At 52.6% G+C, this 57,671-nt stretch carries 47 protein-coding genes (2 of these 47 cut by a window edge); 8 read left to right on the forward strand and 39 right to left on the reverse strand.

The window, feature by feature from the left end:
- The 3 genes from ABE504_RS14520 to fabF all read right to left on the reverse strand — a co-directional run.
- Window positions 1-1,562: the 5' portion of an extracellular solute-binding protein gene (locus ABE504_RS14520; RefSeq protein WP_430089606.1), read on the reverse strand. It extends 55 nt beyond the left edge of the window; only the first 1,562 of its 1,617 coding nucleotides appear in the window; its start codon is at window positions 1,560-1,562; the stop codon falls past the left edge of the window.
- A 509-nt stretch (window positions 1,563-2,071) separates the two neighbouring features.
- Window positions 2,072-2,374 carry a hypothetical protein gene (locus ABE504_RS14525; protein ID WP_430089608.1) on the reverse strand — a complete coding sequence of 101 codons (303 nt, stop codon included), beginning with the start codon at window positions 2,372-2,374 and terminating at the stop codon, window positions 2,072-2,074.
- Window positions 2,375-2,570: 196 nt separating this feature from the next.
- Complete coding sequence (gene fabF / locus ABE504_RS14530; RefSeq protein WP_430089611.1) at window positions 2,571-3,815, reverse strand: beta-ketoacyl-ACP synthase II; 1,245 nt, start codon at window positions 3,813-3,815, stop codon at window positions 2,571-2,573.
- A gap of 128 nt (window positions 3,816-3,943) precedes the next feature.
- Between fabF and ABE504_RS14535 the strand changes: the two genes are divergently transcribed.
- Window positions 3,944-4,789 carry a helix-turn-helix transcriptional regulator gene (locus ABE504_RS14535; RefSeq protein WP_430089613.1) on the forward strand — a complete coding sequence of 282 codons (846 nt, stop codon included), beginning with the start codon at window positions 3,944-3,946 and terminating at the stop codon, window positions 4,787-4,789.
- Window positions 4,790-4,793: 4 nt separating this feature from the next.
- On the opposite strand, the gene ABE504_RS14540 is transcribed toward ABE504_RS14535, so the two are convergent.
- On the reverse strand, window positions 4,794-5,312 hold the full coding sequence (locus ABE504_RS14540; RefSeq protein WP_430089615.1) for a DinB family protein: 519 nt from the start codon (window positions 5,310-5,312) through the stop codon (window positions 4,794-4,796).
- A gap of 25 nt (window positions 5,313-5,337) precedes the next feature.
- Window positions 5,338-5,964, reverse strand: a complete 627-nt coding sequence (locus tag ABE504_RS14545) for a histidine phosphatase family protein (RefSeq protein WP_430089617.1) — start codon at window positions 5,962-5,964, stop codon at window positions 5,338-5,340.
- 146 nt (window positions 5,965-6,110) lie between these two features.
- Between ABE504_RS14545 and ABE504_RS14550 the strand changes: the two genes are divergently transcribed.
- Window positions 6,111-6,440 carry a hypothetical protein gene (locus ABE504_RS14550; protein WP_430089619.1) on the forward strand — a complete coding sequence of 110 codons (330 nt, stop codon included), beginning with the start codon at window positions 6,111-6,113 and terminating at the stop codon, window positions 6,438-6,440.
- Between the two features lie 34 nt (window positions 6,441-6,474).
- On the opposite strand, the gene ABE504_RS14555 is transcribed toward ABE504_RS14550, so the two are convergent.
- From ABE504_RS14555 to ABE504_RS14570, 4 genes are all read right to left on the reverse strand, one after another.
- Window positions 6,475-7,470, reverse strand: a complete 996-nt coding sequence (locus tag ABE504_RS14555; protein ID WP_430089622.1) for a hypothetical protein — start codon at window positions 7,468-7,470, stop codon at window positions 6,475-6,477.
- 303 nt (window positions 7,471-7,773) lie between these two features.
- Complete coding sequence (locus ABE504_RS14560) at window positions 7,774-9,135, reverse strand: LamG-like jellyroll fold domain-containing protein (protein ID WP_430089625.1); 1,362 nt, start codon at window positions 9,133-9,135, stop codon at window positions 7,774-7,776.
- A 277-nt stretch (window positions 9,136-9,412) separates the two neighbouring features.
- The gene (locus tag ABE504_RS14565) at window positions 9,413-11,269 is read right to left on the reverse strand and encodes an FAD-dependent oxidoreductase (RefSeq protein ID WP_430089627.1); all 1,857 of its coding nucleotides are present in this window, start codon (window positions 11,267-11,269) and stop codon (window positions 9,413-9,415) included.
- A complete protein-coding gene (locus tag ABE504_RS14570; RefSeq protein ID WP_430089629.1) occupies window positions 11,263-11,979 on the reverse strand; it encodes a hypothetical protein in 717 nt (238 codons plus the stop codon). The genes ABE504_RS14565 and ABE504_RS14570 overlap by 7 nt, the downstream gene beginning before the upstream one ends.
- A 176-nt stretch (window positions 11,980-12,155) precedes the next feature.
- On the opposite strand from ABE504_RS14570, the gene ABE504_RS14575 reads away from it, so the two are divergent.
- Entirely contained in the window at window positions 12,156-12,953 is a 798-nt protein-coding gene (locus ABE504_RS14575) for a helix-turn-helix domain-containing protein (RefSeq protein WP_430089632.1), read from the forward strand.
- 208 nt (window positions 12,954-13,161) lie between these two features.
- On the opposite strand, the gene ABE504_RS14580 is transcribed toward ABE504_RS14575, so the two are convergent.
- The 18 genes from ABE504_RS14580 to ABE504_RS14665 form a co-directional block, all read right to left on the reverse strand.
- Window positions 13,162-17,163: a heparinase II/III family protein gene (locus tag ABE504_RS14580; RefSeq protein ID WP_430089635.1), complete on the reverse strand. Its 4,002-nt coding sequence runs from the start codon at window positions 17,161-17,163 to the stop codon at window positions 13,162-13,164.
- Window positions 17,164-17,284: 121 nt separating this feature from the next.
- Window positions 17,285-19,606: an AraC family transcriptional regulator gene (locus tag ABE504_RS14585; RefSeq protein ID WP_430089638.1), complete on the reverse strand. Its 2,322-nt coding sequence runs from the start codon at window positions 19,604-19,606 to the stop codon at window positions 17,285-17,287.
- A 32-nt stretch (window positions 19,607-19,638) separates the two neighbouring features.
- Complete coding sequence (locus ABE504_RS14590; protein WP_430089640.1) at window positions 19,639-20,538, reverse strand: carbohydrate ABC transporter permease; 900 nt, start codon at window positions 20,536-20,538, stop codon at window positions 19,639-19,641.
- A 7-nt stretch (window positions 20,539-20,545) separates the two neighbouring features.
- The gene (locus ABE504_RS14595) at window positions 20,546-21,451 is read right to left on the reverse strand and encodes an ABC transporter permease (protein ID WP_430089642.1); all 906 of its coding nucleotides are present in this window, start codon (window positions 21,449-21,451) and stop codon (window positions 20,546-20,548) included.
- 83 nt (window positions 21,452-21,534) lie between these two features.
- The gene (locus ABE504_RS14600; protein ID WP_430089645.1) at window positions 21,535-23,109 is read right to left on the reverse strand and encodes an extracellular solute-binding protein; all 1,575 of its coding nucleotides are present in this window, start codon (window positions 23,107-23,109) and stop codon (window positions 21,535-21,537) included.
- Between the two features lie 836 nt (window positions 23,110-23,945).
- A complete protein-coding gene (locus ABE504_RS14605; RefSeq protein WP_430089647.1) occupies window positions 23,946-25,142 on the reverse strand; it encodes a M24 family metallopeptidase in 1,197 nt (398 codons plus the stop codon).
- 70 nt (window positions 25,143-25,212) lie between these two features.
- Window positions 25,213-25,695: a hypothetical protein gene (locus ABE504_RS14610; RefSeq protein WP_430089650.1), complete on the reverse strand. Its 483-nt coding sequence runs from the start codon at window positions 25,693-25,695 to the stop codon at window positions 25,213-25,215.
- Window positions 25,696-25,719: 24 nt separating this feature from the next.
- Window positions 25,720-26,145 (reverse strand): hypothetical protein, encoded by a 426-nt coding sequence (locus ABE504_RS14615; RefSeq protein ID WP_430089653.1) that lies wholly within the window; start codon window positions 26,143-26,145, stop codon window positions 25,720-25,722.
- A complete protein-coding gene (locus tag ABE504_RS14620; protein ID WP_430089655.1) occupies window positions 26,142-26,288 on the reverse strand; it encodes a hypothetical protein in 147 nt (48 codons plus the stop codon). The genes ABE504_RS14615 and ABE504_RS14620 overlap by 4 nt, the downstream gene beginning before the upstream one ends.
- 12 nt (window positions 26,289-26,300) lie before the next feature.
- Window positions 26,301-26,450, reverse strand: coding sequence for a hypothetical protein (locus tag ABE504_RS14625; protein ID WP_430089658.1), 150 nt, complete (start codon window positions 26,448-26,450; stop codon window positions 26,301-26,303).
- 22 nt (window positions 26,451-26,472) lie between these two features.
- On the reverse strand, window positions 26,473-27,372 hold the full coding sequence (locus ABE504_RS14630) for a hypothetical protein (RefSeq protein WP_430089661.1): 900 nt from the start codon (window positions 27,370-27,372) through the stop codon (window positions 26,473-26,475).
- Between the two features lie 44 nt (window positions 27,373-27,416).
- Complete coding sequence (locus ABE504_RS14635; RefSeq protein WP_430089664.1) at window positions 27,417-28,349, reverse strand: hypothetical protein; 933 nt, start codon at window positions 28,347-28,349, stop codon at window positions 27,417-27,419.
- Window positions 28,346-29,830: an ATPase, T2SS/T4P/T4SS family gene (locus ABE504_RS14640; RefSeq protein ID WP_430089666.1), complete on the reverse strand. Its 1,485-nt coding sequence runs from the start codon at window positions 29,828-29,830 to the stop codon at window positions 28,346-28,348. Before ABE504_RS14640 ends, ABE504_RS14635 begins: the two co-directional genes overlap by 4 nt.
- Window positions 29,831-29,846: 16 nt before the next feature.
- On the reverse strand, window positions 29,847-31,085 hold the full coding sequence (locus ABE504_RS14645; protein WP_430089669.1) for an AAA family ATPase: 1,239 nt from the start codon (window positions 31,083-31,085) through the stop codon (window positions 29,847-29,849).
- Between the two features lie 20 nt (window positions 31,086-31,105).
- Window positions 31,106-31,810 (reverse strand): flagellar biosynthesis protein FlgA, encoded by a 705-nt coding sequence (locus ABE504_RS14650; protein WP_430089671.1) that lies wholly within the window; start codon window positions 31,808-31,810, stop codon window positions 31,106-31,108.
- Window positions 31,811-32,625: 815 nt separating this feature from the next.
- Window positions 32,626-33,609 carry a PfkB family carbohydrate kinase gene (locus tag ABE504_RS14655; RefSeq protein WP_430089673.1) on the reverse strand — a complete coding sequence of 328 codons (984 nt, stop codon included), beginning with the start codon at window positions 33,607-33,609 and terminating at the stop codon, window positions 32,626-32,628.
- A 61-nt stretch (window positions 33,610-33,670) separates the two neighbouring features.
- Window positions 33,671-33,877, reverse strand: a complete 207-nt coding sequence (locus ABE504_RS14660; protein ID WP_430089676.1) for a hypothetical protein — start codon at window positions 33,875-33,877, stop codon at window positions 33,671-33,673.
- 49 nt (window positions 33,878-33,926) lie between these two features.
- Complete coding sequence (locus ABE504_RS14665) at window positions 33,927-34,295, reverse strand: globin (protein ID WP_430089679.1); 369 nt, start codon at window positions 34,293-34,295, stop codon at window positions 33,927-33,929.
- Between the two features lie 220 nt (window positions 34,296-34,515).
- On the opposite strand from ABE504_RS14665, the gene ABE504_RS14670 reads away from it, so the two are divergent.
- Together ABE504_RS14670 and ABE504_RS14675 are read left to right on the forward strand one after the other, a co-directional pair.
- Window positions 34,516-34,839 (forward strand): ArsR/SmtB family transcription factor, encoded by a 324-nt coding sequence (locus ABE504_RS14670; RefSeq protein ID WP_430089954.1) that lies wholly within the window; start codon window positions 34,516-34,518, stop codon window positions 34,837-34,839.
- 99 nt (window positions 34,840-34,938) lie between these two features.
- Window positions 34,939-36,051, forward strand: a complete 1,113-nt coding sequence (locus tag ABE504_RS14675) for an NADH:flavin oxidoreductase (RefSeq protein WP_430089681.1) — start codon at window positions 34,939-34,941, stop codon at window positions 36,049-36,051.
- Between the two features lie 60 nt (window positions 36,052-36,111).
- Here the strand turns inward: ABE504_RS14675 and ABE504_RS14680 are convergent, their stop codons facing one another.
- From ABE504_RS14680 to ABE504_RS14715, 8 genes are all read right to left on the reverse strand, one after another.
- A complete protein-coding gene (locus ABE504_RS14680; RefSeq protein WP_430089684.1) occupies window positions 36,112-38,349 on the reverse strand; it encodes an AraC family transcriptional regulator in 2,238 nt (745 codons plus the stop codon).
- A 49-nt stretch (window positions 38,350-38,398) separates the two neighbouring features.
- The gene (locus ABE504_RS14685) at window positions 38,399-40,069 is read right to left on the reverse strand and encodes an extracellular solute-binding protein (RefSeq protein WP_430089687.1); all 1,671 of its coding nucleotides are present in this window, start codon (window positions 40,067-40,069) and stop codon (window positions 38,399-38,401) included.
- A gap of 51 nt (window positions 40,070-40,120) precedes the next feature.
- Window positions 40,121-40,996 (reverse strand): carbohydrate ABC transporter permease, encoded by an 876-nt coding sequence (locus tag ABE504_RS14690; protein WP_430089690.1) that lies wholly within the window; start codon window positions 40,994-40,996, stop codon window positions 40,121-40,123.
- 23 nt (window positions 40,997-41,019) lie between these two features.
- Window positions 41,020-41,874 (reverse strand): ABC transporter permease, encoded by an 855-nt coding sequence (locus ABE504_RS14695; protein WP_430089957.1) that lies wholly within the window; start codon window positions 41,872-41,874, stop codon window positions 41,020-41,022.
- Window positions 41,875-42,000: 126 nt separating this feature from the next.
- Window positions 42,001-43,785 carry a hypothetical protein gene (locus ABE504_RS14700; protein WP_430089693.1) on the reverse strand — a complete coding sequence of 595 codons (1,785 nt, stop codon included), beginning with the start codon at window positions 43,783-43,785 and terminating at the stop codon, window positions 42,001-42,003.
- A gap of 219 nt (window positions 43,786-44,004) precedes the next feature.
- Window positions 44,005-46,338: a right-handed parallel beta-helix repeat-containing protein gene (locus ABE504_RS14705; protein WP_430089696.1), complete on the reverse strand. Its 2,334-nt coding sequence runs from the start codon at window positions 46,336-46,338 to the stop codon at window positions 44,005-44,007.
- Window positions 46,339-46,655: 317 nt separating this feature from the next.
- Entirely contained in the window at window positions 46,656-48,143 is a 1,488-nt protein-coding gene (locus tag ABE504_RS14710; RefSeq protein ID WP_430089698.1) for an FAD-dependent oxidoreductase, read from the reverse strand.
- A gap of 39 nt (window positions 48,144-48,182) precedes the next feature.
- Window positions 48,183-49,712: an alpha-N-arabinofuranosidase gene (locus ABE504_RS14715; protein WP_430089700.1), complete on the reverse strand. Its 1,530-nt coding sequence runs from the start codon at window positions 49,710-49,712 to the stop codon at window positions 48,183-48,185.
- Window positions 49,713-49,883: 171 nt separating this feature from the next.
- On the opposite strand from ABE504_RS14715, the gene ABE504_RS14720 reads away from it, so the two are divergent.
- Window positions 49,884-50,744 (forward strand): helix-turn-helix domain-containing protein, encoded by an 861-nt coding sequence (locus ABE504_RS14720; protein WP_430089703.1) that lies wholly within the window; start codon window positions 49,884-49,886, stop codon window positions 50,742-50,744.
- A 12-nt stretch (window positions 50,745-50,756) separates the two neighbouring features.
- On the opposite strand, the gene ABE504_RS14725 is transcribed toward ABE504_RS14720, so the two are convergent.
- The 4 genes from ABE504_RS14725 to ABE504_RS14740 all read right to left on the reverse strand — a co-directional run bounded on the left by ABE504_RS14725 (window position 50,757) and on the right by ABE504_RS14740 (window position 55,766).
- The gene (locus ABE504_RS14725) at window positions 50,757-52,193 is read right to left on the reverse strand and encodes a family 43 glycosylhydrolase (RefSeq protein ID WP_430089706.1); all 1,437 of its coding nucleotides are present in this window, start codon (window positions 52,191-52,193) and stop codon (window positions 50,757-50,759) included.
- 112 nt (window positions 52,194-52,305) lie between these two features.
- On the reverse strand, window positions 52,306-53,826 hold the full coding sequence (locus ABE504_RS14730) for an extracellular solute-binding protein (RefSeq protein WP_430089709.1): 1,521 nt from the start codon (window positions 53,824-53,826) through the stop codon (window positions 52,306-52,308).
- Window positions 53,827-53,900: 74 nt separating this feature from the next.
- Window positions 53,901-54,773 carry a carbohydrate ABC transporter permease gene (locus tag ABE504_RS14735; protein WP_430089712.1) on the reverse strand — a complete coding sequence of 291 codons (873 nt, stop codon included), beginning with the start codon at window positions 54,771-54,773 and terminating at the stop codon, window positions 53,901-53,903.
- A 12-nt stretch (window positions 54,774-54,785) separates the two neighbouring features.
- Complete coding sequence (locus ABE504_RS14740) at window positions 54,786-55,766, reverse strand: ABC transporter permease (protein ID WP_430089715.1); 981 nt, start codon at window positions 55,764-55,766, stop codon at window positions 54,786-54,788.
- Between the two features lie 170 nt (window positions 55,767-55,936).
- Here ABE504_RS14740 and ABE504_RS14745 point away from each other — a divergent pair, with 170 nt between their 5' ends.
- Complete coding sequence (locus tag ABE504_RS14745) at window positions 55,937-57,547, forward strand: response regulator (protein WP_430089718.1); 1,611 nt, start codon at window positions 55,937-55,939, stop codon at window positions 57,545-57,547.
- Window positions 57,544-57,671, forward strand: the start of a protein-coding gene (locus tag ABE504_RS14750; RefSeq protein WP_430089722.1) for a sensor histidine kinase. The gene runs 1,681 nt beyond the window's last position; the window shows 128 of its 1,809 coding nt (coding positions 1-128); its start codon is at window positions 57,544-57,546; its stop codon lies off the right edge, out of view. The genes ABE504_RS14745 and ABE504_RS14750 overlap by 4 nt, the downstream gene beginning before the upstream one ends.

A 57,671-nucleotide genomic window follows, 5' to 3' on the forward strand; every position in this document is an offset into this window, starting at 1 on the left:
TCCACGCCTTTTTTGGCAACGGATTTCTTCCATTCTTCCCATTGCTCGTCGCCGTATTTTTTATCCAGCACATACTTGGCATTGAACTCTTCGGCCGCCTTCTGCAGCGACGTTTGCAGCTCGGCGAGGGTAGAAATCTCCGCATCGGTAAAATTGAGAATCGGATCAATCGGCTCCCGCTTGTTGCCTTTCAGGATTTTATCCTGCGCTTCTTTCTCCTTCTCGGAGAATTTGTAGTAGACGCTGCGGTGATCCGGGCGAAGATAGGCGCTTTCCAGCCACATTGCATAGCGGTCTTCCAGCACGGAAATGTCGACGAGCGGCAGATCCTTCAGCTCCGGATACACCGGTGCGCCGTCTTTGCCCCACTCGAAGTTAACCCCTTCAACCCCGAGCGTCATCAATTGCGAACCGGACGGGGAGGTCAAATAGTCAAGCAGCTTTAACGCCGTCTCTTTATTTTTATTGTTCGCCACCGTCACGCTGAAATCGGACACCTTTGGCAGCGTTCGGATATTGCCCGTCGGACCGACCGGATTGGCATAGCGCAAATTATAGTCCGGGTTCTTCGCTTTGATCTGGTTATAGAACAAATCCAAACGGCCGATCCAATCCCATGTCACAAACGATTTGTCCGTCGTCATCTTGGTTGTCCAGGAATCCTGCGTGTCCGTCAAAAACTCAGGATCGATCAGCCCTTCGTTATACAGCTTCTTCATGAAATCCAGCATATTCTTGTGTTCCGGCTGAATGCTGGCGAACTTCCACGTTTTATCCTTCTCATCGTAGTACGCCGGATAGGCGTCGCTGCCGATGCCCCAGCCGTAGGACCAGTCTTTAAAAATACTCACCAACCCCTTGGAGGCGTACGGGTAGGCGTTCGGATACGCTTCTTTCAGCTTCTTCAGCGCTTGGTAGAACTCTTCCGTGTTGGTCCATTCCTTAATCCCGAGCTTGTCGAATACATCCTTGCGGTACAAAAAGCCGTGATTGACATCGCGATTCAAATCATAAATCGGCCACGTATAGAGCTTTCCATTCTCATCGCCGTAGGATTTGACGACCCAACTGTTCTCTTCCATATAGAGCTTCTTAAAATTCGGCAGGATGTCGGCGAAATCGTTGATAGCGACAACGCCTTTTTGCTTCCCTATCTTTTTCAGCTCCGCCGCCTTGAGCCCTTCAAAAATATCCGGCAGCTTCCCGGAGGCGACAATGACTTTAAGCTTATCTTGGTAGGTTTGCGGGGAATATGTTTGAAAATCAACTTTAATGCCGGTACGCTTCAAAATTTCCTGAACCACGAGCTTATCTTCTTTAATGTTGGTCGAGTTGCTCGGCAGCATCCACGTAATCGTCGTCGGTTCATTGACGAGCGGCAATTTCAACCCGCCCGTATCTCCGTAAGGATTGGCGGCTTGCGTGGCTGCGGGGGCAGTTGAGGCGCTGGCGCTGGCAGTGGCACCTCCTTCCTTCTGTTCCCCGGTCGTTCCGCTGCAAGCGGCCAAGATTGAAGTCATCATGGCGATGCCGGCAAGCGAGCTGATCAGCTTCTTGGACATGTTCGTTCCTCCCTTTTTTGGTTGGTACTGTGTTCTGAATTTATCATAAAAGCGCTTTCTTCATTCGTAAACCTCGTGATTTCCGCACCCGTCATTTTTTCGCAGCCATCTTGCTGAAAAGCAAAAAAACCTTGATTCATCAAGGTTTTTGGGCGTGTGGAGAATGCTAAAGTGGTGGAAAATCATAAAATCGAAGGCGGGGACGGGAGCTTATTTCTGCATTCCTCGGTGACGATAGCGCTGAACATTACCTCGCATCCTGCGCCACGACTTCTCTCCCGCCCACTTCCTGCAAAACCTACAGTTAAATCGCCCGAAACTCCCCAAAATCTGAGATTACATGTATAAAGTACATCTAATTTTCGGCTTCCCCCCTCTTTTTCCCCGATTTCCTGAGAAGTGGGCCGAATTAGCTGCACAAAATGCAGGATTCATGATTCAAAACCCCAATGCGCACAAAAATTGATGTACAAAATGCAGGAAAGCGCGGCAGTCACAGCGGCTACAGGTCATTTCCTTTTTTTCCCGAAGTAAACGAACAAGTTCGCAATTGACAAGGCAACGATAACAATAAACATGATGAAGGAAACGGGATCTCCACCGATCCCTAGCTCATCCGAAAGAATGCCAATTTGATACGTCATAAACGCAGATACGACGGAGCTCATTCCCACGATACTTAGCACGAAAAAAACGTCGATCAGTCCGCTCTTCATTTTGGAAGTGATCAGCAACGCGAGTAAGATCAGCAGAATGACAATAAAGAAAACGTATATCGGCCTAAAATTCGTGAAGACGGCGGCGTGGTCCATTGTGCACTCCTCCTTTTCGATCATGCAGCCTACGCTATCGGATGCCGTAGCGCCTATTCGGCTCCCAAGGCGATCTTTCAACCGTGCATATTATAATGACGTTTTTTCAACGTAATAAGCTCTACCGCAACCGTTAATTATTTGCCAGCTCGTCTCTTTCGAATGCACCCCGACGTCCGACCACCATCACCCATCGTTACTCCCTATACGCCTTCAAAGCAATCACCGCATTATGCCCGCCGAAGCCAAAAGAATTGGACAAGCCGATCGTCAGCGGCTCTCCCGCATGCCGTGCCTCATTCGGCACGTAATCCAAGTCGCACTCCGGATCCGGCTGCTCCACATTGATCGTCGGCGGGATGATGCCCGTCTGGAGCGTCTGCACTAGCGCGATGGCTTCCACACCGCCGGCCGCGCCAAGCATATGGCCAGTCATCGACTTGTTGGCCGTCACCGGAATGCGGTACGCCTGCTCGCCGAACAGCCTTTTGATCGCTTTCGTCTCCGACTTATCGCCGAGCTCCGTGCTGGTCGCGTGCGCGGAGATCACGTCGACCTGCTCAGGCCGCAAGCCAGCGTCGGCCAGCGCCAGCTTCATCGCCTGATGCGCCCCCGTTCCCTCGGGATGCGTGGCGACCATGTGATAGGCGTCCGAGCTGCTGCCGTAGCCGATCACTTCCGCATAAATGCGGGCGCCCCTGCGCAGCGCATGGGACAAAGACTCCAGCACGAGGATGCCCGCCCCCTCCGCCATAACAAAACCGTCCCGCCCCGCGTCAAAAGGACGACTTGCCCGCCCGGGTTCGTCGTTGCGCGTGGATAATGCGGTCGCATTGCTGAAGCTTGCGAGCGAGATGTCGTTCACCGCCGCCTCCGTGCCGCCGGCAATGATCACATCCGCGAGCCCCGCGCGAATGACGCGCATCGCTTCGCCGATCGCCGTGTTGCCGATCGAGCACGCGGTAACCGGCGACAGCGTGGGCCCCGTCGCGCCGAAGCGGATCGAGATGAACGCAGCCGCCATGTTCGAAATCATCATCGGCACCAGCGTCGGGCTGACCCGCTCCGGGCCGCGGCTGTTCAGCACATCTTTTTGCTCAAGCAGCGTTTGGATGCCGCCGATCCCTGAGCCGACATAGACGCCCATGCGCTCGCGGTCGATCGCCTCCAGGTCGAGTGATGCGTCGAAAACCGCCTGCTCCGCCGCCGCGACGGCGAACTGGCAGAACCGATCCATACGCCGCGCCTCCTTGCGGCCGAAGACCGCCTCCCCATCGAAATCGCGCACGAGGCCCGCAATTTTGGTTTTGTATCTCGCTGTATCCCATGTATCGATGTGAGAAATACCCGATTCGCCCCGGACCAAACGGCTCCAGAAGCTTTCCACACTATTGCCGAGCGGCGAAATCAAACCCATTCCTGTAATCACAACACGTTCCATTTCGTATTTCCTCCCTTTGTGCATCTTAGATTGATCCTATCTTGTCACTTTGATTATCCTATTACAAGTTATGGTTTATACTAGTATAATGAGTACCATGATAAGGACACGCTCAAGGAGTGACGACCATGAATCGCCAAACGAGATTGCAAGCATTATCCGCTTTTTTGAAAGCGCAGCGGGCCAAAATCTCCCCCGAATCCGCCGGTTTCCCGCAGGGGGTGCGGAGAAGAACGCCGGGCCTACGTCGGGAAGAAGTCGCCCAACTGGCTGGCGTCAGTCCAACCTGGTACACGTGGCTGGAGCAAGGCCGAGACATTCAAGTCTCGTCGTCGGTGCTGGACTGTGTGGCTGCGGCACTGCGGCTCACCGTGGACGAGCGCAAATATTTGTTTTCGCTCGCGCTGGAAACAAGCTCCGGCATGCAGGGCGGTGGCCTGCTGCATGAGGAGCAGCCGCAAATCAGCGCCTCTATGTCCCGCATCCTGCAGGAGCTGCGCCACTGCCCGACCATCATCTCCGACCGAAGATGCCGGATCGTCGGCTGGAATGAGGCGGCTTCGCACGTGTTTCTCGACTTTGACGCTATTCCGGCGGAAGAGCGAAACTTGATTCTTTTACTTTTTACAAGGAAGGAATTCAGGCGGTTGGCAGTCAATTGGGAGCATTTTGCGAGCGGCTTTCTGGCGATTTTTCGCGCTTACTATGGGCAGTATGTGGAAGACGAATGGTATGAGGGCTTTCTCGAGGAGATGAAGGAGCGGCATCCTGACTTTGGCCAGCTGTGGGAGCATAGCAAAGTCAGCTCCGCCCCGGAGGTGACAATCGAATTCCGCCATTCCAAGGCGGGAAAAATGCTGTTCGAGCTGACTTCCCTACAGGCGCAAGGGAGCGCCGATCTGCGGTGCAGCATCTATACGCCGGTGCAGGGCTCGTCCACGGAAGCCAAGCTGAAGCAACTGCTGGGCGGGTAAGGGGCTACTTTTTCAAAATGCTGAGGTAAGCGATCCAGGGTCCGACATCCGCCTGATAGCGCTTCGCCATGATTCGCGTGATTTGAGCCGTGTGCGTCAGATCGTGAACCGTCCAGGTGGACAGCAGTTCTCTCGCTTTGACGACGCCTAGGCGTGGGTGGATGCCCGTCTTTTCAAGATCGACGTCCCCTTCAAACAGCAGCCTCAGCTTCGCCAAACTTTCCTCCCGCAGCCTGCGGAATTCGAGCAGCTTCTGCTCCATTGTGAGGGGCTCACTAGGCCACGTGTACAGTTCAAAAGCGGGAAACGACTCAGCCTCCCCCACTTCCAGAATAAAATTAAGCCGGGGCATCCACGTATCGAACTCCAGGATGATGAGGTGATCGATCACTTCCGACACCGTCCAGGTGCCCTCGCCTTCATTGACATGCAGCCAACTCTCCGAAAGACCGGACAGCATCGAGGTCAACGTGTGCGGGGTGCGTTCCAGAATTTCCATCGCTTCGCGGATATTAAAATTCATAGGTAGGACTCCTTTTCAAAATGGATTAGAGTAGTGGGGCTGACAAATGATCTGTGCAGTTTTCCAGGGTGACGTGCCATGTCCCGTCGAGGTACTCAACTTTATGGATGCTAGTATAAGCGGCAGTGAAACGGTGGGTGACATTCGTCCAAGCCATCCCTTTGCAGAGATGATAGAGGATATTAATGACGCCGCCGTGGGTGACGATGAGCACATTGTCCTCGTGGCCGCCCGCTGCTTGCTCTTCGCATAACACTTGAAAAGCCTCCGCAATCCTCGCATGAAATGCCGCCGGACTTTCACCACCCGGATATGGCTCATCCATGCGCAGTCGGGAGAAGTATAGCCCCGGGAAACGCTCATTCACAATTTCATTGGGCATCCCGGCGATCACGCCATTATTCATTTCGCGCCACGCCCGGCTGGTTTCAACGGGAAGAGCCAGCTCTCTACCAATCTCGCCCGCTGTGTCCAGTGCCCGCTGCAGATCGCTGCTGACGATTCGATGGATGGCCCATTCATCTTGCCGCTCCCGCAGGTACCGCCCCAACTTCTCCGACTGCCGATACCCTTCCGTAATGAGCCCCCGCTGACTCCATCCGCCGCGAAACCCTTCATCATCCTTGCCGTGCCTTACAAAGTAGATGGTCATGTGGATCTCCTTATTGATCTTCTAGTGCTGCTTCCCATTGCTGTAACCCCCTAATTCGCTTTGGCAAATGGTATCCCCTGCCTACTCAACAAGCAAGTTCCTGCGAAAAAGCAGGAATTTTCCACGAAAATGGCGCTTTTAGCGAAATGCCTGCGAAAAAGCAGTTTTTGTCGCCGATTCCGATAAAAAAGAGCAATCTCTTCCAAAATGCCTGCACAATCGCAGGAATTTCATCAAATCAGGAGAGGAGCGAGGAAAATTCCTGCTCATTTGCAGGTTTGATGGTCGTCACGCTGACCAAATATGGAAATTTCGTTTCATTTCAAAAAAGAGGGAGGAAGCAGCCGTTATTTGCCCCTAAATCTGACCTTGGGGATGTTTGTCGGTTTGCCGTTAATCCCCCCTACGCGCAAAAAAGCGCACAGCGGCTTTCGCCCGCCTATGCGCGTGGTTGTTCACTGCTCGTTCTGACGTGAAGCCCCGCCGTAATCGTGTCCAAATGAATCCGATCTAAGCGTAGTTCGCCAGATAAACCCGCTGAATATCCGCATCGTTCACATTGCGATTCATGCTTTTCAAACCCTGTTGAACGACGCGAAGCGCATTCCCATTCAATTGCGTTCGATCACCGATCATCGTCAAATCGCCTTCATACTTGATGCCGGCTACGCTGTCGATGTCCACCTTCATAAAGCTGTCATCGATAAAGCTGGGCAGCGAAAATACATGAATGATCTTGGCGTTTTTGCCGCCGTTGGTTTGCATTTTGCTTCTGTAGCCTTCCGCTTCGGACTTGGATTTCGTAATAAATGTATGGCCTGCACTCCAGGCATTGTACGTCTTTTTCGCCTCTGCATTGGCCCCGCTGCCGTCCCGGCCGTGTGTGCTGATGCCGTTGCCTTTACCACCTTTGCTTGCTTTAATCCCGCTTGCAAAAATGCCGGGAATGTTGTCTTCGAAAGTGGCATGGTAGAAAACAGTAGCAGCCAACACCTTTTTAATCGCATCGTCGTCGTTCGTTCCCGGGTCTGTAATCGTGTCCGACTGATGCTGCTTTCTTGGATTCATGAACATCGGCTTGATCGCCGGCAAGTTAATAATCTGTTCCGCCAACGCTCGCTCCGTATGCGTCTGTCCGACAAAACCGGCCAGGTGCGCTTGAACGGCAGGATAGTTGGGAATATTCTCCTTACCTTCGCTTCGGCCTACCATTTTTCCCCACAGGGCGGATAGCTGGATCGTCGTCCACGTTACATCGTCTTTATCATCCAGCGATCGTTGGATGACGGGTCCCTGCGCGGATGACGGCGCTGCGGAGATGCGCCGCTGCACCATTTGCGTCACAGCCTGATTGCCGATCGTGCGCTGCAGCATTTTCATCTGTGCGAGGGACGGCAGTGACGTAATTTCGCTAATTGCTTCAGACGTCGCGTTTGATTCCATAGATTTGGCCGCCTTCGCAGGTGCTGGTTGCCGTGATAACTGCCCGTTGCTGACAAAACTCATCCTTACATCCCCCTTTTCGACATATTCCATTAATAGGTAATTATATCAGAATAGCAGGATGCTGCCCATAAGCCAAGGGTCATTTTACTTGCAAATTATGTTGACACATTTCAAGCGCATTACAGCTATGAGTCCTCTTCAGCCGAGAGAGTATACCCGTAGGTATGGACGATCTCCGTTACTTGATGTTAAAGAACTTCGCAGTTCTATCGCCAGCTCTAACAGCATAAATCCCAAAAATTATCAATAAACAACGGTTTCGATCAAAAAAAGAGCAGATGCCGCGCATCTGCTCTTTTCTGTCTAAGGGTTGCCATACACCGTTCCATTCCGGTCATGACCGGATACATCACTCGCGCCCTGATCGAACGTCCAATATCCGGCTAAATCCGGATGGCTCTCGGATAGCGCATGGTTATTCATATCCGCCTGAATTTCAGCTGCCGTACGAGCGGTTGTCCAGAACCGAACCTCCCCGATCTGACCGTTAAAATACCGTGGAGCACTCAGAAAATCGACGCCGATGGTTAGCGGTGACATATTCGTTTGATAGGCGGTGTAGGAGTACCCGGAAATCTCCGAGTCCAAAACCCCGTTGATATACAGCCGCATCGTTGACGTTGTGCTGTCATACAGAGCCGCGATATGATACCAGGTATTCAGTGTTAAATTGGCCACGGAATTAAGCTCTTTGTAATCGCCGATCTGGAAATTGATTTTATTATAATCCGGAAAAATCGGCGGCCCGTCGCTCAAGCGCAGCGTAAAAGATTCCTGCCCCGATGCCTGATATTTGGAAACGATGCCTGTCTTCCATACAAAAGCCTCCGGTTTAACCCACGCTTCAATTGTAAACGAAGGCGAGTTGAGGCCGCTATCATGTGCAATTTCCACATAATCGCCTGCACCATTAAAGGCCATCGCATGATGCGGTTCGGCTACGGCTACCGGTGGAACTTCTGCGGGCGTTGTCAACGAGACGACGTTGGAATCGCCTGCTTGCTGTCCGCCTGTCACTTGCAATTTGAACCCATACGACGTACTTGGTGCGAGCCCAGTAATTGTAAACGTCGTATCGCTCGCACTTGCAGCACCAGCTTCCCTATATGATTCTTCCGAAGCCTCCTTCATCAGCAGCTTGACATCCGTTGCCCCAATGGGCTTACTGAATGCAAAAGCCGCGTAGGTGGCTGACGTCGCCGTAGGTACTGCACGGAAGTCATCAATCGACACCGTCACAGTGGCGGGAGGAATTCGCGAAAGCAAATAGCCCACTTCCTCCTGAAGCGAGAAGCTTCCGTTCCCGTTCAGATCTATCGCATGATCGGCAACTTCCGATGAAAGCTCCACAACATTCTTGATCGTCAAGGCATCGCCGTCATACACAACCACGGGCGGCAAATCCAGCGTACTTGTTTCTGTCCCAGTTAAAACCTTGACTGTAAGCATGTGGACCCCTTTATCCAAATGAGGCAGCGCCAGCGCAACAATGGTATTGCCGTTCCCGCTCCCATGAGCAAGCACCGTTTCGCCTTCCACAATGTCAATCCAAGCTCCGCTTGGCGCCTGCAGCGCGACTTCCGCGCCCGTGTTTGTCATAACCGTTTGAACAGGAGAAATAATAACCACTGGCGGCTCATCGCCAACTGCACTAGCCTGTCCCACTCCTCCTGCCGCCCCGCAACTGAAAGCCACTGCTACAGCTGCTGCAACGATGAATCTAGCACACTTCCAACTTCTGTTGTACCACATCATTTGACGCTTGCACCTCCCGGTTCGCTATTCTCTTCCGAATCAAATACCTATGATCCCTCTCATAGTTCACATAGACTTATTTTAACAAACCGGGGAGGCAGCGAACAGGAAAATTATATGAATTCTAAAAAGAAGACCCCGCAATCGTTTCAGTACCCAATCCCACAAGGCGAGGCTCTTCCCCGAATCATTGCTCACAAAAATTCAACACGTACCCGCGAACATTTTCCACCGTTTCGTATTCGTACGTCAGTTTCGGCAGCGTCGTTGTATGCAGCAGATGACGGTCATCGGCAAACGCATTCCGGAGTACGTGCTTGATCTCGTCCGTCAGCTCCAGGTGCGCTTTGGCAATTCGAATCAAGGCGACTGCCGCGTGTGAAACGATCTGGAAGTACAGCTCATTGAAATTTTTGCTTGTATTCAGCTTGTAGCTGGGCTCTTTGATCTCATGGTACAGCGCCAGATCGTACTCCCGTTCATCGCACACAATTGTCGTCAGCAGCGGCAAGCTGGCCGCATCGCCCAGCCTGCCAAGCAAATAAATGGCGATCACGCTGCGGAACTGATTCGTTCGCCGGCAGTCTTTGAAATAAAAGGCATCTCTGTTCGCTACCATATCCCTCAGCATCGGTGCGCCTGCCGAATCACCGGCAATCCCGAGGCCAATCGCCGTACCATAGCGAAGATTCACATCCGGCTCAGTCAGCCATTCCTTCAGTTGCGGCGCGATACGCGCTCCCAACAACTTGCAAGAGTAGATGGCCACCCCCGGCATGTCAGTGCCAAGCGCTGCGCGGATGTCAGCAGGATCGCTCATCCATTGAATCGGCTCGCGCCGGAAGGAGTCGTCAAACATGATCCCGCGATCATGCTCCTCTGTCAGACAACCGCTTCCTGTTAAAATGGACTTCACCTCGCCATACGGCACTTCGCTGGCATCTACACCCCGCTTCGCTGCCAGCGCCGCGATGACTCCCGCGCTTTCGCCGCACTTCTGCATGTCTCGCTGCATGCGCAGCAGACTGGCCACATCGTGATCCATCCCGATATGTCGACCTGCTGCCAGGATGCCATGAATTCCCTTAGGCTTCAGAGAACGCAGTGTGACTGGTACTGAAAAACACGCCGTGCTAAGATTGGCTGCAACGTACAGATCCTGCAGTTCATCCGTCTCCAGCACGTTGTCTTTGCCGTGTTTGTCGAAGTCGCAGTAGCCGTAGAACAACGTCTCAGTTTCCCGACGGCCAGCTACCACATCCTGCATCGTAATCCTATGCTCCGCCTCAATAATCCGCCCCTCACGAATGCCGATAAATGGGGCAAAGAACATGACGCGCTTCGACTCGTCGCTAAATTCCTCCAACAGCTGGCTGGCATGTGCCTGCAGGATGCCTTGGGACAATTCGAATGGGTCGTACTGGTTGACATAGCCGCTGTCGTGATTGGTCCGTGAAATCGTACCGTTGTGGTTCAGCCATACTTTGACACTGGTGAAAGGCCTCGTCTTGCCATCGGATTCCCGACCCAGACTGGTGTCGCATCCTGCCAACAGGCAGACGACGGAATCCGCGGTTGCATCGATCAATACGTGGCAAGACACATGCCATTGGCGCCCCTGCGAGAACAAAGATACCCCTTTGACTGTATCCTGCTCCATAAACACGCCCGTTACTTTCGTATCCAGCGACAATCGCGCACCATGCTCCGTGATCCGATTTTCCAGCAAATATTTTTTCGCTTCAACCCGATCCAGAAAATGCTCGTTGCCCATACGTTGGGCTTGCTCGTCAATATCGACATGCAGTCCGCCGGATAACCCGTAATAGTAGCCTGACACATACCCCATCGTTCCCATGCCGCCAATGCCAGGCAGTCGGTCCACCCCCAGCACGATCGCCCCTTGGGCTGCCGCTCCAATCACAGCGATTGTACCCGCCGTACCTACGCCTACGACCAGCACATCAACTTGCTCCTCGAACCTCACATTATCAGCGGGCGACTCCAGCAGTTGACCGTTCAGTATTCGACGATATTTCAGCATGTGATCAGACTCCTTCCCAGTTCAATCCCGGCGGCGATACTTTCCTCCGGTTCAGCGAAACTGGCTGCCGGCAGCGCCGTGTATCCAACATCGCGTGTCCGCAATCCGGATGTCGTCCGTTCCTCGAAACAGAATGCCATGGCAGCTATCTTCCAGTTCTGCAGCGGTTCCGGACGTTCAAGCCACAGATCAATCAGCCGATGTCTGGCTTCGGCGACATTCCAGTCCGGCGCACAATCGAATTTCAGGATGGCTGATCTATATTTATGTTCATGCTGCTCAGAAACGATCGAAAACCCTGGCCACGTCAGAAGAGGCAGCTTCTCTCCCTTCTGCTGAATAATGATGGCGTTCAGCGATTTGCCCGTTAACGTCTCCTCCCGTTCCATCGTTGTGTCTACCACAAATTTAGCCTCAACTGTGCGGAAATCCCCTATGTTCAGGAGTTCCAGGATATAGCCGCCGCCATTCTCCCGTTTCGTCACGCGCACGACATCGGTTCCCAGCAGCACATCCGCTTGCAAATCGCGAAATTGCTTATTGTACGCTGCACCTTGCGTGTACACCTCAGGCTGCTTGTAATTGTTGACAACATCATAAGCAACCATTTCCGTCGCATTGACGATAAGCGTTTTCAGACTGCCCTGCACGGTTTGTGCCAGCCCCAGCGCAGTCGTTGTCGCTCCGATAATGACCAGATCGTAAGACATTCTTGCTTCCTCCCTGCTCTTCATTGTCTGTTTTCAGATTATCTTCTTTTTTGCAAACTGCTATAGCCGATGCTATAGTGAAGTTATAATCCAAGTTTAGCAGAATGAGCTATTCTGACCTCTTCTCTTTTGTCAGAAACCTCTACTTTTTTGCGCAAAGGGAAGTGACAACGCACATGAATGCCGAACGGGCTATCCAGATTCGACGCCAATCTTTCCACAACTCGAACAAATCCAACAGACCGTATGTCTCGCATTGCTTCAAAGTGGTCTGGATCATGCAAGGCGCAGCAGAGTGGAGAATTGCCGAGGAATTGCACACCGTAGGCCCGAACGATATTGTCCTGTTGAACAATGAAGAGAAGCGGCAAATCGAGCGGATCGTATCAAGCGAAAATTTGGCGTTTTTTACACTGGAGCTGGAGCCTCCGTTTCTTTATGATTCAGGATTGCTGCCGCTGTTCACAGAGCCGTTCAGAAGCAGCGGCAACGCCCGACGCATCATTCGCCCAGATGAACACCTGCTTCATCTGCTGGAGCGCGTCGACGAGGAAGACCGCAAGCGAGACGGCTACAGCCCGCTGATTATTGTGGCCTGCGGGATGCAGCTGTTAGCCGAGATCGCTCGTGAGATCGGTCTGGCCGCCGAACAACGTCCGGCGATCAATCCGCAGATGAAGGCCGTGTTGTCTCACATCGACGACAATTTTACCCGGCGGATCAGCCTGAACGAGCTGGCGGCTATCGCCCATATGAGTGCCACCGCCTTTTCCAAAGCGTTCACCAAATCGAACGGCATCGGTCCCGCGCAATATATCAAGCGCAAGCGAATCGGGTACGCCATCCGGCTGTTGGAGGAGACCGACCGGACCGTAACCGATATCGCCATGGACAGCGGCTTCACCAATATGGCGAACTTCTACAAAGCTTTTCATAGCTTGACGCGTCAAGCCCCGGGTGATTACCGTTCTTGATATTGACTTTATCAGATTTAACGAGAAAACCCCGACCTCTTTAGGTCGGGGATAAATCGTATGTTGAAGCAAGAACATATGTGCTATAATATAAAAAGCTGCTGGATGGCAGGGATAGCTTGGTGCATGATGTTTTCCTTGGGAAAATATCGCTGAAATTAGCTTCATAAGAAAGCCCCCTGTTCCCGAGCCCCTCCTCGCTATTCCTCTATTGGAGCCGTTCCAGCAACGCGTTGTCGAAGCTCGCCTGAGCGTTCGTTGCCCGGAACCCGAAGCCGCCACGCGGCAGCGTCGTGTCGTAGGCGCTCAGCTCGAGTGTACCATTCACGTAAAACCTCAGCACACCACCCTCCACGGTGGCCTTCAGCGTGTAGGACGTGCCGGTGGCAACCGTGTACGTCTTCTCCGCGAGCACGGTCGACGGCGAGATGGCTTGCAGGCCGCTCAGCACCTTCTCGATGCGCAGTTTCGTGCCGCTGCCGCTGTTGTACAGAAGGAAGCGGTAGCCGTCGTTGATGCCCAGCGAGCGGGCGACTAGTCCGGCGCTGGCCGGCGTCGCGCCCCAGGCGACGACCTTCACCTTCGCCTGTCCGCTGTAGGCATACAAGTCGTTCTGCTGCCGCGTTCGCACCTCCGAGTGACCTAAGCTGAGCGAGTCGGTGTACAACTCGGAGTTGTCGATCGACCAAGGCCCGCGGTGGATTTCCCAGTCATCTCCGATAATCTCCGTCACCCTGACATTGTCGAAGTACACATCGCGTCGGTGCGCGCTCAGTCCGACATACCCTTCGGTAATGTCCCTATCGATCGCCGTCAAATACAGGGTCCCGTCGACGTACAGCTTGAGCGTATTGCCGCTGATCGTGCCCTTCAGCTTGTACGTAGTTCCGGTCGCCATCGTGAACGGCGTAGTCGCGAGCACCGTAGTCGTGCCGGCATATAACTTCTCAATTCGCAACGATGGGGTCCCGCTCAGCACGTAATAGCGGAATGTGTACGTATTGCGCTCATCCTGATAACGGGCCAGCAGATGGACCCCGTTCGTGGCGGTCGTAGACGACACCGTCGTCACGTCCGCCTCCACGAGCACGTCCGTCCACTTGGACGTCGTGACCGTCTTGGCGTTCACACTGGCGTCGTCCGTCTGGCGGTATACTTTGCCCGCGCCTTGCGTCACGACGCTCCATGTCCCGTTAATTGGCTGCCAGCCGGTCGCCGAACCGTTCTCGAAGTTATGCAGCTCGTTCGTCAGCGGCTCATCTCCGATGATCTCCGCTACCTTGATATTGTCGAAGTACGCATCGCGTCGGTGCGCGTTCAGTCCGACAGCCCCTTCGGCAAGATCCGAATCGGTCGCCGTCAAATACAGGGTCCCGTTGACGTATAACTTGAGCATATTGCCGCGAATTGTGCCCTTCAGCTTGTACGTAGTTCCGTTGTCCATTGTGAACGGCGTGGTCGCGAGCACCGTAGTCGTGCCGCCCACGATCTTCTCAATCTGCAACGACTTGACCCCGCTTAGCGCGTAATAGCGGAACGCATACGTATTGAGCGCGTCCTGGTACCGGGCCATCAGATGGACCCCGTTCGTGGCGTTCGTAGACGACACCGTCGTCACGTCTGCCTCCACGAGCACGTCCGTCCACGTAGACGTCGTGACCGTATTGGCGTTCACGCTGGTGTTGTCCGTCTGGCGATACACTTTGCCCGCGCCTTGGGTCACGACGCTCCATGTCCCGTTAACCGGCTGCCAGCCGGTTGCCGAACCGCTCTCGAAATTATAGAACTCGTCCGTCAAACTGTTCGTCGGCGGATCCTCGTCGAAGCTGTCCGTCAACACTGTCGAAGCTGATCTCGCCCCGGCCGCCGCTACGATGATGAAATTCCCCGCCTTCGTGAATGCGATGCCGGACCCATTGAATGTCACGGACGTCGCCGCAGGCGCGTAAATCGTAACCGCATACGCGAGCTTTTCACTGCTGGCCAGCTGCAGTGTAGTGCCGCTATACTTCACTGACAAGTTCTGAACCTTGCCGGTGGCCGAGAGAAGATTCGTTGCTCCATCCGTCAACAGGCTGCCCTCATTGATCGCAATCTGGCTCAGCGCGCCGCCCGACGTTTTTTCGATATAGGCCAACTCGCCGTTGTAGCCATATGTCCCAAAGCTGCGAGTCGGGTGCGTCGTCTCGTGCGACAGATAGTAGGTGGCCACATTCCCATTGTTTCCGGCATCGAGATTAATCGTCAGCGCCGTAGCGGTGTGAGGATTCACTCCTGACATCGCAAGGCGCGACACCGTCACATTGTGATTCTGACCGGTATCCTCAGGTAAAATCACCGTGTCGTAGGAGGTGCTGCCCGTCGCTGATTTGGTATAGGCCAAGTATTGGGCCGGCGAGTAGGCGGCTTTAGTGTCCGAATAATACCCGTTCCGAACCGCTGCCGTAATGGAAGTCGGATCGGCCGGCACGATCTTCACGTTCGGCTCCCCGGCGAACTGCGTCGTCACCGCCTTCGTAGTCCCGTTCAGGCTGAGCGTATTCGGGCGGAAGTGCCACAGCTGCTCGTACGTGTTCGCCCCCGACCCGCCCTTCATCACGTCAGAAACGATCCAGTAGTTCGGCTTGACGAAGAATACTTTGCGGTTGTGATTGATCGGCGCGTAATCGTCGTGTTGGCCGTCGTAGAAGTCGAAGCCGTCGTTCGTGATCCATTTGTTCAGCTGGCGATTCCCGCTCAAGCTTTGCGGGGTGTTGTTCACCTCGACCGTGTTGTGGGCTTCCGTGGTGTCCCTCAGCCACTGCCCCACTGTGTTCGGCATATCGTAAGTGTAAACGCCCGGGTCAGCGATCAGCCGCTTGCCGTATGCGTACATGACGAGGCTCAGGTCGTCCGGATGGCTGTGGGAACCTCCGTAATTCGTATCTCCATTCTCGATGAACATATACTTGTCGTTGTCGTTCCAGCCCGTTCGCATGATCGCGGAGCTGTTCGGATAGACGACGGATGTATGATCCGGCACGGTCCCGCTAGCACGATCAGAAGCGATGTATTCAAAATCTGACCGACCGTAAATCGTCGCATAATCGCGCAAGACTTTGTGGGGAGCGAAGTTCGTTTCAGAGGAATCCCCGATCATCGGACCTTCCTCCAGATTTGGGAAAAGCGCGTCCATCGTAAATTCGGCGCTCCGCTCAAGCAGCTCTTTGGAGTCCCTCAGCACGTCGGAATAGCCATTTAGCTGCCCCAATTGCTGAACTGCATTAGCCAGCTGCAGGGCATACAGATGGTAGTTCTCCGTAGGCTCATAGTTCATGCCGTCACCCTTGATGTTTTTCTTGATGTACTTGCTCATCGCGCCTTCACCGCGCATCCGCCAGTTTTCCGCATCCTTGAACTCGGGAAAGTGGACACCGGTGACGTACATCGAGCGGGCGACACTTGCGTACCAGTTGTTGCCTTCTGTCGATTCGATGTTCGTATACGCATAGTCGGCCATTTGCCAGATGTGCTTCAGGTATGCCGCATTGCCGTTCGAATCAATCGAAGGACTATTCCGGAACACCGAGTAGGCCATGTTCCAGTTGGACAGACGTTTCGCCATGTCCAGAAAAACTTCTGACGCGATGTTCGTATTGCCTTTGTCAGTAATAAACTCCAGGGCGAATTTCATCCATGTATCGGAGTACAAGATCCGCTTCGGGTCGCCAGGAGAAAGCGCATTGTACCCGGGAGCGAGAATGGAGTACATCAGGAATTCATTCACTCTGTTATTGAACGAGCCGTCCGACCAGGAACCGCCTGTCCATGTCTCATCCCACTGGATGCCGCCGGATCCGCTGAAGTTCTTGGTCTCTCCGAGAATCGTGAAAATGTAGTTGACCAAATCGTCCGGGCTGGATTCCATCGGGCCTCCAGAAGGAGTCGTACCGACCGTGAAATAAACGGGGGCGGTGCGGTTTTGAAAATAACTTAGCAGGTGTGTCTTGGCGGCCGTGTAATTGGCAGCGGCAACGTCAGCCTTTACAGTCGCGAGACCGGGATAATCGAGATTGAATTTGGCGAATAAGGAAGCGTCTGTCATGTTGCTAGGGTCCGTGTAGGCTCGTGCTGTTTGAGGAGGAAGCAGTAAAACGATAAGCGCAACGAATAGGGCGAATAGCAGCGGCAACAGTGGCCTGAAAGCTGGTAGGCGAGCTGTGTTGTCCATTAAAGAGTACCTTCTTTCGCATCAGAATGGGTGCTAACTGGACGGCGAGCATGATCTCGGATATCGGCTTAAATGTTGGCTAAGAGGGTGACCACCCCCTTTCTATCACATAGCTCCTCTTCTAACTATTTTTCCTGCTTTCCCTATAAACGCTCGGAGTCACACCCTCATATTTCTTGAACAGCCGAATGAATGTACTAATACTATAGAACCCGGCAAGATCGCATATATCCTTGATTAAGATTTCGTCATTCTGTAGCAACTCAATTGCTTTATTCACGCGAAACTTATTAATGTAGTCCGTAAATGTCTCCCCGACCTGTTCCTTAAAGTAACGGGATAAATAAGAAGGATGCATATCAAATTCATCCGAAATCGTAGTAATGCTCAGGTTATGATCCCGGAACTCGCGATTAATAAATTCAAGCACGTTCTCCTTGAGGAGGAAATTACGACTTCTCTTTTTGGCATGAACATGATCGCATACTTTGCCTAGAAACACGATCATCCGATCCATCATTGCCGTAACGGTAACACCATTCATCAACTCTTCAATTGCCTTCATATTATCCATGTAAAGTTCAGTCTGATCCAAATTCACTTCGATTGCCGACTTCATCATCGTGCTGATTAGATCGAACATCAGACATCGTACCATGTCAATCGATAAGCCTTTATCGGTTAGATTATGCGTGATGACCTCATCGAGGATGCTCTTGGCGTGCTCGAAATCGCCGGCTTTCACGTAATTAATCAATTGCTGTTCATTCTCAAGAGAGTAGACGTACGAACGATTGAAGCTCTGGATCTGATCATGGAAAATGACGGTTTGGGTACCATACACCATTTTGTATTCCATTGCTTCTAAAGCTTCCTGGTATGCAGTCGGCAATTCGGATAAAGTTCTGCGAACCGTACTCACAGATACAGTGAAGAATATATGGAATCTACCACCAATGAACCGCTGCGCCTCTTCCGTGATACGGGTTAGTTCTATTTTCGCTTCCTCAGGAGACACATCCACATCCAAATTAATTAGACAAGCAAGCATTTCATCAATTTCAGTCATCCAACCTTGGTACTTCTGTCCGACCATCTCCTCAACGATGTTGGAAAGTATGAGATGAACCAACTCTCGCTTCTTCTCTGCATCGGTATCGTCCTTGCGAAAGATTCCACTAAAGTCCTCCAAGTAGAAAAGCAGCACGACGAAATGATCGGATCGTGGCTTCATGCCATAGTCCGCCATAGCCTCAAGAACCGGAAAGTCCTGCCCCATACGTCCCTTCAGAATTCGAACGAGCAAATTAGAGCGCAACACAGTTTTCTGTTTCTCGATCATCCGATTCATCTGGTTGTTGATGTCCATCGTATTCTCAATCGCTTCTTCTAAAAAATCGTATTCATTGACGGTAACACCATGGTTTAGTCTAGAGTGCGCTGCAACAGATCGTACAAGTTGTTGTAACGGATAATAGTTGTGTCTCGCTACCAGGATGGCAAGGATGGCTCCAACAGCGATGGCTATAAACAATGTTATTACAGTTAGATTACGTACATATTCAGCTTTTTGGCTATATAACTTCGAAGGAAGAACGTACACATATTTCCAGGTTGTGCTTTTCGACTGGATATAGGAGATAATGACATCCTCACCGTCCCATTGACGTTGAATCGTCCCTCTTTCACCAATCATGCCGTCAAACATGTTAGACATTGGTTTGGTTTGTGCCGATGTAGCAAGCAGTTGATTGGCACCGTTCAGAATATAAACATTCCCTTGATTATAGGATTGAACATTTTGCATGGCAGCGATCAAGCTCTGATCATTCAATTCAATCACTAGGGTAGCGAGATGACCACTTCGGTCTTCAAAAGGCAAAGTTTGAACGAACAAGATTCCTTCGGTTTTCTGTCCATGATCGGTTTGCATGGAGAAAAATTGACCACGATACGTCTGATCAAGAAAGCGCCTCCATTCCTCATAGGACAACCCTGAGCTTGCTTGCACTGTCTTGTAAAAAATCTCCGGTTCATAGTAGGCGGACTCTGTCAGTACGAAATTGCTATTGTGGAAGTACAAATAAAAGCGATTGGAGTATCGGTTAGAGCTGTTGTACACCTTGAAATCAGCTAATGCATTCACAATTTCTATCCGATCTTCTGGACTGATTGCACCTTGTGTTCGCATAAGCTGACGAACCTTGGAATTAATGGAGATGACTTCACTTAAGCGGTAGGCATATTCAATTTGATTGTCAATATCTTGTTGGAACTGTGATAGAAGGGATTTGTTTGCACGATTGATCTCTTCTTCAATGACATGCCGGGTCTGAAAATAAGTAACAAGCATGATCGCAATCGGTATGAATAGTACGATTGCATACGACCGAATCCATCGTAATATGACGCTATTTTTTTTCAGACCAAACACTGTAATCACGCTCCGCCGCCATAATTGTTTTTACATAGCTGTCATCCTTTGACTGAACCTATCATAACACCTTTTACAAAATACCTCTGCAGAAAAGGATATATGAACAGGATCGGCAACGTTGCCACTATAATCGTAGCATATTTGATACTCTCCCCAACCGTTTCGATCTCACCAGCCGACGACTGACTGGTCATGTATTCCGTACTGTTCTGGATCAGAATCTCTCGAAGAATGAGCTGCAGGGGGAACAAGTCGCGATCCCTCAGATACAGCATGGAAGAGAACCAGGCATTCCAATGATTAACCCCGTAGAACAGGGTCATAACCGCCAGTACAGGAAGGGATAACGGGACAACAATTCTCGCAAGAATAGTGAAATCAGTTGCTCCGTCCATCTTCGCCGATTCGAGTAAACTCTCGGGAATGGCAGCAAATGATGTTCGAAGTATGATTAAATTCCATGTTGAGATGGCCGCTGGGATGATTAGAGCAAACAAACTATTGCCCAAATGCAGCCAATTGTTCACAAGCAAATAAGATGGTATCATTCCTCCAGAGAAAAACATGGTAAAAACAATAAGCAACATAAGCGTATTCGTCCATGGAACCCCTTTGCGGGATAGCACATACGCCCCAAAACATGTCAAAAGTAAGTTAATTGATGTGCCAACTGTTACAACAAATACCGTATTCGCATATCCTTGAAGGATATTCGGATTCTGGAAGACAAGCTTGTAGGCCCCCCATGTAAATCCTTCCGGCCACAATAAAATTCCTGTGTGGGTCAGGAGCAGTTTGGAATCGCTGAGCGAAGACATTACCACATATATAAAGGGATACAAGGTAATGAGGATCATCGCACTCATGAACAAAATGTTAAACCATTGGAAAACGATTTCGCCATTTCCTCTTTTTATCGTATTTCGATTCACTTTCATCTCCCCCTCACCATAAGCTGCTTTCGCCCAGTCTTCGACTAATCTTGTTGGCTGTGATGAGCAACATAAAATTCAATGCAGATTGAAACAATCCTACGGCTGTAGCGTAGCTAAATTCGAATGAGTCACCAAGTCCTTTACGATAGACGAAAGTACTAATGACGTCAGCGGTTTCATAGGTGTTGGGATTATACAAAAGAATGATTTTCTCGAATCCCACATCAAGCATGTGCCCGATTTTCAGAATGAACAGGATGATAATGATTGGCGCAATGCCGGGCAGCGTAATATTTAGAGTCTGTCTCCACTTCCCTGCTCCATCGGCCCGGGATGCCTCATACAATTCTGGATTGATCCCGGTGATGGCAGCTAGATAGATGATGGACCCCCATCCAACACTCTGCCAAATGTCGGAAGTTATATAGATCACTCGGAAAAATTCGGGATGCGATAGCAACGAAGTCCGATCCATACCAAACCAAACAAGGATATCCATGATGACGCCTTCTCTTGCCACGAACTGATTGATCATTCCGCAAATGACAATAAGGGATATGAAATGAGGAAGATAGGTAATCGATTGCAGCGCTTTCTTAAAAAAACGGCCTCCTATTTCATTGATTAAGAGGGCAAATAGGATTGGTGCTGGGAAGGTGAATACTAGCGAATACAAATTCAGCAGCAGAGTGTTCTTTAGAAGCCTCCAAAAATAAAAGCTCTCAAAAAAAGTGGTGAAATGTTGAAATCCTACCCAGGGACTGCTAAGAAATCCTTCGGCAACTCGGTAATCCTTGAAGGCAATGATGGCTCCATACATGGGGACATAGTGAAACAAGACATAGAAAACAACAACGGGTGAGATCATGAAATATAAATATTTATGTTTGTGGTAATCCTGCAGCACGCTTCTCATGTTGCACGCTCCTATCGGTCTCATTAAGGAGTTCAGACAGAGCATCGCAGCAATCTGTTAGCTCTGCCTGAAGCACTCTTTATCTATTTGCGTTTATTATATTGATCAAGTGCATTTTGTTGGATCGCGATGGCTCGTTCAATCTTGAGCGACTTCATTTGGGAAATATATTTGTCAAAATTGGCAAGCGGCTCGACACCCATAATGAACTTCAAGAACATTTCGTTCTGATACGTTTTCACTTCGGACATAATAGTGGACAACTCACTTGCTTCTGTGACTGTTGGCGTCACGCGAGGCATCAGGACGGCTGTTGCATTTTTCTGATGACGGCTGAATATCGCCGAGGCGTCCTTCTGACTCTGAAGAGGATAATACTGATCAATGTATCGATCGTCACCGACGAATCCAGGGGAAGGCGTAGAAACTCGCAAATATTTGGCCATGGCCTCACCAACTGAGAGCTTATCTGGATTTTTCATAATCAAATCCGTATACTTAGGGTATCCGTTCACCATCGTGTAAGTTACCCCTTCTACCCCAAATGATTTCAACATATGACCCTCATCGGAATAGTGATAATCCAACCACTTGGCGGTTTCCGCGGGGTATTTATTGGAAGGCGTAATACCTGCGCTTCCTCCCCCTCTGTAATCGAAAGGTTTGTTGATAAATCGCGGCTCTTCTCCCTTATGAAGCACAGGATACGGCGCTCCTGCAAGATCATATGTGCCTTGAGCGGCGTTCAAATATTTCCCCATCCCGCTGCCGATAAAGGCAAAGAATGCGCCTGAGCTTCCATTTGCCGCTTTCGCATCTAAAGACTTGGCATCTTGCGTGGCAAAATCCGGGTCAAGCAGGCCTTCCTTGTACCAGGCATTTAACTGAGCCAAATAGTCTTTATACTTCGAATCATAGGGCCCAAATTTGACTTTGCCGTTTTCTTGATAAAAATCCCATCCAATTCCGTAGGCACCGTTAAACATTTCGCGATTAAAATCGGTGAGCCTCAAGGTAAGTGGCGCCTTTGCATCTTTCTTCTCTTTGAATTGTCTTAGCACATTCGTCCAATCATCCATTGTGACAGGTACTTCAAGTTTGAGTTCATTCAACCAATCTTTGCGAAGCACCATCCCCCCGGATACCGCGTTGTTGCCGATCCCGATTCCAGGGAAGGCATAAATGGTGCCATCATCCGTACTAATCTCTCGCTTAATATCAGGATGATCGGCCAAATACTTTTTCAAATTAGGCGCATTTTTATCGATGATGTCATTCAGCTTGATTAGCACCTTGTCTGAAATCGCTTTCTGTGGACCTCCAGGATAAGTAGTAAAATCCCTTTCAATGATGTCAGGCAAATTCCCTGACGCGACTAACAAGTTAAACTGTTCGTTCTCGCTGCCAACAGCTGGATGTTGAAACTCAATTTTTACATTCGTCTTCTTTTCCATTTCTTGGTAGAATAGAGATTCACCATAATTTTTCAAGGATCGGGTAACATCAGCAGTAACCGCTGTCCAATAGGAAAGCTTTATTGGAACAGCCGCTGATGGCTGCGTGCTAGAGGCTGGTGCCTCACTATTGCTATTGGATGAACATCCAGCCAGAAGGCTTCCTGCCACAGTCAAAGTAACTACGGTCGCTTGCCATTTCATTGATATGACCTCCATTTTTTTCTACGTATTTCAAATCGTTAATTTTCTTCAGCGTAAACGCTGAATGGATAAAAATCTATGAGCAATCCTAAAATCAACTTGCATTTGATGACATTATGAGGCAGCCCCGCATTGCCAACGTGCGGTGTGAGCTTCCAGAACTTCGTTGATTCGTTAAATCGGTCTGGCAAGTGAGTAAATATACATGCGGATTGGAGAACCTCGGTCATTAATTGGATTGGCTGCCGAGTTTAGTTCCAATTATGACCTGGGCGATAGCTATTGATAAATTCATGCCCAACAAGCATCGTCCGCTCTACTAGTAATCCTTGCGCTCTAACCTCCGGGCCAATTCTATACCTGCGAAGCGGCTCCGATCACAAGCACTCTAGCCGTGGCCCCCCGTCTTACTCCTCCCTTCATCGATGACTCGTTTCTGTTTGTTCTGCCTCAGTATAGGGAGTGAGACCACGCTATCGCAATTTGCAATTCGATTGGTTCTGCTTACTTCATGACCATGTCATCAAATGATAAGCTTCACTGAATTTGCTCACCTGCCTTTTGCAGAAATCCCCCCTCTTCGACAAAGTACCTAATATACATGCTGATGCCGTAGAAGCCTACCAGGTCGCTAATTTATACAATCTGTCATTGTTGAGATCAGCTTGCAAGGGTTGATTGTCATGAGATGCAAATCCAGTGCAGCATATGGAAATGCTCTCGCTCCTCGAGTGAAAAGGCTGCCACAACAACAAAGCAGCTGCCCGAACAATCTCGAGAAGCTGCTTTCGATTTAAATGAAATATAGGGACAAGCTCAAATACAATTTATACAATTCACAACCGCCGCAGCCCCTCCCGAGAAACCGACAATTTCTCGTATCCGTCTTCCGTGATCAAGTAGGTGTCCTCCACCCCGACCACGCCGCGGCCTGGGAAGGTGAACTTCGGCTCGATGGCAATGACCATGCCGGGCGCCAGCGGGATTCGGAACCCTTTGGCGAGGACGGGCAGCTCGTCGATTTCGAGCCCGATGCCGTGACCAAGGAATTTCACTTGGTCGGCGCCGTACCCCATGAAGTGGGCGCTCAGCCCCGCTTCCTGCACTTGATCCAGCGCGAGCAGGTACAGATGCTCGGCTATGGTGCCAGGCTGCAGCCTCGCCTCCGTGGCGCGGAGCACCTGCTCCGCCACGTCGTACGCCCGCTGCAGCTCGGGGTCCACATCGCCGATCACGAGCGTCCGCGTCTGATCGATCAAATAGCCGTCGATCATGCAGCCGAGATCGACGAGAATCGGGTCGCCGCGCCGGATCGGCGCGCGGCCTGAGCTTTGCGGGCTGGACGGGTGGAGCCCCGTGCCCCCGGCCGGCCCGTCAAAATAGGTGGGCACCGCCGCCGAAGCGCCTGCCGCGACCATTCCGGTGATCAGCTCGGAATTGAACGCGCGCATGCGCATGATCCCTTGGTGCCCCTGCAGCCGCAGCTGATGCTCGAGCATCGCCATCAGCTCCAGCTCTGTCATCCCCTCACGAATGTGGGGGATGACCGTCTCCAGCGCCGCGTCTGCGACGCGCGCCGCCTTTCGAATCGCCGCGACTTCGTCCGGCGATTTGAGCATCCGCTGCTCGCGCACGAGCTGCGAGCCGTCTTCCCAGACCGCGCCGGGCAGCGCGGTCTGCAGCTTCGCGAACAGCTGGACGGGAACCACGTCCAGCTCGGTCGCGATGCGCAGCGGCGGGGCATCGCCCGCTGCGGAACCTGCCGCGCCGGCGCAGCGCGCGCGCAGCCGCTCGCCGAGCGTCTTCAGCGAGCCAAGCGCTTCGACGTCGGCGGCTGCTTCCTCCTCGGCGCGCACGAGGCTGCGCCGCACAAGATACACCGCCTCCCCTTCGGCGGGGATGAACAAATACCCCGTCTGCATGGACCCGCAGTAGTAAAATATATCAACGTGATAAGCGACCAGATAGCCGTCCCATCCTCTTGCGACCAATTCCGCCTGCAGCTTCTGCTGCCTTTCCTTAAAAATACTCATCCTGATCTGCGCTCCTTTCCGGTGCCGACATACTGACGGCCGGCAATCACCACTTCCCCTCATTATACTATTAAAACACCATTTCCGCAGAAGACTTCACCGTCCACGTAATGGGCTGCAAAATCGCATATGTTCTCGGATACGCAAGCCGAATAAACATGATGACCCCCGGCCGGTCCAGCGTCACGGTGTAGTCGTAGGCCTCATTGCGGTACGTGTAAGGGAAGGTCTCCCCTTGATTGACGACCTTAAATAACACGACTTCCACCCGAGAACGCCAAAACGTGCCCGGCAGCGGATCATTCGCCCCGTTAAGTCTCAAGTTCGCCTGCAAATAGTGCATCGCCGCACTTTGGGCCCGCGGTTCATCAATCGCATGAACGCCCCGCGCAAGCTGGTCGGGATCGCTCATCTGCGCAGCCGCATGGACGGCATCGTTCAGCGCATGCTTTCCTTGAAACAAGGCGTGCATGGCCACTTCTTCATCAGTTTGCAGGGCGTACAGCGACATAAACAAGCTCGTCATCAAGACAAGCAGCAGCAGCTTGTACATCTCACCATCACTCCCGCCTGCCCTTCACGGGACATACTCGCTCATTTTCATCCCGGCAGCCCCCATGCGATCCGTTTCAGCAGGCACCGTGACACCGATCAGCCGATCGATCACCATGAGCCGATGATACGGATACGTAATCGTCAGCCGCATCCCGGTTCCCCGGACGACCGGCGCAGCCGCAGTCATGGCATTCACGCCCGTATCCGTTTCCACCGTGTACACCAGATCGCCCGGTACAAAGCCGCTTTCCGCCAGCCGTGTGCGGGACTCCGCCAGCATCGCCTCATTAATATAGCCATGCCGACCGTTCGCGCCGATTTCGAGCAAATAATCGACCTCCTTTTGCAGCATCGCCTGCCTCGCAATCAGTACATGCTTGTACACCGGCGCAAACATCAGCCAGCAAAGCATCGTCGCAAATAAAATAAACACCAGAATCTGTTTCATGGATTGATCCGCTCAATTGTGCCATTGATGGACGCCCCTCGGTCATGAACCGACTGGCGCGTTCCCGTGCTGCCCTCCACCGTCTCCCGATAAATCCACAGCACGGCGATCAACAGCAACATCGTAACCAGAATCGACCTCATGCCCGCCCCTCCTTAGGGCTCTAAAGCCGTAATATCTGTATTCGCTCTCGTGCCATGCGTCGCAATATTACGTCTGACGCCTGTCGAGCCGTCGTTAATAATGGACGTAAACAGCAGCGCGACGACAATTAGCATCATGACTGTAACTAATATATTTCTCATCGTATCCCACTCTCCTGACACTTTAATTAATACTGTGAAACAAGCGCTGCCCCTCGGCGATCCAAGGGTACATAAAAACCCGAAACGTATTCAAAATCGGCAATCCCGCGAGTACGAACAGCACATACGAAACTGTCTCCTTCTTCGAATCCCGAATCAGCTCGATTTTATCTTTGTAATCCTGCACACGCTGGCGCAGCAATTGATAGTAGTCGGCATGATCGTGAAGCCGCAGCGCATTGAGCGTTTCCCCGAAGCTGTGCGCTTCCTCCGTACCCACGCGCTGCTTGAAGCCGGCGATCGCCTCCTCCGCGCCTTGATACCATTCATTCAGTAAGAGCTGCAAGTGCGGCCGCAGAACTGTCGTCTGCATCACACAAAGACTCAGCTTCTCGTGCACATTGCGCCTGGACTCCGCGTAAAACAACAGCTGGCGGCTCACCGCATAAATATCCCTCACGATGCGCTGGCTTCTGCGATCCTTCACCTGCGCGAGGAGCTTTTCATCCCAGAACCCGAAAATAAACCCCGCTGCCGCTCCCGCCATCACATAAACCGGCTGTACATGCAGTGTGAGACCGGGGTACTTTAGCGCCTCATAGCCTAGCACGAACCCCGCTAAGATCAGCGCTAACAAGGCTCTTCGGACCGCTTCATACAGTTGAGCGTGCAGCGCGATACCGCATCCCTGCAGCAATTGGCGTTTATGCTCCACCTTTTTCGGCTTCATGCCAAACAAGGCTAAGCACCAACCCGGCAGCTCCATCGTTGTCAGTGCAGCAGCGCCATGTCGAGGACGCCATCTCCTGGGGCGGCTTGGCACCGCCTGCAAAGCGTGGTAGAACGCCAGTCCCGCAAATACAAACAACGTCGCATAACTAAAAGCCTGCAGCATCACAAGCTGCGATTGAACAATGACCATAGAGCGCCTCCACTCCAAAATCTCCAACAATATGAACAAACGCCTCACATTCTCCGCATCGATAAATAAATCCCCATCAGAAACGATGCGAAAATCAGCAACAGCGCGTCCAAAATCATATTTCGCCCCGCAGGATCCACAATATAATACTGGAATGCGTTATCCGGACTTACTTTGAAGTTAATGCCTAGAAAAATAAACAGAAACACAATTGGCGTAAAGTTGGCGATGCGAATTTCCAGCAGTCGATTTCGCTCGAGTTGGTCCGAACGCTGCGCTTTGCGCATATCGACAATTAACTGCTTCAAGCTGTCGCCCACCGGAATCCCTTCCGTCAATGTCACACGCAATATCCCGACAAAATCGTCCGCCCACGCATGCCCCAGTGTCAAAGCGAACAACCGCAGACTTTCCTCCGTGCTCCGCTGTGTCATAAGATTGCGATAGAGCTGCTCAAATACCGGTTTGATCGGATATAAGAGACGATTTTCCTCCAAGCAATATTTCAGGGCGATCTTCATATTTTTATTCGGATCGACCATGTAATACTGATAAAAAACCTCCACAGCCGGCAAAAACTCCAATCTCGTCTGCAGCCGAATGCCGACCTGCCGAAGCCGCAGCACCATATAGGGCAGCGAGCCTCCGATGACCGTTGCGATGAGCACCCCTTTGAGCGATTGAAAAAACAAACTGCCAACCATCATGCCCATGCAAAGCAGCACCCCGCTCATCGTCGCGAGCGTCTTCATGCTAACGTTCGATTCGACGGATTCCAGCATGTCCTTCACATGTCGATAGACCCCGCTATGATTTCCCAAAAATTCGCTGAATCGTGCGCTCAACTGGCTACTCTGCACATGATGAAGCCGGAATCTCGCCTTTCTTTGTCGGATCAACGCCCCAAGCAGCGTATGGGCAATCACATAAAATAACAGAAATAAGAGCAAAAGCAACGCATACTTAGCTGCAATCACGCCTCTAAATCGCCTTCTTTCTCGATAAAACCCTCATCTTGCAGCTGTTTGTACGCATCCAGGTTCGATTTTTGTACTTTGCGCGATGCATGAAGCGACAATTTCCCGGGAAATGTCCATCGCTCTGTCGACTTGTCATATGCTGCCAAATCCGTGACGCGCACGCCTCCGTCCTCGTAGCGATATTCGACGATTCGCACGATCTTTCGCTTTTGGTCCACAACAGCCATTTCGATGCCGATCTGTGTCACGAATTCCGTAATGCGTTTTGTCAGCCGCGTCGAATCCATGCCCCGATTGTCCAGCATGCACATGTCGGCGATGGCATCCGGCACATCCTCAAGCTCGCTGACATGCACGGTCGTCATGCTCCCCTCATGCCCGCGCGTGCAGGCGCGAACGTATAAATTAGCGTCGTCATCCCGAATTTCGGCGTGGCAGATGCGTTTCGGCGATTGCCGGAGCGCCAGCTTAAACGCCTGCATGCCCGAATGCTTGGGGTCTTCTTCATCAATCTCGTATTCCACAATGTTTTTGTGAGGAAAATCCCGTTTCAAATTCAGTTCAAAGCGTGACTCGATCGTGATGATTCGCTCATTGTCATCCATTTCAGCGATGAGAGCTTTGAGCAAATTGGTTTTGCCGGAGTTCGTAGGCCCGATAATGACGAGGTTAAAATACGTCTGAATCAGCCCCCGCAGCAGCCGTTCCATTTTGCTGTCGAGCGTAGCCAACTCGGGGGAGGCCAGGGCGGAAAGCTCAAACCTTTTCACCGTGTAAAAACGGATCGTTAACGTCGGCTCGGCCGTAAAGCCGAAGCCCGTCATGGTTACCCGTGAGCCGTCCTTCAGGACGACTTCCGCCCAGCGTTTGCGCGTATTGAGCGTATCGTGGTTAAACAGCACCAGGTTTTGCTGAATTCGTTCGACTTCGCGCAGGGACGGCAAAGTATATATGGATGGTCTGGCGACTCCTCCACGAACCTCAAAAATCCGCTGCCCCACCACCTGAATCTCCTCAAGCCCCTCCCGCTGCTTCATGATCAGTTCTAGTACGTTAAGTCCAATAATTTCGGCAAAAATCGCTTCCGGAAGCGTCGCAAAACCGCTTGCTTTCGGCGGCCGTCCCGACAATCTTCGCTTGGACACGAGATCGTGAATCATCGCCAACAGCTTGCCCCGATCGTCTTCATAGCCAAGAATCGCGCGATTCAGCGTTTCATTGTAGAGCTGCTTGTCGATTTCCGAGCGGCTTTTCATGGCCACCAGCTCACCGCGAATCTCGTGCACCCACTGGGTAAAAAGCACATCCTCTCCAGCCGGGGACACATCCACGCCTGGTTCTACGTACGCATGAGCTGAACCAAGCTGCGTTGATTCAAATTCGCCCCCTCCGGTGCCGGCATGGCCCTCACCTCCCACAGCTTCTTCATAGCGATGCTCATGCATGTAGGTAATCATGGAGAACCGTTTTCCGCTCATGGGCCCTCTCCTCTCATCACGTAGCTGCGCGTTTCCCGATCAGCAGACGCTGTACCCAGGTCGCAGGCTTAACTTGCAGCTTTCTCGGCAGTTTGTAGTAATCGATGAATTTACGCGCGACAGCCCTCACCTCTGAATGCATGGGATGCTGCGAAGCGTACAGCTCCAGCAGTTTCCCCTGGTTGCACAAAGCCAGCGCATCCGCGTGCCGGGACACGTGCCCGATCAGATGGAGCTGCGTCTCTTTGCGAATGTCGGAAAGCGTAAACTCGCTAGGCTTCGCGTGGCGCTCCGTCTGTACCGCCAAGAGCTCGAAGCTGTCCGGATTCAGGCCGAATACCGAACCCACTTGTCGAATCCATCTGGAAAAATCCTCTTGAAAATGCGTAATATCGCCCGTCGTCACGACGACTTTGCTATCTGCTTCAAGCAGACCGCTTACCGTAGCTGCGTTGTCCCAATATGAATTCACTTCAATCACCACCGCGTCAAAAGCCGCTCGCGCGACGCGCAGCAGATGCACAATTTCGGCTGGTGTAAAAAATTCCGCCTGCTCGCGCAGCAAATTGCCGTACAGCACATACAGGCCATTCGCCTCTTTCGGCTGATCGCAGACCTGCAGCAATCGTTCCGCCGTCAAGCTTTGCGCTTTAAGCTCCGCACGCAGCCCGTCCAGCGTCACGAACGATCCATTCCGTCCCAAATAGCGGTGCAGCTTGGAGCTTTTGAGGTTGAGGCATAGAAAGCCGACTTTCCCCGGCGTCTCCAGCGCGAGTGTGCTTGCCACGCCAACCGCAGCCAATGTCGTACCGATATTCGGTGTGGAACCGATGAAGGTAATGATTTTTCCCTGCGTCGCACGCGGCTGAGATTGTCCAGTGACGGTACCGTCCACCCAAGCGCGGATGTGATCCGCGATAACTGCGGTGCTCCGCCCCGGGAGCACATAATCGAGCTGCATAAGCTTGCACATTTTCACATATTTTTCGTTGATCGCAGCATCATGATAATTCGAAAGGAGCACAATGATCCTCGTCGCAAGATATTCCTGCCCCATATGCTCCAGGCACTCCGCCAAATCCCCGAATGCCATCTCCCTGTCCGAGACAATCACATGCGAATATGACTGCTCCCTTACTTGATGCCGTAAATCATACGCGCTTTCAAACATTCGCCAACTTAAAGGCTTGGCAAACACAATGTTCGTCAGCTCGTCGATGAGCCGGTCGTCGTTCGACAATAATCCGATGTGCATGTTGCCAGCACCTCCTTCCCTTAGGGTTGTAAAATCGAGGTCGAGCTGAATGCGATGACCAGCTTCGCTTTTTTCGTATTACAGAGGGCGTCGATTTGCAGCCACTGGGCTTCCGTCAAATTCAAATTGACGGCATCGATCGCGCCGTTGGCTTCCAGCCGGGAGGCGTACATTTTCTCCTCATCGCCTTCCACTTTGGAGAGCAGATTCGAGCTTTTCGGATTGTCGATCTCGACATTGGACGACGACTTGACCGAGGCAACACGAACCTCCTGCCCGTCGAATAATCGCCGCGAGCTGCCGTCCAAACCGGAAACATACAGCCTAACCTGATCGCCGGCCCGAATGCCGTTTGAGATCGACAGCACGTATTCCTTCGGAATCTGAAACGTCGCTTCTTCCGCATTCGGCAGTAGATGATACCGATTCACTTTCCATGCCAAAATCGGCTCCTTCGCCCCTAACGGTATCGCCGCTTCCCTCCCGGCCGCATCGCTCAGCTGCGTCATCATGTCCTCCGTATACGCACCCAGCGGCACCGCTTTATGCTCCAGCATATCCTCGCGAATCAGCACCCCAGCCCGGATAAAATCCTTCGGCACCACAACCTGCACCGTCATCTGCAGCTCCACTTGGCTCACTTGCAGCACGTACACGCCATAGACCAACAGCCCGGCAAGCAGGGCCGCCGCCGCGCTGATCAGCAGACTTCTTCTGCGATTCACCCCTTTCTCCCCTTTCCTCGCCCGCCCCGCCAAGAAAAACAAAAAAGAACGCAACTCCGGAACATTCTCCGAAATTTGCGTTCTTCGCAAAGGGCAAGCCTATGAATTTGAAATCGTGATTACAACCAAATTACCATAGAATTTTCCATATTTCAACATTTATTTTGTCAGGGGGGAGGGTGCGCGCTTCCAGCTCGTCCCGGCAACCGAGAAATTGCATCCCCGAGTTTATCCCGGTATCCTTGAAGACACACTGGATCGGACCAGTTGCTTCAATAATCCACTACCCACCTTGCGCTTTAACGAAACTTATCACCATACACGGCTGCACCGAAATTTTAACTAGTTTAACTGCTCTCCAGCCTGTCTTTCCCCATCCCCGCCATCATCACCGTAACCGACGCCACCCCTCCGCCATCAAATTTCGCGACAGATCCTGTAAAAGGTACATCTTTTTCTCCAAAACAGCCCCAAACAAGATAACAACATGTAAAAGCTACATTAAAATTTTCATAAAAGCAGTAGTATCGGCGTATTTAGGGGGATTCGGCCAGAATGAACTGTACGATCTGCAGGTTCTCCACCCGAAATAAGCCGGAACACGAGAATTTGATGTACAAAATGCAGGTGTGGTCCCGCACAAGTGGGTTGATTGATCACTAGATAGGTGGGTGGGCAGGAGGTTGGATGGGCGGCCAGACGGAAACAGCTTAGCGTGGTTCCGGTTGCTACAACTAACGCACACAAAGAAACGCCCGAGCAGCTAAAACCCGCCCAGGCCGTTCAATCCGAATCCGCATACCATAGGCCGCTTCCTACACCTCAAGCGGCCCGAACGCCGCCTCCACCTCCACGCGCGTCGGCAGCGCGGGGATCGCGCCCCGCCGCGTCGTCGTCAACGCGCCGACGCGGTTCGCGAAGGCGAAGACGCGCTCCGCCACGCCGGGCTCGGCGAGCGCGTCCGCCAGCTCAGCGGGCGCTGCGCCCAGCGCCGCCAGCTGCACCAGCATCGCGCCGACGAAGCTGTCGCCGGCGCCGGTCGTATCCACGGCGGTCACCGACACGCCGGGGATCACGACATCCTGCCGCGCGCTCACGACGCGGCAGCCCGCGGCCCCAAGCGTGATGATGATCACGCTTGGCCCTTGGCTAAGCAGCTGCTGCGCCCCTGTGGTCGCGTCGGTGCCGAGGAGGAATTCGATTTCCTCCTCGCTCACCTTGACCACATCCGCCAGCGGCAGCTGTGCGAGAATTTCCGCCCGAGCCGCCTCCGGGCTCGGCCACAGCGCCAGGCGCACATTGGGGTCGTACGACACCAATGCGCCAAGCTCCCGCGCGCGGCGTGCAGCGTCCAGCGTCGCGGTGCGGCAGGGCTCGGCGATCAGCGACACCGAGCCGAAATGATAGACCGCGGCGTCTTCCAGCCACTGCGGCTGGACTTCGTCCGCCCGCAGCAGCATGTCCGCCGCCGGGTCGCGGAAAAACAAAAAGTCGCGCTCCCCATCGGCGCGCAGCGACACAAACGCCAGACCTGTCTTCGCCTCGTCGGTCTGGACAACCGCCGTATGCACGCCGACATCGTCTAGCGTGCGCACGAGAAAATCGCCGAACGCATCGCGGCCGATTTTCCCAATAAACCGCGCGTCGCCGCCGAGCCTGGCGACCGCCGCCGCGACGTTGGCAGGCGCCCCGCCCGCCGCCTTCCCGAAGCTCGCGACGTCAGCCAAAGCCTGACCATTGACGTCCGGCACAAAATCAATCAGCAATTCCCCTAAGCTGACCACATAGCTTTTTCCCATGGTAACGAAATGCTCCTCTCCTGACCCCGACATCTGTTACCATGATACCATTCTTGTGCGATTATCTGAAATACTTAAGATAAATCAACAAAACAACGACAAGAATAGCCACGTATAACGCGTTCAACAGCGTTAAATTGACGATATTTTTCTTCGTTGTCTTCGTATATTGGTCGCCTTCTTCTTGATTTTGTCTGGAAAAACCGACCGCAAATGTGGCAATAACGGCAACGATTGAAATAACCGCGACAAAGATGAATGATAGCATGAGTTTCGCCCCTTTCGTACAAAATTCAGCGCTGCCGGCAGCGTTCTCTCTACTCCCGCGTATTTACAAAAAAGTAGGCCGGTCCTTTCAATCGTTCTAAAATAATCGCGCGCACTTCATTGGATGGAACGACTTCCTCAAGTGCGCTTTGCATACACGCCAGCCAAGCTTCTGCCCGCTCCGTGGTAATCGGGAATGGCGCATGCCGGGCTCTCATCATAGGATTGCCATGAAGGTCTGTATATAAAGAGGGGCCTCCAAAAAATTGCGTCAAGAATTGAAACTGCTTTTCAATCAATGGTTCTATATCGTCCGGGAATATTGGCGCAAGATAAGGATGTGCCAGCACTTTTGGATAAAAGGCATTGACAATCTTTCGGATTGTTTCTTCTCCGCCCATGTAATCGTAAAATTCCATGATTCATTCGCCTCCACTCTGCCTCACTGTCATTACCTCGCTTCTACTATAGTTTACCCTAAGAATCAAACCAAGGATGTTATTCAAATCACACTTTGCAACGCATGCAATGATTCGTCAACGGAATGAAGATAATTCTCATATTTCTCATACGCCTCTCTTTTGGTATACTGGGAACAAACCAACAAAGAATGGGTGTCGAGCAGTGAAACATGAAGATATGCTTGCGGTACTGAAGGCTTTGTCGAATGAGACTCGTCTCAATATCCTCTGCTGGCTCCGGGAGCCGGAACAGATGAACGCGAACCTGCCGAAGCTGATTAAAGAAGAATTTCCCGGGGGTGTCTGTGTCGGAAGCATTCAGGAAAAATCCGGTCTAGCCCAGTCTGTGATCTCGTCCTATTTGTCCGCCATGCAAAAAGCGGGACTGCTTGAGTCCAGACGCTATGGGCAGTGGACGTACTACAGACGCAATGAAGAAGCGATCAGCGCCTTCTTGGCGGAGTTCACCGCCGGCCTTGGGCTGCAGGCCAAGAAAATGTAGCCAACGTTTTCTTAGCACTTGTTTTTTCATTTATTAATCTATATATTTGTATATGTGTATTAATAAATAAACCTTTATCGCATTAGGAGGAGAACATTCATGACCCAGGCCCCAACAACAGCGGCTCTTTTCGAGCCTTTCACAACCAGCAAGCTGCAGCTAAAAAACCGGATTATCATGGCCCCCATGACCCGCTGCTTTTCACCAGGCGGCGTTCCTGGCCCGGATGTGGCCGGTTACTATCGCCGGAGAGCCGAGAATGAAGTCGGCCTTATTATTACCGAAGGCACCGTGATTAACCATCCGGCAGCGGCTGCCGATCATGGCGTGCCGCATTTTTACGGCGAAGAAGCGCTGGCAGGCTGGGCGCGTGTCGTCCGCGAGGTCCATGAAGCTGGCGGTAAAATCGCCCCGCAAATCTGGCATACCGGCACAGCCCGCGATGCAAGTAAATTCCCCGATTCGAACATCGATTCGATCGGCCCGTCCGGCCTTAGCCTTAGCGGTGAGAAAGTATCCGAACCGCTGACCACCGAGGAGATTCACGGCCTCGTTCAGGCTTACGCGCAAGCGGCAGCCGACGCGAAACGCATCGGCTTCGATGCGGTGGAGATACACGGTGCGCACGGCTACCTGATCGACCAGTTTTTCTGGGACGTGACCAACAAGCGTACGGACGAGTATGGCGGCGATCTGGTCGGCCGGACCCGCTTTGCCGTGGAAGTCATCGAGGCGGTGCGAGCCGCAGTCGGACCTGACTTCCCGATTATTCTCCGCTTCTCCCAGTGGAAGCCGGGAGCTTACGATACCAAGCTTGCCCTAACTCCGGAAGAGCTGGAGCCATTCCTTGCGCGGCTGTCTGAGGCCGGCGTCGATATTTTTCACGCCTCCACGCGCCGCTTCTGGGAACCGGAATTTGAAGGCTCCGATCTTAACCTGGCGGGCTGGACGCGTAAGTTAACTGGCAAGCCTGCGATTACCGTGGGCTCCGTCGGCCTGGACTCCGAATTCACGAGCCTGTTCGAATCCGGCAAAGGCGGCGAGGCTGCCAGCATCGACAGCCTGATCGAACGCCTGGGCCGCGGCGAGTTCGACCTCGTCGCCGTCGGCCGCGCGCTGCTGAGTGACCCGGCTTGGGTCGCCAAAATCCGCGACGGGCGCACTGACGAGCTGCAGCCGTTCACGCGGGAGGCGTTGGGTACGCTGAGTTAATACTGTCGACCAGTGACAGTATCAGAAAAAGCGACAAGGAACAGTTCCTTGTCGCTTTCTTTATTTTGCCCGCTCCTTCCGGTAGTCTCCCGGGGTACAGCCGACAAGCTTTTTAAAAATGCGGATAAACGAGAACGCATGCACATACCCTACATGCAGAGCAATATCCTGAATGGGGTCGTTCGTCGTCAACAGCAGGTGTTTCGCCGCCTCCATGCGTACTTTGGCGACGTAGTCGACGAGCTTCTCGCCGACTTCCTCCTTGAACATCCGGCTCAAATACGTCGGTGTCAGTCGATAGAGATCGCCGAGCTGTACAAGGGACAAATCCGGATTGGCGTAGTGAAGCTCAATGTAGGCTTTCGCCTGCTGGATCACACCGTTGACGCTGCGCTGTTCCCGAAGAAGGGCAATCTGCGAAGAGGCGTCCGCCAGGATGTCATACAACCGGCTTGTCAACTCTTCAACGGTTTCAAACGAACTCAGCAAGGTCCCGATCCCCGATAGCTGCTGCTCCCACAGTCCGCGGTATTCCGCGGACAGTTCTTCCATTTCTCTCGTAATTTGAAACTGGAGGAAGGAGATCAGATTGACCATTTCCGCCCGCTCATACATGCCCTGCCGGAGCGCGTCCCCAATACGATGGAAAGTCGAGATCCACTGCTCATCTCCTAAGCGATACTGCATCGCCAGCTCGTGAATGCTTTGCAGCTGCTCATAAATGCCGTGCCGCTCCTTATCGTTCCATACCGGGGGCGTAATCACTCGATTGGCGCCGAGCGTAGATTTGTAGCGCAGCGTCCGCTCCGCGTCATCCCGCGACACGACCACTTCGTTCAAATCCGAGACCATGCCGCCAACCGCAGCCGTAATCGTAAAGCTCAAATTGGCAGCCACCCAACCCCTGACCTGCTCCATCACCTCAGATAGACGTCCTTCCATGCCCGGGTGAAGCTGAAAAAGGATGTTCAACTGCTGGGAAGAGAGCCAGTCCTGCCAATGCGGCATCCCTTCCTTCTTCGCCATTTCTTGCAGCACGTTGACAAGCACAAACTTGAGGAGGTACTGATCCTTCTCGCTGTAAGCTTCTTGAAATTGCGCGTATTTGTCCACTTCAACGATGACAGCGGCATATCCGCCCTGCCCGGCGCTCCAACCGATGGAAGCCGCTTCCGTCTCCCACTCCCGCGCCTCCAGCATGCGCTGACCTTCCATGATCTCTTGAAACAGCACCTTCCGGCGGTAAAAGCTCCCTTCGCTCGCCTGTTTCTCCAAAGCCTCTGCATGCGCAACGAGCCGGTCGATGGACTGCTCGATGTAGCCGAACTCATCGACCTTACTGCTCCATTCCGCCGTTCGGCGCTGCGCCAAACGGCCCACTCTATTGACAATCGCTTCAACCGGTTTATACTGCTTGCGCGACGCCTGAACGAGCCAGAACAAACAAACGATGATGCCGATCAAGCCCAGCCCAAGCCACGAATATGACAACGCGCTGAAAATGCCGAACGCACCGCGCCCCTTCATGCTCGCGTAGATTTTCCAACCGCTGACCTCCGAGACTAGAGCTGCTCCACGCTGCTCCTCCGGGACAAGCGCCGGGGCCGCTTGCCCTCCTGCGGCTCCACGCTTCACAATCGGCAGACCCCGGCTGTCGGTCAGCACCAGCTGGCTGAGATCAGACTGCGCAAGCTCCTCAAATATACCGACCAGGGTATCGGTCGAGACGTTGACCACAATCAGGCCTTGGCTGCCGCTAAGCAAAGGAACCTTTTTCACAAGCGAAACGACGGTTACGGCACGATCGCTCGAAAACTCGGAGAACGGCCTCGGATCGCTCCATTGATAGGTTTTGCTGTCGGCTGCATACGCATAAGTGGTTAGAAATTCCCGATCCCCGTAGAGATCCGCCTTCGTGTAAATATTGCCCGAGAGCACCATATTGTCATCCCTTCGGTACAAGTAAGCGGAATGCACGTAAGGCACCGTGTTCATCAGATCCTTCATTTTCTCGGATACCTCGTAGGAGAGATAGGAATCCGTGCTGTGTCCCGGCGCAAAAAACTTGGCGAACGTCTCGTTCGTTAATATTTCTTTGATCATCAATTGATCGACCGACTTCAAGCTGTAGTTGAGCGTCTGCATCACATGTTCGGCAAATACCCCGTTCGCCCGCTCTGCTTCCTTTCGCGTCATTTCGTAGATTGAGATGAAGAACACGATCAAGAGCACCGTCACCAGGAAAAAGAATATGGGCGCATACGAGAAGAGCAATCTGCGGTAACCGGTTTTCTTCAAGCGCTTCGCCTCCCCCTAGCCGTTGCAGCTCGAGGGAAGCTGCAGCCGTTTATTTGGCAATAAAATCGTACATATCCTGGGTAAAGAACCATTTATCCTTGTTCTCGGCGTACCATTTCGCGTACCAATCGTCGACCTGCGAGCCTCCGGCTTTCTCCCAAGCCGCCATGGCATCCTTCAGCGCCTGATCGATGGTGTACGAGGAGCCGGAAATGACAGCTTTTTGCCAGATGTCCATAATGGTCTTAAACGCATTGTTCACTACGAGCTGCAGATCGGCCGGCAAGGCAGGCATCTGCTCGGGGTGCGTCAACGTCGGAATCGGCGTTTCCTTGTTCAAGTAAATCGAGAAGGCCTGATCCTTCATTTGATAAAATTCCTTCTGCGTCGCCGTCGGGTTGTTGATCGTGTCGATACTGTTGCACTTCTTGTACGTCGTCAAATCGACAGAACTAAGCATCCCCAGGTCGCCGGTGTAGCTTACTTCTTTCTTGCTCTTCTCTGCATCAAGCGTTTGCGGGCACCCGTTTTGCATCTGATAATGCGTGCCTTCGATCCCTTTGGACAAGGTCAGCGCCGTGCTTGGCTTCACGAGGAAGTCGATAAAGCGCATCGCCGCTTCCGGATCTTTCGTCCCCGCGTTGATCATCGTCGTCATTTGAACCGGATTGCTGATCGCTGGAGCAAATTGACCAAACGGGCTCTTCGGCAAGGCGATCGGAATGATTTCGGCATCGGGATTGTTCTTTTTAAACGCTTCAAATGTTGCAAAATCCGTGGCTCCGCCGTTCGCGCCATACATGCCGAGCTTGCCGTTCAGCCAGTCCTGCTTCGCCTTCTCCCCTTTGGAATCCGTCAGGAAGTCTTTATCGACGATCCCCTCGTCATACAGCTTTTTCTTGAAGCTGAACGCCGCTTTCGTCCGATCCCAATCGTGGACAAGTTTGCCGTCTACCGGGTACCACGGGTATTTTTCATAAATGGTAAAAATGCTGCCGAACGTATAGTCGACGATCATGCCGCTGACAAAGCTGAACGCCATGCCATAGGTGTCCTTTTTGCCGTTCCCATCCGGATCCTGTTCGGCGAACGCCTTGGCTACCTGATACAGCTCATCCGTCGTTTTCGGTACGGACAGGTTCAGCTTCTTCAGCCAATCGTTGCGGATAAACAGCACATGGTTCGGCGTCAGACCGTTAATCCGGCCGAATTCATACAGCTTGCCGTCGGATTTCGTGCCGAGCTTTTTAAGCTGCGGGTATTGGGTCAGCAGTTTTTTATATTCCGTGCTGTATTTGTTGATCAGATCCTCCACAGGCATCAGCTGCTTTTGGCTGAACAATTGGTTTCTGTAAGCGGTGTCATATTCAAAAAGAACATCCGGCGCTGTGCCCGAGGCGAACATGACGTTAAACTTCTGCTGCGATTCAAAGCGCGGAATGGCCATGAATTTGACGTTCGCCGGCCCGTTCTCGTTGATCCATTTGGTCCAACGGTTGTTCTCCGGTGTTCCTTCTTCCGCAGGGACCGTCCCCCGGTCATACGTCGAGGCCGTAATATTCCCCCGTTTGGCCGGCGTCTGGGCAGCCGTTTCTCCAGCGGTCGAAGCTGCCGGCGTTTGCGCCGCTTCCTTATCGGAGCAGCCTGCCAGCACAGTTGCGATTGCAGCACCGCCGACCATCGTGATGGTGAATCCTTTTTTCCACGTAGACACTGTCATTGTCCCATCTCCCACTTATATTTTCGAGGTCTTATGACGCGCTCCTGCTTCCTACCCTTTGACAGCTCCGATCATGGCACCTTTCACAAAATATTTCTGCAGCACCGGGTACACGATCACCACCGGCACGATCATCACGACGATGCCCGCCGCCTTTACTCCCTCAGCGGCAATATTCACGGTATCCTCCGGCTGCAAATTATTGAGCGACTGCATGAGGGACTGGCTGCGGATCATGTTCTGCACGAGCACGGCCAGATTGTATTTGTCGGTATCGTTAATGTAGATTAGGACGTTCATAAACGCGTTCCAATAATTAACGCCATAAAAGAGGCCTACCGTCGCCAGCATCGGCAAGGAAAGCGGCAGCAGGATGCGCCAAATGAACGTCCACTCCCCGGCGCCGTCGATACGGGCAGCTTCTTCGAGCTCCTCGGGCATGCTTTCAAAATGACTTTTCATGATCATCATGTTATACACACTGACGAGGCCAGGCAGCCAAATGGCGCCATACGTATTGATGAGGCCGAACGATTTGACGACGAGATACGTCGGAATCAAGCCGCCGGTGAACAGCATCGTGAAAATAAGCGCGAGTGTAAGCGGCTTGCGGGCGTAGAATGCCCGCTTGGACAGCGGGTATGCCGCGAGCAGTGTGAAAAGCAAGCAGAGCGCGACGCCGACCACGGTCAGCTCGATGCTGTTCAAGAACGCCTTCCCGATGGAGCTTCCCTCCATAAGGATGCGGTACGATTTGACGGTCAGGTCCTGCGGCCAGAGCGTTACCCTGCCGGAAGCGACCGCCTGGCTGCCGCTCAGCGAGACCGCCGCCAAGTTGACGAGGGGCAGCAGGCAGGTGAGCGCCGCAAGCGTAAGCAGCGCGTAGTTGACGGCGTAGAACCATTTTTCCCCAAGCGTTGGTTTCATGTCTCCTTCCTCCTATTATGCGGCTACCATAAGCCTTGATTGAATTTGCGGGCAACCGCGTTCGTGATCAGCACCAGAGTGAGCCCTACGATGGATTCAAACAGCCCCATGGCGGTGGTCAGTGAAAACTGCGCCCCCTGCAAGCCGACGCGGAAAATGTACGTCGAGATGACCTCGGAAATCCCGGACACGGTCGCATTTTGCAAGTTGTAGATCTGGTCGAACCCCACTTCCATCACATGGCCCATGTTCAGGATCAGCATCAGCATAATCGTCGGCCGAATGCCCGGCAGCGTAATATGCCAGATTTGCCGCCACTTCCCGGCCCCGTCCATGCAGGCTGCTTCATAGAGCGAGCTGTCGATCGTCGTCAGCGCAGCAAGGTAGATGATGGCGCCAAAGCCTGCGGTTTTCCAAATGCCCGAACCGACGAAAATCGCCAGCCACGACCCCTCTTTAAATAAAAAGGGGACGGTGTGTCCGGTCAGCTTCAGCAGGACATGATTGACGACGCCGGACTCTTGCGCGAAGATCGTGATGACCATCCCGCCCACAATAACCCAAGAGAGAAAGTGCGGCAGGTACATCAGGGTCTGCACCGATTTCTTAAACCACTGTGTGCGGACCTCGTTGAACAGAATGGCCAGCAGAATCGGAAACGGAAAGCCCGCCGCAATCGAAAGCAAGCTCAGATAGAGTGTATTGCGGATCGTCTGAAACGCCGCCGGATCGCGAAATAGCAGCCGGAAATTGTCCAGGCCGACCCATTGGCTGCCGAAGACACCCTCGTAGAACGTATAGTTTTTGAAAGCGATCATGAGACCGCCCATGGGGGCATAACGAAAGATGAGAAAATACACGGCTACCGGCAAAAACATGAGCAGCCACGGGATGTTCTGCCGCAGTCGGCTGCGGCGGTGCAGCCGGGTCACCCGCTGCTTCGCATCCGTGTGAAGCGATTCGCTTGTTGTGATCTCCAAGGGGAGCCACCTCCTTCCCTTTTCTTAGGGCGCTTCCATCCGGTGGGGATCGATGGTCAGCTCGACCTGCTTGCGCTCCTGATGGTACAGCACCGTGCGGCGAATCTCGGTATAGCTCGTTCGCGGAACTTCGCCGTCGATATAGGAGCTCTCTTGCAGGCGATAACTCTTCAGCTCTTCGCGGACACGCGCGAGATCCCCGGCTTCGTCCAGATAAAGAATCGCCCACCCCGCTTCAAGCCGGGGCTGGTGAATCGTCTGCACCTTGCCCGCGTAGAGCACTTGGCGAAGCCGCAGGACATCGCCGTCCTGGACCGGCTCCAGCTGCTGCGCTTTCCGCTCGAGCTCGCCGCAGCGGATGCCCTGCAGAGGCGCGATGCAGACCGCTGCCTGCGGGTACTGCAGCACGGTCCACGTGCGGCCGCCGCCGTCCATCGCGACGGTGAGCTCGCCCTGCCAGCGGTGCACAACCCATTCGTCGGCGATTTCGCCGGCTTGGTTGTGCACCTCGCTCATGCTGCGCACGGCGAGCAGCATGTGCTGCTTCTGCGCAGCGCGCAGCTGCGTATCGGGGTACCACGACTCGCGGAACAGCGCGGGGCTGAGATAGGCATTTTTATAAGCGGCGGGATGTAATCGCACCTTATCGCCGTCATGGACGTGCCAGCGGAGAAAGGCAACCTGCTCGCCGTCCACGGCAAGCGAGACGGGATACGACTGCCAGGCCAGGCCCCAGGTCGGCCATTGATACGAGCCGGCGATCACGGGGAAGCGGTTGACGGAGCCGATGCGCCCTGTGCGGCCCACCCAGGTCGTGGCGGCGCTGTCGTCCATGATGCGCTCGGTACGGCTTCGGGGGACGGGCTGCGCGATTGGCTCGCTGTCCTGCACGGCTGCCAATTCCTTTTCAAAAAGCAGATACGAGCCGACGCTCCATAAATCCCCCAACGTTTTCTCCGCCGCCCATTCCTCGCGCTGAACCCCCGCGAGCGACCATAGAAAGCTCCAAGGATGGACCTGACCTTCAAAGTTGTAGCTGCGAATGGACGGTACCCATTCATAACCGTCATGGAACCGCACATAGGCGAGCAGCTCCTTCATCACGTCCTGCAGCCGGGCACGCAATGCGGCGTCCTTCTCCTCTAACGAGCGGCAGGCGATTTGCAAAGCGTTCAGCATGATCTGAATATACGTTAGGGAGGCATTTTCGCCCCATCCCCAACCTCTGCGAGCGGTATAGTCGGCCCACTTCGTATAGAAGCGAACGCCAGCTTCATAATGATCGCGTAAGCCCCGCAGGCGGGATATGCCCAGCAGCAAGGCCCCGTCGCTCATGATTTTGTTGGGATAATACAAAATTGGCTCCCGCAGTTCATGGGCGAACCAGTCCGCCCCGCCGTCCAGCATCCGGTTCAGCAGGGGCAGGTGAGCGGTGGGTATGCGGTCCTCCAGGTGCAAGCTTAACGTCACGAGCGGCATCAAGATGAAAAACGCCGCATTCGAGTCATTGACCCGCGTCTCTTCCCGGTACCAGCGAAAGCCTCCGCGAAATTCACTTTCATCGTCCTTTATTTGCAGCTCCGCAATGGCTTGTAAAATGGCTAAGCCCTCCGCTTTCGGCAGCTCTCCGAGCGCTGTCGCTACGGCATAATAGGCAGCCGTCGCCCGGCCTTCGTGCGCCTCGGCAGCAAGTGAACCTTCTGCCGTATGCCCAGGCCTCCCCAAGTTGACAAGCCCGTCGTCCAGCTTCAACGTCTGCCGGGTGCGCTGCAGCGTCTCCCGCCATATCCCCTCTGTGCAGCTATTCATTGGTCTCTGTCCCTCCATCTGGTCTTCGTCCCTTGTCGTTCCGCTTATAGATTAGCTGCGGATGCCCTAACTATAGGCGCTATGGCTTTCGTGGAGCAATGAACATGAATTGCCCGATGCACAAAAACGAAAAAAAGCGGCCCTTCCGCCAAGGAAGGAACCGCAGTTCAGCTATTGTGCATTCACCTGAAGTTGTGCATGTGCGGGGAGATCGCCGGTTTATGGCTGGGTAACCGCCATGTTGTCGATATAGAACGCCCCCGTATGCCCTGTGCCAATGCCTGTAGACACACTGGCAAGGTTGGCGACTGCGCTGCGCATGGCCGCTCCTTTTTTCAGTAGCGAGCCGTTAACATACAGATCGAACGTATCGGTGCTCGTGTTCATGACCGCTTTCACGTTATACCAGATCCCTGCCGTAAAAGGCTGCAGCGACAACAAGGTTGTGCCGTCATACGTCTTGATGCTGCCGTTCTCAAAAACGATGCTGACCGCTATATTCCCGGCACTATCTCTGACATACGGCACCATTTTCCAGCCTGCCGTCTGCTCGGCGCGCACCTTCGCTTCCAAGGTGATGACGCCACTTACCGCTGTGAACGATTTCTCGGCGGTTGCCACATTGGCCGATCCGGGCTTACTGATACTCAGGCTCTTATCGGAGGCGGTGGGAACGCCTGCTGTCGTAACTGTACCGCCCGTCGCCACAGTCGTCCAGCCCGTTGGCGCCGCCCCTGTCGTGTAGCTGTCAAAGGTCTCATTAAGCAGAATCGTTCCGCTTGGAATCATTGATTCCGTATAGCCGGTTTGCACGCCAGCGCTGCTGATAATTGAGGCGTCGGTAGTACCGTTATTCGTCCAAGTATTATTTTTGGCCCCAACGCCTGTCTGTTCATACGTGGCTTGCGCTCCGGTCCCAATGCCTGTAATGACATTGTGCTGTACCGTAATGTACTCACTGTAATTGTCCAGATAGATGCCTGCTACTGGAGAACTCATCGCGTAGCTGCTTTTAGCCATATCATGTACATAATTCTCTAGTACCCGGGTGCCCGATTGCCGTGCCAGCGTATAGATGCCGCCGCCGTCATCGTGAAGCTGCATCATGTGGTGGATATTGTTGTAGCGAATCTCGTTGTTCCCCATTCCGACATCGCAGTTGCAGCCGGCTTGCCCGCCAATTTGCATGCCCATGTACGGACCGTAGGAGATCGTATTATTTTCAATAATGGAATCCTTGATAAAATACGCCACAATGCCCATTCCGTTCGTATACTGCTGCCCGACGCGCGAAATGGTGTTGTTCGCCACCAGAATCCGGCTCGTTTGATCCGCTGCGCTCGGACTCTTGACGCCGCTGTCATCCAGCACAATGGCGTTGGCCGCGATGGCGCTGAAGCCGTTACCGACAATCTGGCTGTCGGTCACGCCGATGCGCAGCTGCAAGCCGTTGGCACCCGTGTTGGTCCATGTGTTTCCAATCCAGCGAAGATTGTTGCCGTAAGCGGATTGGATGGCTGCCGGGACCGTGATTCCATTGATCGGCCGCACCGCCTGCGTTGCAACGAGACCAGACTGGCTGGGACCGTTCCAGCCTGTATTCGTAAACGTCAGACCGTTAAATTCAACGTGATGAATGGGGCTGGACGATGTCCCCTGGAGGTCCAGCAAAGTGTCGGTCTGCGGAGCGAGCACGCTGGCGGTCGACATAGACTCGCCGCTTCTAGGCTTATAGTACAGCGTATCGGTGCCTGTATTCAGATACCATTCGCCTTCAGCGTCAAGCATTTCGTAAGCGTTTTCAAAATGGTACGCATCGCTCGTATAATACGAAGCCGCTTTGGTAAAGCCATAACCGGATTCTGCCGCCTGGAAAGAGACGTACGCATAGGACGTGTCTGTCGTATACGTATTAACACGCAAATTGTTATGATACCAATGCGGCTGCACGACCATCTCCACCTGGGACAAGTTGCTCCAGGCAGCAATTTCAGATTTGTTGATTTTGAACGTTTTAGCCGATGTGTCCGCGCTGATCGTATCGTAATACGGACCAAGGTTATCGGCGTTCGTCCGATTCGGAATGCGTGCGCGGATGGCCGGTAAGTCATCCACCACGAGTTGACGGAAATTGGCGGTGACGCCGGTCTTCTTGTAAATGTTGCTCGCCGCATCATGCAGCGTCCACCCGCCGCTCAGCGATTGTCCGCCGGACAATACGGGAGCTTCTGAAGCATACTTGCGCCAAATGACCTTATAGCCGTTGGTTCCAGAATCACTGCCGTTCAGAACGAGCGGCGAGGACAACGCATACGTGCCGCCGCGCAGCTCCACGATAATGTCGCCGGTCATCGCAGTATTGACAGTGCGCACCTTGTCTCTGACGCCGCTCAACGAACACGGCGAAGCCAGCGAGCAGGTCGTCCCGCTGCCTGTCGGCGACGCGTAGTACGTCGCCTGTGTACCCGCCAGCGCAGCGGGGATAGCTGCCATCCCGCCGGTCACCGACAGCAGGCCAAGCCAAAGTAAGCATCGTGCTGCCAATCTTTTCATTCATCCAGCCTCCTTCAAATTCGAATGGGTGAAGCAACGTCTTGCCTGTTCCAAGAGTACCAACAAGATGTTTCGGTTTCTGTCTCGTTCTTCGTTCCAACCTCCCTTCCCCTTTTCTAGGTTCTAAGAATAGCCGAAAGGCTGCCGCTCCTTCAATAAACATAAATTGACCGATGCACAATCCCTCACAGCAGAAAAAAAACGACTTGCGGCGGCCTTATCGAATGAACATATAAGTACCGCAGGGCCACTTCCACTTTCTCCTCGCGCGCAAACGTAAAGAGCCCGCCTCCCGGCGAGCCCTTCATGTTATTTGTCTAAGATTTCACCGCAAATGGATTATGATGCGAAGCACTGCTTCCCGACCCTTCATTCCGGTGAAGCTTCAGCGCTTCGTCCCCGGCGTCGTCAATTTCCTCGCCCAGCAAGTACTGCCCCTGCGCCAGAAGCATCGCGCGCACTTGCTTCACATCGACTTGGCGATTGGTCGCCCCTTCCGCAGCTGCAATCGCCGCTGCCGTGCCTGCCCCCTGCCCGATGCCCATGGCGGTAGCCATGACGCGCACGGATCCGAAAGCGTGATGCGTGGCCGATATGCAGCGCCCGGCTGCCCACACATTATCGAGCCCTTGCGGCAGCAAGCTGCGGTAAGGAATCTCATACACCGCTTTGCCTGAGCCGGTAAATACTTGCTGCTCCCCTTCCGGCGGGTGAATATCGATCGCGAAGGTGCCGCAGGCGATGCCGTCCTCGAACGCCCGGCTGTTCAGGACATCCTCCTCGGTCATCGTATAGTCGCCGATGATGTGCCGGGTTTCCCGAACGCCGACCTGCACGCCGGTATCCAGCACATACGCGTGTTCAAATCCGCCCACCCGCTTCTTCAAAAATTCCGTAACGTCCCACGCCTGCCGACGTGTCTCAACTTCCGCTCTGGTCAAATCGCGGACGTCCGTACCGTCGATGCCCTGCAAGCGGGTACAGTTCACCGCGAACTGCCCTTCTCTCGGCAGCTCATACATCAGGATGCGCGGTGCCGCATCTTTGGGGTACTCCCCTTGATCCATCGCTTCTTTAATAACCTCTTTCATCCCTAGAAACGCCAATGCGCTTTGTGCATCGATCTCTTCATCGGTCGGAGAATCCTTGAGCAAGTGGCGGTTCGCTTTCATCCACGCTTTCAGCCCCCGAATGTCAATGCCCCCGATCCGGTAAAACAGTGTGACCGGCTGCATCGCCCCGTCGGATTCGCGGCCTTTCACGAACGGCGCCCCGGCGCGAGCGATGACATCGGCATCCGCTGAGCAGTCGATCACATATTTCGGGCAGATCGCTTGACGACCGCTTTTGCTCTCGACCAGAACGGTCGTGATCTTGCCGTTCTCCTCCAGCACGTCAGAGAAGGCGCTGTGCAGTAGGAGCTCGACGCCCGCTTCCTCCAGCATGTCGAGCAGGATCAACTTCATGCCTTCCGGGTCAAAAGGCGTCATCGAAGCATTGTCAAACGTAAGATCGGTGACGTGCCCAGGCGAAGCGGTTAATTTCACCAAGCGATCCACCACTTCCCCGGCCACCCCGCGAATGACTTGCTTGCCGTTGACATCGTGGAAAGTAAACATCGGATTCACCATCGCGATGGTCAAGTTGCCGCCAACGAAGCCGTAACGTTCGATCAGCATGGTCTTGGCTCCGGATCTGGCCGCAGCCACCGCTGCTCCGATCCCCGCAGGGCCGCCTCCGATGACAAGCACGTCCGGCTCGGCAATGACCGGTATTTCTCTGGATGCTTCCATAATTGTTTTCATAGGTTACAATCTCCTTTAAAGTAATCGGAATAAGAACCATTACGGCTTGTTGCAATTGAACAAGACAACCGTATGCGGAGGAACAGTGATTGCACGACGATCCGCTTCCGCTGACTCCACGATTCTCACGTCCGGTACGATTCGATCCGGCTGCTCCGCCGTATTGGCCGCATAAATATCTTCGTGGGTCAGCGTCCACACGTTCGCAAGGCGATAGTTGTCCGGCAGCTGCAGATCCAGTTCGGCCGCATCTGTCTGATGGCGATTGACGAGCGCAATATTGAGATCGCCATTGTCCTGAAGAACGGCAACCGCATCCACGAATGGCGCATCGCTAGGCTCGTGCACGTCTTTGAGCTTTTCCGTCAATTCTGGGCCGTTAATGCGCGGGGCCGGCACCCTCATCATGCGTGAGCTGAGATCCACCCGCACCGACTGCCCGGTCATCCATGCCGCATACTGCTTGAATACATGGAATAAGGTTGTGCGGATGACGCGGTCGTCCGTGACCGAAATAACGCCATTGCCGTTCACAAGGAACACATAATTCGCCATGCCGACCACCGGACTCAAGCGAATCATCGTGTTGAACACCCCAGCCACAAACAATGCATCCTGCAAATTGCGAGGGCTGTTGCGATTAAGCCGGTAACCGCCGTCCTCCGGATTCGGTTCATAATGGCGAATGTTCCATTCGTCCATCGAGATCTGGACGGGACGTTCATTCGGCTTAGCCGCTGCCGCCGCCTTAATGACCTCTACCATTTTGCGAAGCTGCCCTTCAAAATAAACCGGTGTAAATACGATCGGATAGTATTCCGCTCCGCTTTCTCGATCCATGGAGCAGCCATACAGATGAAAGGTCAAATAATCGAGATATTTGCCTGCTTGGACCATCACGCTGCGGTCCCAATCGGCATCGCTGCCGTTATGGGAGCCTACGCCGAGAAGCCGCAAGGACGGGTCATACTTTTTAAAAAATTGCGCCCAATTAGCCAGCTTATGAGCGTATTCTGCGGCGGAGAGCTGCCCCGCCTCCCAATCGCCCCACGTTTCATTGCCGATGCCCCACAGCTTGACGTTATACGGTTCCTGCCTGCCATTCGCGATTCGCCACTGGGCATCGGCCGTTTCTCCTGTACCGTTGCAGTAATCTACCCACCGCAGCGCCTCCACTAAAGTGCCCGTCCCCAGATTGACATTCACATAAGGCTCTGTGCCGGCTTTCTCGCACCATTGCAGAAATTCGTCCGTACCGAACTTGTTCGATTCGATGCCGCCCCAGTGCCAGTTCACCCGAGCCGGCCGTTCAGAACGTGGCCCTACCCCATCGTGCCAATCGTACAAATCGACGTAGCAGCCGCCCGGCCACCTGACGACGGGGGCGTTCAACTCCTTCACCGCCTCAATGACATCAAGGCGATTTCCCGCTTCATCGGCATACGGAGATTGGTCATCCCAGACGGAGGGATAGATACAATTGCCCAAGTGTTCGAAATATTGCCCGTAGATATAGGGGCTAACCTCCCCCAAACGATCTTCCATGTGAACGCTCAATCGTGCTTTCATTTTCCCCAGCTCCTGTGTCTTCACTTGTGAATTTGTACAATCTCCATTATTTTATCTGCTACTATTATCTCTCTCCCTTACAAATATATCGTAGCAGATTCAGTCCTATTGCGGTTATGGGAGAGATAACGATATACTTGTGAATAATAACGATGATATGGAGGCAACACGATGGCGGACAAGCTGCATTTCGGCTCTATCGATCATTTGCAATTTCAACTGAAATGGGGTTATGAATGGAAGATGCCTCCGGACTGGCAGTTTGAGCGTGTTAACCGTTATCCCTTCTTCTGGCTCGTCACGGAAGGAACGATGAACGTGACTTATGACAATCGCGTGTATGCGCTTGAACCCGGCAGCTTATTGTGCGCAGAAGCTTACTTGCCCCTTCAGGTGCAGGGCACAAGTGAACGGCCTATCGCTTTCCTGTCGATCGGCTATGAAGCCGATCTGCTCGGCACCTCACTAGCCTCCTGGCTGCAGCTTCCGATTCATCACGCACTTGTAGATTCCACCGGCCTGCAGCAAATCTGGCGCAAATTGATCCATCAATTTGACTATCAGCTTACTTTGGAACGTGGCAGCGCTGAAGTGCTGGAGCAATTGCAAGTGTTCTCCCTGCAATATGCTTGGCTTAACCAATTGCTGCGCCAACTGCCCCTGCAGCTGGCAGCAGCTTCTTCCATGAAAGACGCAAGAGTCGACGAGGCTTGCCGGTATATCGAGGCCCATCTTCGCGAAGAGCTCTCTACCGCCTCCATAGCCGCATCCGTTCATTTGTCGCCTAATTATTTGAGGACGCTGTTCCAGCAAGATTTGCGCTTATCGCCGGTTGATTATGTCAGGCACAGGCGGCTTCGCAAAGCGCAGGAGATGCTGCTATCCGGCTCTGCTCCGGTCAGCATCATCGGCGAACAGGTCGGCTACACAGATCCTGCGGAGTTCAGCCGTATTTTCAAAAAGCAATTCCAGCTCAGCCCGCAGCAGTATCGACAGAAATGGAAGTCTTCCGCCCTAGGCGAGCGCATGTGACGGATTCAAAATTCAATTCTTTACGAACTTAACCGCATCTGCTATCGTATATCCGGCATCAGTCGCCAATATCTTCACATAATTGTTTGTTCCGGCTGATAAGTCATATGTGCCTATAAGCACCCATGTCCCATTGTTTATCTGTTGATTGACAGATTTGCTTGTATCGGTACCGCCATCGTATTTTATTTCAACCGGCGCTGCATCCGGTCGTAAATGATTAACCGGATCATTCACCCATCTCATATATATGTTGTAACGACCTGCGGTTGTTATTTGCGGTGTCCATTTCGCCCATCTACTTGAGCTGTCAGCGCCGCTTGTGCCATCATGCTTATAGTTTGTCCCATAATAGCCGGATACGGAAGTGCTTGTCGTCCAGGATGAATCCGTTGTAAACCCGGTCTCGCCATTATCAATAATGATCTCATTACTATTGACCGGCTCGCCGGAAGGCCCATTTACGGTTACTCCCCATGTATCAGGCGTAAAAATCTCTGGAAAGCCGTTAGCATCCCACGTCATTTTATGAGCAACCCAGTTCCAGTCATTTGAATTCCATGGGGCTTGTCTTGCATGGTATACCATCCAGTCTTCGGTGCCGTCAGGAGATTTGAATAAACCATTATGACCGGGAGCTAATATTGTACTGTTCCCTGACAGAATAGGGGTCGACATTTTCGTCCACGAATTCGGATTCAGAAAATCGCCGTCTGTATTGTAAACGACGCCTACACAGTAATTCGAAACAGCTGCTGAACCTGAATAAAAAATAAAAGTCTTACCGTTTTTTTGCAAGGCAATAGGAGCTTCTGTTATCGGTCTGCCACTTGCTTCCCAACTATATGTCGGTTCTGTAATTAATACAGGAGAGCTGTCTACGGTCCAAGGATTACTCAGATGTGCGATGTAATTTCTATTTTTATTGTCGCTCATCGTTGAATACGTCCACAGTAGATAGGATTCTCCTGTCGTCTCATCTGTAAAAATAGATGGGTCTATATTTCTAGTGAATGGCAAAGATAGTTCTCCTTTGCTTGTATATGATCCCAGAGCGTCAGAAGTCGTTGACTCCAGAACAAAGATTTGCCTATCATGATTAGTATCCGCACAATAGTAGATATACCACTTATTGTTTATCTTGAACATTTCAGGTGCCCATACTGCGGATTGTCCGGAAGGTACATTATAAACATGGATTTCTTCAGCTTGTTCAAGGTCCGACAAACGTTCAGCCTTTCGTACCGCAATATAATTCGTCCCCCCCGGTCTAGTATGGACAGCATAATAATAGCCGCCGTCATAGGTAATTGCAGGATTTGTGGCATTCGATAATATAGGGTTGGTAAATTGTGTGGCTGCTGCAGCCGATACGACAAAACCCAACGTCAATAACACAAATACGGTCATTAATAATAAACCTTTAAAAAAATTTTTGAGACTCTTCATATTTCTTTAACCTCCTTCTTTAAGTCGACACCAACGGAAAACGCTTTCAAATCTATCGTTTTGAAGAGGGAGATTCTACATCTCCCCCGCCAGGCCTCCTTACAAGACAACTTTATTTCTTCGTCGTTTTGTACCAGTCGTTAACCGCCTTAACCACTTCCGTACCGCCAGCCGCATCCCATTCCTTCAGGAATTTATCAAAGTTGTTAACCGAGTCGCCGCCAAGCAGCACCTTGATAAAATAATCATTTTCCTTCTGCTGCAAGCTCGGCAGGTTTTTGCCGACAGCTTCGATCGGCGGCATGAACGCAATCGGATTCTTCTTCGCATACGTATTAAAATCTTTGTTAATTGCATTAAACGCTTCGAACAAGGTCGGCGTCCGGCGCAGACGCGCCAGCCACATATCCGCGTATTTCACTTCCTGAATACCGTCCAGGAACCAATAGGCGTTGCCGCGTTTTTCTGTAAAAATCGGCATAATCGGGCTGTATACCCCGTTCTCTTCATTGAACGTTACGCCCTTCTCGCCAAGCGTCAAGAATGTGAATGTATCCATCTGCAACTTGGCATCCATGAATTTGATCGCATCTTCCGCATGCTTGGAGGATTTCGGAATGGCGTGAACATACAGCAGCTTATCCTCCATCTGCACGCCTGCCTTGCCGTCCGGCCCTTTAAGCGGCAGCAAATAACCCATTTTGCCAGTCGCTACGTTCTTCGTGAACGCCGCATTCATATTCGACGCGTCATTCCACGTTCCCGGAATTGCAAACGCTTTGCCGCCAACAAATTTCTCTTGCGCCTGCGCCGATTTGTTGACCGCCCAGTCTTTATCCAGCAATCCTTCCGCCTGCAGCTTCTGCATAAAAGCAATGTAGTCCTTCATGCCCGGTTGTTTAATTCTAGGCAAGAGTTGGCCTCCCACTTCGGCCCAGTCTGTATACAGCCCGAATCCACTGTAAATCATGTAAATATCCATGCCGTTGCCCGTAAGAGGAATCATATCCGGCTTCTTCGCTTTAACCGTTTTTAACACCTGATAGAACTCATCCAACGTTTCCGGCAATTTAAGTCCAAGCTCTGTCAGCACATCCTGACGAAGAATCATCGTTTTCTCGATGTTGGCGCGTTCGTTCTTCTGAGGCACGCCGTACAGCTTGCCGTTATATTTCCCAAGCTCCCAGGAAGAGTCGGAAATGGCTTGCTTCATATTGGCGCCGTATTTCCCCACGAGATCATCGATGGGCTGCAGTGCGCCTTGCGCGACAAGGGTATAGAACTGGGTCGGTGTCAAATCCAAAATATCGTATTCAACGCCGGAAGCGATTTCAATATTCAGCTTTTCTTCCGGTTTGTCTTTGGGCAGGACGGAATACGAAACTTTGTAGCCGGTCTTGGCTTCTACATCCTTGGCGACGGGATCTGCGTTCGGATCGAACGCAACGTTGAAGCCCAGTACTTTAAGCGGCGGCTTAACACCGCTTGCATCCGCTGCCGCCGTTGATGCGGCCGCTCCGGCATTTTCCGACGGCTTGACCTCAGAGTTACCGCCTGAGCTGCATCCTGCAAGTAAGGAAAGCGCGATTGCAGCTGTCATTCCCGTATGCATCCACCGTTTTCTTTGATTCATTTAAGAAACCTCCCCTTATATGATTGATTATATATTTTAAAGCGGTACAGCGCCTTAAAATCGTTTTAGCCAGCTCAGCCTTTGACCGAGCCGATGGTAAGACCGTGTATAAAATACTTTTGCAAGAACGGATAAACAAGCAGAATTGGCAGCACCGTGCAAATAACAGTGGCGGCCCGCAAGCCTTCCGGCGAAATTGCCAGCTTAACGTCGTCCGGCTGCTCCCTAAGAATTTCATCCGTATTGGCGATTGTATCGTACAGAAACAGCTGCAACGGCTTCAGATCAACCGAACTGATAAAAATCAAGGGATGGAAATAGTTGTTCCAGTAACCTACCGCATAGAAGATACCCAGCGTAGCCAGCACCGGAAGCGACATCGGAAGAATGATGGAGATGAGGATTCGCATATTCGAGGCGCCGTCCATCTTTGCCGATTCCTCGACGCTTTCCGGCAAGCCTTCAAAGAACGTTTTGCAAACAAATAAGTTGAACGGTACGACAAGCAGCGGAATGATCATCGCCCAGACCGTGTCGAGAAGCCCGATGCCTTTCATGAGAATGTAGCCCGGAATAATGCCCCCATAGAACAGCATGCTGAACACATAAAGCAGCAAAATGAGCTTTCTACCCCGGAATTCCGGCTTGGACAACGGGTAAGCGGCCATGATGGTGATGGCCATGCTCAATATTGTGCCGATTACGGTAACAAATAGCGTGACCCGCAGCGCTTCGAAAAAACGGGTTTTACTTAGCACGAACTGATAGGCGGTCATATTAAATCCGACGGGCAGGAAAGAAACCTTATTGCCCATAACGGAAGCTTGATCGCTAAATGACTTCGCGAGCACGTGCAGAAATGGCAGCAAGCAGATAAGCCCGACGATGCCCAAGATGATGACATTGCACACATCGAACCAACGGCCCCCCATATTTCGACTGTTCATGTTGCTCCCCTCCTACCAAATACTTTTTCCTAGAAATTTGCGGCTGGCCCAGTTGCTCGACATCACCAGGATGCACGCGACGACCGACTCGAACAATCCAAGCGCAGTCGACAGACTGAAGTCCAGCTTGCCAAGACCAATTCGGTACACATACGTCTGAATAATATCGGCCACATCGTAGACAGCCGGATTGTACATGACGAGCACCTGCTCAAAGCCTGCATTCAAAATTTGCCCAAGCCTAAGGACAAAGACAAGAATAATGACGGGCACGATACCAGGCACGGTAATGTACCACATTCTGCGGAATCGGCCTGCGCCGTCCACAATCGCCGCTTCATATTGCTGAGGATCGATGGAGGTCATAGCAGCTAGAAACAGGATCGTGTTCCAACCGCTCTCCTTCCAGCCTTCCGTAAATACCAGCAGCGCCCGAAACCAGTGGGTATCGCTGAAGAACGAGATGCTGCCGATTCCCGCAGCTTCCAGCAGCTTGTTGACCAGGCCATAAGAGCCCGCCAGCGAGTAGAACAGACCGAACACGATCACCCAGGATAAAAAGTGCGGCAGGTAAACGACGGTCTGCAGCAGACGCTTCATTAACCGGATGCGAAGCTCGTTCAGCAAAAGCGCAATCACAATCGGGACGGGAAACAGAAACACCAGCTTATACAAACTGATAATTAACGTATTCGTAATGACATTAATAAACTGCGGATCATGAAAGATGCGATCGAAATGCTTAAAACCGACCCAGGGACTTTTGACAACCGAATCCAGAATGTTATTTCCGACAAATAAGTTGAAATCCTTGAACGCCAGCGTCAGCCCGTACAGCGGCACAAACTTGTAAATCACCAGGAATATCAGACCTGGAATTGACATCAAGTACAAATCATAATTTCGCCTGGCATAGTACCAGAACCCGCTTTGACGGGCTGTTCGTTTGCTGTGAGGCAGGGACATCTCCGTGAGTTCAGCCGTCTTTTTCAATGAAATCATTCCTTTCCGGAAAGGATTTACACTTTGTTCCCTTTCCACTTACAATAGTTGCATACGCGATGTTCTTAAACCTATTGTAAGAGAGCCACAGGAGAGTTCATAGAGGACCGGATTACGATTCGTGGTGTTACTTTATAGAGAATAATGGGAGGTTGAACGTGATGTACCGTGTGCTGCTGGTGGATGATGAAGCTTTTGTGAGGGCAGGATTGCGGGATTGCGTGAATTGGACCGAGCTGGGCCTGGAGCTTGCTGCGGAAGCGGAAGACGGGGAAATTGCCTTATCGCTCATGGCAACCATGCCGGTTCATATCGTGCTGACCGATGTCAAAATGCCTCATATGGATGGGCTCGACTTGGCACAAGCCGTGCGCAGTCAATACCCTGATGTGAAGGTTGTATTTATCAGCGGATTTGGAGACGTTGAATTCCTGAAATCCGCCTTGAAGCTGGACGCCGTCGATTATATTCTGAAGCCGATCAAGCTGGCGGAAATTCATGAAGTTTTGTCCCGGGTTGTGAACCTGTTGGAGGATGAGGAAAAAAATAAGGAAACGTGGCTTGACCTGCAAATGAAGCTCAACCAAAGCATTCCGCTGCTGCGTGAGCGTTTCTTAACCAGCCTAGTTCTGGACGGCGTTGCTTCTATGGAGGCGCTGCAGGAAAAATTTCAGCTGCTTAACATCCGGATTCCGGTCACCGTTCGCAAGCTGGGCGTGTTCGTGATTCGAATTGACGATTATCTCTCGTCGGTCGGCCACGTGCCAGAACGAGAGAAGCAGCTCATCTCCTTCGCGCTGCTTAACATCACGGAGGATGTGATCGGCCAATCTTATTTGGGACATACCTTTGAGATTCGTCCAGGCGAATTCGCAGGTCTCGTGCACCTGGAATCCGATGAAGAGGAAGAGCAGCTTTACGCCTTGATTGAAGCGTGCCGCACGCATATCAATCGTGTGCTCAAACTGAATATCACCATTGGCGTCGGCAGTACCGTGCAGGACTGGATGTCGCTGCCCGGTTCTTACCGGTTTGCCGCTGAAGCCGCCGAGCATCGTTGGTATTTGGGGAAAAATCAAATTATTACCATGGACAGCCTGGAAAGCTTGCAGCGTCCGAATGAACGCAACCAGCAAGTCGATGTCCGCGCTTGCATGGCCGTACTAAAATCACCGGATTGGCAAGCGGTGACGAGCTTTGTCGAGAAGGCGCTCGTTGACCCGATCGGCGGCATCCATGTTCAGCAAGGCCGCATCATCGGCATGTATATGATGATCGCCTGTTCGGAGCTTGCGCTCGAGCTCGCACTGCCAACAGACGCACTGCAAGCCAGCGAGGCCAGATTATTGAATGCGCTGCCACGCTATGAAACCGTTGCCGAGCTGCGGCAGGATGTACTGGGGCACGCCCGGCTGCTGTATGACATGCTCGCAGATAAGCGGGAACATAAGACGCGAAACGTTGTCACGTTGATCAAAACTTACATCCACGATCATTATGCCAACGAGCTGACCATTGCCGAAATCGCCGCTCACGTCTTTTTAACGACCACCTATATTTGCTTGCTCTTCAAACAGGAAACCGGCATGACGATTAATGATTATGTGATCGAGACCCGGATGAAAGAGGCGGTTCGGCTGCTGGCAGATCCCCGGTATAAAACGTACGACGTCTGCTACGCGGTCGGCTACAAAGACCCGAGCTATTTCAGCAAGCTGTTCAAGAAACAAACCGGCTTCACCCCCAGCGAATACCGGGAGCGACCGCTATGAGAACCTTCAGCTTGGCACGAAGCCTTCATTTTCATAAAGGCGGTATGATGAAGCGAGCCATCCTGCTGTTTCTTTTGTTTATTTTAATGCCCAGCGCCTGTCTGATGGTCTGGTATTATCTGAA

This window comes from Paenibacillus oryzisoli (genome assembly GCF_050467285.1).
Taxonomy (GTDB): domain Bacteria; phylum Bacillota; class Bacilli; order Paenibacillales; family NBRC-103111; genus Paenibacillus_E; species Paenibacillus_E oryzisoli_A.

Coding starts and splice junctions, on each gene's coding strand:
- ABE504_RS14525 (WP_430089608.1), bottom strand. CDS start 2,374: ATGGACCACGCCGCCGTCTTCACGAATTTTAGGCCGATATACGTTTTC.
- fabF (WP_430089611.1), bottom strand. CDS start 3,815: ATGGAACGTGTTGTGATTACAGGAATGGGTTTGATTTCGCCGCTCGGC.
- ABE504_RS14535 (WP_430089613.1), top strand. CDS start 3,944: ATGAATCGCCAAACGAGATTGCAAGCATTATCCGCTTTTTTGAAAGCG.
- ABE504_RS14540 (WP_430089615.1), bottom strand. CDS start 5,312: ATGAATTTTAATATCCGCGAAGCGATGGAAATTCTGGAACGCACCCCG.
- ABE504_RS14545 (WP_430089617.1), bottom strand. CDS start 5,964: ATGACCATCTACTTTGTAAGGCACGGCAAGGATGATGAAGGGTTTCGC.
- ABE504_RS14550 (WP_430089619.1), top strand. CDS start 6,111: ATGCCTGCGAAAAAGCAGTTTTTGTCGCCGATTCCGATAAAAAAGAGC.
- ABE504_RS14555 (WP_430089622.1), bottom strand. CDS start 7,470: ATGAGTTTTGTCAGCAACGGGCAGTTATCACGGCAACCAGCACCTGCG.
- ABE504_RS14565 (WP_430089627.1), bottom strand. CDS start 11,269: ATGCTGAAATATCGTCGAATACTGAACGGTCAACTGCTGGAGTCGCCC.
- ABE504_RS14570 (WP_430089629.1), bottom strand. CDS start 11,979: ATGTCTTACGATCTGGTCATTATCGGAGCGACAACGACTGCGCTGGGG.
- ABE504_RS14575 (WP_430089632.1), top strand. CDS start 12,156: ATGAATGCCGAACGGGCTATCCAGATTCGACGCCAATCTTTCCACAAC.
- ABE504_RS14580 (WP_430089635.1), bottom strand. CDS start 17,163: ATGGACAACACAGCTCGCCTACCAGCTTTCAGGCCACTGTTGCCGCTG.
- ABE504_RS14590 (WP_430089640.1), bottom strand. CDS start 20,538: ATGAAAGTGAATCGAAATACGATAAAAAGAGGAAATGGCGAAATCGTT.
- ABE504_RS14595 (WP_430089642.1), bottom strand. CDS start 21,451: ATGAGAAGCGTGCTGCAGGATTACCACAAACATAAATATTTATATTTC.
- ABE504_RS14600 (WP_430089645.1), bottom strand. CDS start 23,109: ATGAAATGGCAAGCGACCGTAGTTACTTTGACTGTGGCAGGAAGCCTT.
- ABE504_RS14605 (WP_430089647.1), bottom strand. CDS start 25,142: ATGAGTATTTTTAAGGAAAGGCAGCAGAAGCTGCAGGCGGAATTGGTC.
- ABE504_RS14610 (WP_430089650.1), bottom strand. CDS start 25,695: ATGTACAAGCTGCTGCTGCTTGTCTTGATGACGAGCTTGTTTATGTCG.
- ABE504_RS14615 (WP_430089653.1), bottom strand. CDS start 26,145: ATGAAACAGATTCTGGTGTTTATTTTATTTGCGACGATGCTTTGCTGG.
- ABE504_RS14620 (WP_430089655.1), bottom strand. CDS start 26,288: ATGAGGTCGATTCTGGTTACGATGTTGCTGTTGATCGCCGTGCTGTGG.
- ABE504_RS14625 (WP_430089658.1), bottom strand. CDS start 26,450: ATGAGAAATATATTAGTTACAGTCATGATGCTAATTGTCGTCGCGCTG.
- ABE504_RS14630 (WP_430089661.1), bottom strand. CDS start 27,372: ATGGTCATTGTTCAATCGCAGCTTGTGATGCTGCAGGCTTTTAGTTAT.
- ABE504_RS14640 (WP_430089666.1), bottom strand. CDS start 29,830: ATGAGCGGAAAACGGTTCTCCATGATTACCTACATGCATGAGCATCGC.
- ABE504_RS14645 (WP_430089669.1), bottom strand. CDS start 31,085: ATGCACATCGGATTATTGTCGAACGACGACCGGCTCATCGACGAGCTG.
- ABE504_RS14655 (WP_430089673.1), bottom strand. CDS start 33,609: ATGGGAAAAAGCTATGTGGTCAGCTTAGGGGAATTGCTGATTGATTTT.
- ABE504_RS14660 (WP_430089676.1), bottom strand. CDS start 33,877: ATGCTATCATTCATCTTTGTCGCGGTTATTTCAATCGTTGCCGTTATT.
- ABE504_RS14665 (WP_430089679.1), bottom strand. CDS start 34,295: ATGGAATTTTACGATTACATGGGCGGAGAAGAAACAATCCGAAAGATT.
- ABE504_RS14670 (WP_430089954.1), top strand. CDS start 34,516: ATGCTTGCGGTACTGAAGGCTTTGTCGAATGAGACTCGTCTCAATATC.
- ABE504_RS14675 (WP_430089681.1), top strand. CDS start 34,939: ATGACCCAGGCCCCAACAACAGCGGCTCTTTTCGAGCCTTTCACAACC.
- ABE504_RS14685 (WP_430089687.1), bottom strand. CDS start 40,069: ATGACAGTGTCTACGTGGAAAAAAGGATTCACCATCACGATGGTCGGC.
- ABE504_RS14690 (WP_430089690.1), bottom strand. CDS start 40,996: ATGAAACCAACGCTTGGGGAAAAATGGTTCTACGCCGTCAACTACGCG.
- ABE504_RS14695 (WP_430089957.1), bottom strand. CDS start 41,874: ATGTTTTTGCCGGTAGCCGTGTATTTTCTCATCTTTCGTTATGCCCCC.
- ABE504_RS14700 (WP_430089693.1), bottom strand. CDS start 43,785: ATGAATAGCTGCACAGAGGGGATATGGCGGGAGACGCTGCAGCGCACC.
- ABE504_RS14705 (WP_430089696.1), bottom strand. CDS start 46,338: ATGAAAAGATTGGCAGCACGATGCTTACTTTGGCTTGGCCTGCTGTCG.
- ABE504_RS14710 (WP_430089698.1), bottom strand. CDS start 48,143: ATGAAAACAATTATGGAAGCATCCAGAGAAATACCGGTCATTGCCGAG.
- ABE504_RS14715 (WP_430089700.1), bottom strand. CDS start 49,712: ATGAAAGCACGATTGAGCGTTCACATGGAAGATCGTTTGGGGGAGGTT.
- ABE504_RS14720 (WP_430089703.1), top strand. CDS start 49,884: ATGGCGGACAAGCTGCATTTCGGCTCTATCGATCATTTGCAATTTCAA.
- ABE504_RS14725 (WP_430089706.1), bottom strand. CDS start 52,193: ATGAAGAGTCTCAAAAATTTTTTTAAAGGTTTATTATTAATGACCGTA.
- ABE504_RS14730 (WP_430089709.1), bottom strand. CDS start 53,826: ATGAATCAAAGAAAACGGTGGATGCATACGGGAATGACAGCTGCAATC.
- ABE504_RS14735 (WP_430089712.1), bottom strand. CDS start 54,773: ATGAACAGTCGAAATATGGGGGGCCGTTGGTTCGATGTGTGCAATGTC.
- ABE504_RS14745 (WP_430089718.1), top strand. CDS start 55,937: ATGTACCGTGTGCTGCTGGTGGATGATGAAGCTTTTGTGAGGGCAGGA.